This window comes from Bacteroides sp. 51 (genome assembly GCF_010500965.1).
In the GTDB taxonomy this organism is placed as follows: domain Bacteria; phylum Bacteroidota; class Bacteroidia; order Bacteroidales; family Bacteroidaceae; genus Bacteroides.
This window is the reverse complement of the sequence record NZ_QVMI01000023.1, coordinates 506-58,176: the sequence shown is the minus strand read 5'-3', so window position 1 is coordinate 58,176 and position 57,671 is coordinate 506. Positions and strand designations below refer to the sequence as shown.

Sequence of the window (57,671 nt, the reverse complement as noted above, 5' to 3'; positions counted from 1 at the left end):
ACGTGCGTAAGGATATCGCAGAGACGATAGAAAAGCTAATGACCTTCATTGAGGGCATAAATGTGAAAGGTACAGCAACGTTGAATGAGATTACATTGCTAAGAGATATAGTCTCAGAGAACTTCTCTGGTGGATCTACCGGTTTCGGTATCTATCAGGATAAAGCGGGGAACTATCACCTGGATATAGACTTCGTTAATATCCGTCGTAAAATGACGGTTGAAGAAATACAGGTGAATCGCTCCTATTACGTAGGTGGCAAACAGTGGATAACACCAGGTGGCGGTATTGTCTGCAACAAGGTGGTAGATGTTGGTGCTGTGTATCGCTGTTATTTCAAGTCAACAGATGCCGATGGTTGCGAGGTGAAGTGCTTCTTCCAGCCTTCCGACCTAGCTATTTGCCAAACGTTCAATCTAACGAAACAATCCGGTGGTGTACTGGGTAATCGTTATTATTGGAGACTCGTTGCTGGTGTAGGGACGGATTATATTGATCTGTCTAAAACTGATTGTGATGCGGGTAGTGTTGTTCCGGAAGTTGGTGATGAGATAGTCCATTTAGGTAACAAAACGGAAACATCCCGTCAGGGGGCTATCAGTAATGACAGCATAACCGATGGGGGGCCATACATACGCGTGTATAACGGTATCAATGATTATCATCTTCCGCAACCGAAAATAGACCTGAACCCCGAAGTGAGCACAATCAAAGCAAAGTTTATCTCTGAGGCTACAGGAAAGAACTATGATGATATAATCGACACGTTACAAACTAATGTCGACATCGTAAGAGAGCAAGCAGACAAGGAATACACCCTGTGGTTCTTTGATTACGAACCGACGTTGAATAATATCCCTGCATCCGATTGGACTACCGCTGCGTTAAAAACGCTGCACGAACAGGATATGTTCTACAACCGGGAAAGCGGGCTTGCCTGGCGATTTGAAAAGAACGCAAACGGTACGTATAGCTGGAATAGTATAGCTGATCAGGATACCATCCGGGCATTGGAAAAAGCATCTAAAGCCCAAGATACAGCAGATAGCAAACGACGAGTATTTGTTGAACAGCCTACATCCGAAGACGCTTACGATATTGGTGATTTGTGGGTGAATGCTACCTATGAGGATAATACAGTTTCTTATAAAAACGACTCGCTTGTCTGTAAGACTGCGAAAAAGAAGGGAACCGCATTTTCAATATCTCACTGGGGGTACTCTTCGTCGGCAACAACGGCATACCTGGAGAACTTAGGGAATAGTATTGTTATTGCTGTGACTGATTCTGAGAAAGGCATTGAGGCAGCTAAAACTCTTGCAAACAAAGGCATAAGTGACGCTTCCAAGGCCGCAGAATCTGCGGTTAGCGCATTGAGTATCGCACAGTCGGCGGAAAGTGTAGCGTCAACAAATACTTCAGCCATTAACGTAATGGAGACTTCAATCTCCGCTTTGGTAGATAAGATAGGCTTTGATGATAACGGCAAGATTACAAATATTAAAACTTCAGGGTTAGTGACAACGGCAGATTTTTCGCTGTTGTACGGAAAAGAGATTGTGTATGATGAGAATGGGCATGTAGATATGACAAAGATGTCCGGTCTTGTCACAGAGGCGGGATTTGCACAGATGTTTTCTGAACGTGCCGAAGCTGATGGGTATGCTAAACGTGCTGAAATCAGTACTTTCATTACAGAGACTGAAGCCGGGCGTTTGATCTCGAATGCTGTGATATCAGCCGATCAGATTCGGTTTAACGGGAATATCGTGGCAAATGATACATTCATGGTAGATGTGAATGGTAATATGACTTTGAACAACGTTACAGCCAACAATTTGACATTGTCAGGAGATATAATTGGGAATAATGCTACATTAAATGACATATCATTGAATAATGCCAACATCAAAAACGGTAAAATTGGTGGTTTTATCTTGGCTAATGGTCGCATTGGGGCGGATACTACCGCCCAAGGCTCCGGTGGTGGACTTGCCATCTATGATAACTTCTTTCGGGTAGGTGGTACGAGTGGGTATGCAATGTTTGGTGACGATGTTATACCTGCTACGGCTGGCGGTGCGTTTACGGCAACCGGGCGAATTGTTAATAACCACCCGAATACCTTTAGTACTTATGGCTTCGACCAAGCTAATTACGGACTCTTTATCAGTGTTTCCGGCGGTACAAAGAATTACGGGATCAGTTCCGATGCTGCATTAAAGGCTCCGGCTTTTATTAACACAAAAGCCGAGCTGCTGACTTTCGGTAGTGGAGATTATAGTGTTGACTTTTCTCAGCGTAATATCATTCTGATGTACTATAATCAGCCTAATTATAGCGGTACGGAAGTAACTCTCCCGACTGAGGCATCCGTTGCGAGGCAGTTTGGAGTAAGTTCCTTGCCTAATGATTTTGCAACGATGGTAACTTTTAGAGTTCGACCAGGTTCAAAGAGTATAACATTGCTTGGTATTTACAACCACAATGAGGGGCTTGTGAACTACAAAATGGAGGCAGGTGATTCAATTATTGTTTTAATTACCAAAGTAGACGGTTTTCGCTATCAAATATTAAATCATTCAAATTAAAAAAACACCTATATAAATAAATTAAATTTTAAAGAATTATCAATTTACACCGGTATCTCGAAAAAAGAGGTTTTAACCGGTGATGTCCGAGAGTCATTTGCAGATGTTCTTTATTCCAAGTGCAGCGGAATCCGGGCAAAAAACCTCGCTATGAAGATATTTAATAGTGAGGGAGAAATGGAAGTCACAGAAGAGGATTTAGTACTAATTCAGACGGCCGCAAATGCTTATTGTACCCCAGCATTTATAGATGCAATCAACGAACAATTAAATGAGGGGGACTATATGGAACTAACAGGAAACACAATCAAAGAGTTAAGCTGATATGGGTTACATCAAATTTATATTAAATACCCGCTTCGTGGATGATGGAAGAACCACGAATGCTGTTATCAGCCGTATAGAGAGTGATATGGCTGATACGAATATGCTCGATACAAGTTTAATACTACACGCATTGTCCGCTCGAGGTGCAATAGAGGCTGTAGATTTTACTTTTATTTTAAATACTGGAATTTTAAATGAAAACATTTTAGGATGATATGGATAAATTAAATAAAACATTTGTAAAAGGTGCGGTGCTAAAAGCCGACGAAATGAACGAGATAGTCAGTAAAATCAATGAACTAATTGAGGTGCCTGGCAATAGTAGCGGCGGCAGCCCTGCGATAGGCGGATTATCTAACGTTGACAGTTCGGCGAATGGCATTTCTGCAACCGATGATATCCTTGTACGTTTGACTGATACGGAAAAATGGGTGCCTACCTCACTGCTTTCTTTAGAGAGCTTCAAGAGCGTGACTGCAATGAGCGAGTTAGAAGCCATTCCGAAATCTTTACTACGTGAAGGCATGCTCTGCTATGTAAAAGAAGAAGATCAGTTTTATGTATGGACGGGAACCGCTTGGGAAATCAAGCTTCTTGGTAACGGTGGAGAACCGGGAATACAGCGAACTGTTCGCGTTGTTAATAATATGGAAAAAAGTTTTGCCGCGCAATCGGGGCAACCCTGTGTGTTGAACTTTACATTTGTATCTCAAGAGAGGTATTCCTCTAAAGAACCTTTTGAAAATACCGGAGAGCGGGGTATGTGTCAAATATTGATTAAGAACTCAGCCAATGCGGAATATACAGTAGTTAAGGAATTCTATGTTAACTCGATAACACCTACGTTATTCGACGTTGCCGAATATTTAGTATCCGGAGTCAACTCCATTATGGTATGTGTGACGGGAGAGGTCACAGGTGAAACAACGCCTGCATATACTTATAACATTCAATTAACCACACTATCTCTTGCAGCGCCTAACTTCCACTGGTGGACGACCTATTTAGGCAATATTACCATTCCTTTTATGATTGGCGGTAATATCAGCAAGACCTTATATGTGTCAATAATGGGTGTTGATAACGACTATTCAGCAGAGTATAATGTGAATATCGGAACAGCTACCTATACTGAAACAGCATATAATTATAGTATACCGTACCCCGGGAGTGAGGGAGTTTTCAGGGTAAAAGCCAACATCTCCAACTCGGATAACACCATACAAACAAAGGTGGTGCAATTCGATATTATGTGCGCTATGGATGGTTCCCTTAAGAAGCTTATGTGCATCAATAACGTGGCCGACAAAGCAATCAACTGGGTGGATAATGTACTTTTCGAGTATGCCATCTACGACGGGGCGGCTACAATTACCGCCGCAACTTTTACCGTCAGAAAGGATACAGGAAATGTATTCCAGTCGGTAGAGGACTCAATAACTACTAATGCCAGGCACACGTTCTCTTTTCCAATGGAGATCGAAACGATCGACGAATCAGACTTTCAGATATGGGTATCCGTAGAAGATAATAACGGGAAGATAACTGAAGATATGACTTTCAACGTTGAGAACTCGGTGGGTTACTCGGCTGTAGCTGGTGCTGTGTTTTTGATGAATCCCAAATCACGCACAAATAACCAGGCCAACCGGAAATATGTTATCAATGAAATGACCGGAGCGGCTATATCAACATCGTGGCTCGACTTTAACTGGGGTAACGACGGCTGGCAAACAGATAGCGAAGGTGCAAAAGTATTACGCATCCTTGCCGGATCGCAATGCACCATCGATTACCGGCCTTTCCTTAAAGAAAGTGCCCGGACAGGTAAAACAATCGAATTTGATTTCAGGGCATACAATGTAGTAGATGGTACAGATACCATCATCAACATCGCCACGCCTTCGGGAGAATCATTCATCGGATTAAAAATCTCCTCCGAAGAAATGATTATGTTCTCTCAGTCCATGCACGATGCTACAACACAAAACCTGCCCATAGACAATGAAGTACGTATCCGTATGGCACTTACCATTATGCCGGATGCCTACGGTAATGGTGGATTCAATTTGTGCTGCTTGTATGTTAACGGAGTAAAGAATCGCGTATTCAATTATGAATCAAATGATTACTTTGCCCATGAAGCCCCAATTGTTATTGGAAGCAAAGAAGCAGATATAGACATTTATGGTATCCGCGTGTATGATGCCGCACTCACTTCCGAAGGGATACAGAAAAATTATATCAGTTGGCTTCCCACTACGTCCGAGAAAGAAAAAGAAGTGGAAATAAACGATGTACTGGATTCGGCTGCAAAAGAAATCGACTTTCTGAATGCTGTAGATCAGTATAACTGCTTCGTATTCGATAAGCCATTTCCGCGATTGTCTAATCCTTCCGAACGGAAAGGAACACTGGAAGTCTATTTCGCAGGCAATAAGAAACCGCATTGTACGGTCACAAATGTGAATTTCGACGGACAAGGTACATCTTCTAAAAAGTACTGGGAATGGAATGTGCGCATGCGTGTAGATAAATCTGCCGATTCGGTAACAACTTACGCCGATGGAACAACAGAAAACCAACTCATTAATCTGTTTCCAAATGTAACACCGAAAATGAGTCGTATTACGGCAAAGAAAAACTGGGCGTCGAGTATGCAAGACCATAAAAACGGTTCTGTAAATGCATTCAACGATTTAAGTAAACAATTAGGCCTGACTAATCCCGCCATTGCAGCAGATAACAAAGTACGTACCGCAGTCTACCAGGAACCCTTTATCGGTTTCAGCAAACAACTGAACGAAGACGGAGAGTGGGTGTACACATGTATGGGACAATTTACAATGGGACCAGATAAAGGCGATGTGAATTGCTTTGGATTCGACAAGAAAAAGTATCCCGGACTTATTGCTATTGAAGGATCTGACAATGCACCACTGGCTACTTTGTTCCGCGTGCCCTGGAATCCCAATCTCGACCGGATAAAATATAATGAGGAAGAGGAGGCCTTTCAGTATAACGAAGCCAATGCATGGGACTTTAACGCAGGGAAAGAAGCGAATATCTCACTTTTTATTCCCGCATATAATTTAGTTTATGAATGCTCCAACCGTTTGCGTCCGTACAACGGCACGCTCGACCAACTGAATGCAGATGTCATTAATTACCGTTCAACCGGCTATGAATATTGGATTGCTAAAGCAGGCGATGCGAATCAGTACAACGTTTACTATTATGAAGCTGCCGCCGGGCTTTTTATTCCTTCTGATATCGGAGCAGGAAATATCAACCTGATTACTCAACTGGTCGATAAAGGCTATGGCCTAAGTACTTCCGACCTCACAGGAAAAACAGTTGATAAACTGAATGAATTATTTATCAAGGCTAGAATAGAAAAGTTCCGCCAGGAAGCACCTGCACACTTCGATATTAATGATGCCATATTCCATACCAACTTTATCGAGTTTGTGGCCGGTACGGATAACAGGGCAAAAAATACCTACTTATACAACTTCGGAGGCACCGGTGATAAATGGAAGTGGCGACAGGATGATATGGATACTATATTCCCGATTGACAATCAAGGTCAGGATAAGAAGCCTTACTGGGTGGAAGTGCATGACTTTTACGATAATGGTGGTGCGGTTTGGAATGGAGAAACCTCAAACTTCTGGAATCTACTGGAGTTGGCATACCCTGCCGAGATAACCATTGGTATGCGGAATATGATGCGTGCTATGGAATCTCTAAGCGGAATGTCTTCCGGAACGCCATACGATAAAATATATGGATTCTACAAGAAGTACTATCTAAGTGTAAAGAAATACTTCCCGACTACCTTATTTAACTCGGATGCTAAACGCTACGAAGATGCAAAGTTGTCATACATAGCTGGTGATTATTCGAATGATACCGATCCTATTACCCAAAGTCATGGCGATTTCTATTCTGCCGAAACGGCTTGGTTTAAGAAACGTGTCCTGTATATGATGAGTAAATATTCTTACGGAATATTCTCTGCCGATGGCACTGATATTATTACCGTTCGTGCTGCCGGTGATGAGATTGTATATAATCTAGTTCCGGCAATGGATATTTATCCTGCAATCGCTTCGGGTACATCCATCATCCGAGGTGAACGGACAAAAAATGGTGAGTCTTGCCAAATAGTCATTGACCTGGGAGGGGCAGGTGACCAACAGAATAACATCCAGGGCGCAAGTTATCTGAAAAGTATCGGCCAATGGCATGATAAAAACGTTTCGGGTACAATGATCGTACAAGGCCGAAGGCTTCAGGAAATCACGTTAGGGCATAAGACAGAGCCCATAACCATCTCTATCACCGGATTGACGGTATCCAACTGTCCGTCTGTTCGATTGATTGACTTGTCGCGTATTGCCACGCTTTCCGGTTCTCTGGATGTTTCTTCGTGTATTCACTTGAAAGAAATCTATGTAGAAGGGACTTCGCTGGCGCAAATCAAACTGCCCGAGGGTGGGGGACTGGAAAAGGTTGGTTTCTCCGCTTACAATACTTACCTGATGCTGCGGAACTTCCCCGTTCTTCGTTCGGAGAATGTAAATATCTCTTTGTGCGATGAAATGATAACCGACTTCTATGTGCAGGACTGCGAAATGATCAATCCGATTGATTTACTTATTCGGGTGATGGAAGCGCAAGATGCACAAGGAAGTAACCATGCGCTGAAACGTGTACGCGCTGTGGGATTCGATGCGACCTACACTGAGAGTAATGGTGCGTATATCCTTGACAGATTGGCACAATTGGCCAACGGCGAGTATGTAGGGTTGAATAGCGAAGGATTGGCTGGAGAAAGTAACCACCCGGTATTGGATGGTAAGTTGACGATCTATGCTGATGTGTATGAAAATTCTCTTGATATTATCCGTGAACGTTTCCCAAAATTGGAATTAACAATTAAAGGTGGCTTCTATTTGCGTTTCAAAGATGCAGAATTCCAGAAGTTGTGTATCGCAAAATGGGGAGATGGGCAGGGAGTGACAAGAAGTATGATTGAAGCTGTAACCACTATACCGGCGTATTTTGCACAAAATTCGGCAATAGTCGATCTTTCGGACATGAAAAACTACTTTGTCAACTTGAAAGAGGTATCAATGTATGCCTTTGCGAATACACCTAATTTAGCGATTGTCAAACTCCCCAAAAGCTTAACATCACTGGGTGGTAGTTCTTTTTATCGTAGTGCGGTGAGTAAGGTCATCTTTGAAGATGGTGGAACAGAAGACTTAACGATTAAAGACAATGTTTTCATGGGTAGTCCTGATAATCTTAGAGTATTTGTCTTGCCGGCTAATACTGTTATGTGGATGTCTTATACCACTCGGGAAAGTGGAATTGAGACGTTGTACTGCAAGGCATTAGTGCCGCCTACCATTCAAAAAGGATGGGATGATAATTTTGAAAAGATTGATTTATTTGTTCCCATCGGTTGTCGGGAACGGTATGCATCGGCAACAAACTGGAGTTCATTTAAAACAATCACTGAATATGATTTTGTAACAAATCCTAATGAAATAGAATGATATGATACGAATAACAGATATACATTATGTAGCAGAAAAAGGGAAATGTTTTTCCCGCATAGCCGATAACATGATATTCGGCAGTGAGCTTCACTTGGGTTTATTATTTCGTGATCTTGGCGGGAACATCTTGGATGTTCCTGTCCAGGACTTGATAACAAATTATGTAGAGGTTGATGCTCCGATTGAAAGTGATTACTTACCTCCTGTGATTGAGTCCGAATCCGAATCCGAACCCGAATCTGAATCTGAGCCGGAGATAGAGCCTGAGACTATGACACTTGCAGAGGCTAAAGTCAAACGGATAAATGAGTTGATGGCTTATGATTCATCACCATCGGTAAATCAATTTTACTTGAATGGCATGCCTGAATGGTTTCCACTCGAGCGCCGGTTGGGATTAATGGCTTCACTGGAGATAGCAATAAAGAATAAGATGGAATCTATACCTTTTGTTGTAAGCGGATCGTCCATCGAGATACCTCCTACAGTGGCTTTGCCAATGGTGCAGACGCTTCATTCGCAATATGCAGATATGTGTTTTATCGTAACACAGACGCATAAGACGAATATAGAAACCTTCTCAACAACTAAAGAGGTTTTGGAATATGACTTTACAATCGGTTATCCCGAAAAACTAAGATTCGACTTATGATGATGGATACTGTACTTGCCGTAATCGGTACCCTGGGAGGGTGGGAAGCCATAAAATGGATTCTGAATACGTTTCTTTATCGGAAGACTAATGCCCGGAAAGAGGATGCTTCCGCCGATGCGGCAGAGATACAGAATCTATTATCTGTCATCGAAAAACTCAACACACAGATTGAGCGATACGATGAACGGTTGAAACAACGGGATGATAAAGTAGATGCTATCTATCGCGATTGGAGGAATTCGCAAAATGAAGTCCAGCAGTGGACACATAAATATCATGAGTTGGAGCTTAAATCTAAGGAAGCAGAGATTCGCCGGTGTGATGTCCGGGGATGTAAAGATAGAATTCCTCCAAGCGATTATTGATATATAAACTATAGTTATACATATAAAAACAGATTAATATGAAATATTTTACAATACAAGAACTTATCCGCAGTGATACTGCAAGAATCAGGGGGATCAATAACAATCCCCTGCAAGATGAAACAGATGCTTTGACTAGACTGGTGTACAATCTGTTAGACCCCATCCGTGAGCGATGGGGACTACCTGTCCGTGTAAATAGTGGATATCGTTGTCCTGCATTGAACAAGGCTGTCAAAGGTTCGATGACTTCACAACATTTGAAGGGCGAAGCTGCCGATATTACCACCGGCAGCAAAGAGGGAAATAAGAAACTCTTTGAACTCATCCAAACGCTTGATCTTCCTTTTGATCAATTGATTGACGAGAAGAACTATAGCTGGATTCACATCAGCCATCGGAAAGAAAATAACCGGAAGCAAGTGCTCCACTTAAAATGATGGTTATGAAACGGAAAGTGATATTAACAGTTGTATTCTTGTTTGTGCTTGCTGTACTTTCGGGATGTAAAACGGTGTATGTGCCTGTAGATCGGGTGCACACGGAATATAGAGATCGGATTCAACAGGATAGTATTCATATTCACGATTCAATATTTGTTCGCGAGAAGGGGGATACCATTTGGTTAACCCGATGGCGGGTTGAATTCCGGGATCGTATAAAAATGGATAGCATTCATGTTCATGACAGTATCCCCGTTCCGTATCCGGTAGAGGTAATAAAAACCGTGGAGAGGGAGTTAAGTAAATGGCAACGAATAAAGATGGAAACCGGAGGGATTACATTATGCCTTTTATTGGTTTTGATTTTTATTCTTGCTATTAAAGCCTATAGGACAATCAAGAATGATGGCTGGAAGGGGTTATTCCGACTTTTATTAAAGAAATGATATAGTATAAAGAGTTTTTTAGGGTAAAAAGATGAGGCTGCACCAAATAATGCAGCCTCTTTTTGTAACTAACTTAATTTATTGCACTAACTTATACAATTCACTTCCTGCCAGTAAGAAGGCACCAACGCCATATACATCCGTCGCATCAAATCCGGCAGCTTTGGGGGCTGCACCAACTGGTTGTATATATCCCAGTTTACCATCCGCATGAACAGCTTTTACTAATGACTGCCAACCTTTTTCGAGTGCTGGTTGGTAGGCTCGTTTGGCTAGATAACCGTTACGAAGTCCCCAGGCAATGCCGAAACACATGAAAGCCGAGCAACTGTTTTCGGGCATATTATAGGACCCCGGGTCGAGTAAGCTGGTGCGCCAATCGCCGTCTTTGCACTGGGTTTTGAGGACGGCTTCTGCCATTTCTACGAATAATTGAATATAGTAATTCCGTGATTCACAATCGAGGGGTAGGTTGTCGATAATCAATGGGAGGCCACCAAATACCCAACCATTGCCTCTTCCCCAAAATTGCTTGCTGCCGTTCTTTTCGCGGAGGGGGATGCGTTTGTTGTCTCTATAGAAGAGGTGATCTTCTTTGTCGTAAAGGGAATCTACGCATTCTTTGTACTCGCTGTTCATATAGTCCAGGTAGATTTGGTCGCCGGTCATGGTGTATAGGGCAGCGTATATCGGGGGCGCCATAAACAGGGCATCCGACCAGGACCAACGTTCTAGTGTTCCTATGGCATCTGTTTTTAACAGCGGAGCTCTTGAGGGATGGGTAGCTACATAATATGCACGTTCCATTACAGGTTGCAGCATACGTTTATCGCCTAGTTTGCGATACATTTCGATGAAAGCCTGACCTACGCAAATATCATCTGCGTGGTACACCCGGTCCCACATGTTCCAGTTGTGCTTTTCGCCGATAGTGCGGACGAAATTGTAACAGGATTCGTTGTCTGAAACTTTTCCCCATTCGGTCATTCCACGGTACAGAGCGCCGTTTGTCCAGTCGAGCGGATGATGTTTAACTTCAGCCTGGTGGGTTATTTGCCAGTTGGATACGGCATTGCAGACGTTGGCAATATCTTCTTTCTCTAGCTTTGCGGAGAAAGGTTGCTGAGCATTGAGGGTACAGCTTATGGCTACTGAAAATAAAATAAGAATCTTCTTCATTGGTATTGATGATTGGTTATGATTAGATACAATTATATGATTGGATATTATTGTTTTATAGCTTTATCTAATTTTACATCCGGATTGCCATTCCAGACCTTCTTCCCGGTCCATTCCGTATAAGGAGCAATCCAGAACTCGTCAGTAGGGGGGAGGCCTAATGCTGTGAATACAACGGAGCATAAGTAGAGGCTGCCGGTGGATATATACTTTTCTGCTATTTGTGGCTGATGCCCTGCAAAGCCTAAAGTAAGCCATCCGTGTTCGTCAAAATTACCATTTACGGACATATGTTTTTTGATGACGGCAGTCAGCCCGCAGCGGACTTGTGCTTTGGTTACGGAATTTGGTAAAAGATCATTCAACGCAGCTTGGGAAAGCACATGGAAGGTACCGAAACGGTAGGCAATGGAGCGGCCGAGTACGGGGTAGGAACCATCCGGAGATATCATTCGTTCCTGCTGTTCCGCGTATCTGGAAAAGCGTTGCAGTTCTTGTTCGTAGAATCCGGATTCGCCTTTGTTGTGCTTCTGCATCACTTCCAATACATCTAAGAGCATGGGGTGTATGACAAAACTATTGTAATAATCCATGTGAAGGTTGGGGCCGTCTCCGTACCAACCATCGCCTTTATACCACTCTTTGAACCGCATGATGGCGTAGTCGATGGGTTGCATATTGCATTCGCCCGTCAATTCCAACAGGGTGGCTTCGACTGTAGCAGAGAAGAGCAGCCAGTTGCTTTCTACGGGTTCGATCTTACATATTTCTTGCAAGGCATTTAATACATTTTCCTTTGTCCGGGAAGGCAGATGGCCCCATATTTGTTTAGGCGACCGCAACAAGCCCTGGCAGAAGAATGCGGCATCGACCAACGGCTGGCGGGTAACGGTAAAGTTTAGATAATCAGGAGATTTGGGGTCGAAACCCTGATTGATGGATTCAATCATCAGGCGGATGTACTTCTTGCGTAATTGCCCTTCGGGTGTTTTATCCGGGCCTAGTTCCAGCCAGGGAGCCATTCCTACGAACAGGCGGCCTAGGGCTTCCAGATGGGTGGTGCGTGCATTGGACGGGTTGGGTGCACCGGAAATGGTTTCTACGGACATGTTTTTTCTTAACTCTCCCTTGCTCATGTGGGTCAATAAAGGGTCTGCAACCTGAGACAGCACTTCGATCCAGTACCTCCGATCCTCCTGTCCCGTAGTGGTTTGTGAATAGCCTGGCAGACTAATTATCAGAAAAGTAAAAATCAAAATGCTGTGTTTCATGGTTTTAATCTTATCGTTTTACGAACTTACTTTATTGTTTAATAAACTTATCTATCGGGAAGGGTTCTCCGCTAAATGCCTTTACGCTTGTCCAGGCTTGGGCGGTGTCACACCAGAAGGCGGCATCGGCCGGGAGTCCCAACGGCAGGAAGCCCAATGAACAGAGGTAAACGCAGGGAGTTGACAGGTAGGTGTCTCCTAATTCCGGTTGGTTTCCGCAGACTCCGATGGTGAGCCAACCGTCTTTATCGAACGTGCCCGGCTGATCGAACAATCGTTTCAACATGGCTGTCATAGCACCGCGTACTTGTCCGGGAGCTAATGATTCCGGAAGTTTGCGGAACAATGCACAGGCTCCCAACACCTGGAATGCCGCCGAACGGTAACTGACGGAGCGACCCAGCACCGGGTAACTACCATCGGGTGCTATCATCCGTTCCTGAATCTCGGCGTAACGGACGAACCGTACCCACTCTTCGTCCAGAAACGACTGGAAAGAGGGTTCCTGTTTTACCGTCACTTTCAGGACTTGCAGCAATAGCGGATGAATGACATAGCTATTATAATAATCCAGGTGAAAGTCTGCCCCGTCGCCGTAGATTCCATCTCCTTTATACCACTCTTTATGAGCGTTTAATGCCTTTTCTACGGTTGGGAAATGCCAGTCGCCGGAGAATTCTTTCAATCCGCATTCTACCATGGCCGAGAAGAGCAGCCAGTTGTTGTTACCCGGCTTCATGGTCCGGGTGGATTTCCACTGTTCGATCAATCTCTGGCGGGTAGTGGCGTCAAGGTTTCCCCATAGTTGGGTGGGGGATTGTAATAGACCTTGTATTAAAAAAGCACTGTTTACTAAGATCTGCCGGGTGGCTGTACTGTTGAAATAATCGTTTGCTTCCGGGTTCACTGAATTGGCCAAAGCCTCGCAGGTCATTTGGATGTATTTCCCGCGCAGCTTGCCTTCGGGCGTGTTGTCCGGTCCTAGTTCGAGCCAGGGCGCTATTCCGGCAATGGTCCGGCCTACGGATTCCATGTGGGTAACAAACTCCCGGCTGCTGGCCAGCGCAGAAGATGAACGTCCGACGGGAATGTTCTTCTTTAGCTGGTCTTTGCTGAGGTTGCTGATTACAGGGTCGGCTATTTTTATCAGGGTTCGCACCCAGTATTGCCTGTCGCTGTTGGGCGTGTCCTGTATTTGTGCAAGGGGCTGATATTTTAACATCAGGGCTTGTAGCTCTTTTACTTTGTCCGGGTATTTCTGGTGCAGGTTATCCGATTCTCCGATGTCTTGTTTCAGGTTGAAGAGTTCGGGCGCATCGCCTTCCTTAAACTTGCTATTGCCGGTTTTGGGCAGATATACCCAATCGTTTTTGCGTACACCGTGTACTTCTCCGGCTTTTACGTAAACATATTCGTCGCGCGGTCGCAGGGAAGGGTTTTCAAGGAAAGACGAAACGTTTATACCGTCAATTTCCTGACTGAACGTGTGCTGACCCGCATAATGCATCACGGTAGGGAAGAGGTCGATGCTGGCAATGATCGCATCGCTGGTTACACCCGGCGAAACCGTGCCTTTCCAACGGATGATGCAGGGAACCCTGACGCCCCCATCGTAATACGAAAACTTACCTCCGCGCAGCGGGTCGGCGCTACCGCCTTCTTCGTTGAAGGAGAGCCAGGGGCCGTTATCCGAGGTAAAGATAACCAGCGTATTTTCTTCCAATCCTTTCTCTTTCAGGTAGTTGAGAAGCCGGCCTACGTTCCAGTCGATTTCTTCTACCACATCACCGTAAAGTCCCCGTTTGCTCTTGCCTTTAAACTGTTCGGAGGCAAACAGGGGCACGTGCGGCATGGACGGGGTGATATAAAGGAAGAACGGCTGATTGTGGTTCTGCTCCACAAAATCAATGGCCCGGTCGAAATAACGGCGGGTGGTGGTAGACTGATCGCAGGGGTATTCTACAATCTGATCGCCCTCGAAAAGGGGAGAAGCATTGTTCAGCCGCTTCTTGACGTCCGCCCTGGGGGATGTCCGGACAAACTCCTGGTCTTCCAGGGCTTTCGACAACGTATAACCTTCCCTGAAAGTGGCATGCGGGGCAAACTGCTGAGAGGGACCGATGTACATATCGTTGCTGTACGGAATGCCGTAATAGTAGTCAAACCCCTGATCGGTAGGCAGATGCCCTTTCAGATCGCCCAAATGCCACTTGCCGAAACAGCCGGTGGCATAGCCCTGTTCTTTCAGTGCTTCGGCCAGCGTAATTTCTTCGGCAGGCATACCTTCCGACTCAGGGAAAAAGACGCCTTTTACCCCGTTTTTGGTATTCAACCGTCCGGTGAGGAGCGCGGCACGCGAAGCGCTGGACACGGAAGCCGATACATAATAGTCGGTCAGCTTCAAGCCCTCTGCCGCCATACGGTCGATGGACGGGGTTTGTATCAATGGCGAGCCGTAACAGCCGAGGTCCTGATACCCCTGATCGTCGGTAAGGATAATCACAATATTGGGCTTCTGCTGGGCCTGTAACAGTCCGGCAGTAAATAGCATGGGATAGAAAATCAGTTTGTTGTTCATGTTTTTTTATTCTGAGACAACGGTACCTTCTGTGATTCCGCTATCATTATAGGTATCAATCCGATAGTAATATTTCACTCCTTTGGTCAGGATATGAACCAGTAAATCGGTGGTTTCGTTGCCTTTTACCTGGACACATTGGTTCAGAAAATCAGGCTGATAACCGAAACGAACCAGGTAGCCGTCGGCATCGGAAACTTTATTCCAGGCGAGCGAGGCGTATCTTTCGTCTTCCCGGTTTCTTTCTACGGATAAACCTTCTGCTTGTCCGGGGTTTTCGGAATTACCGAAACCGAATACACGCAAATCCAATAAGGCAAATTTGCCTTCTTTGGGGGTATGCATATTTTCTATCTTTATATAAGAGGCTTCTACGGCGTCGGGCAGTTCCAGATATTCGTGGGGAACGGCTGTTCTATTGCCCGACTTATCGATAATTTGCTTCCACGACTGGCCATCATCGGATATATACAGTTTGTAAGCATGGTAATCTGTTTCTTTGGGCGCATCCTGATTGATGTCCTGTTCGGCGAAATTGATCTGAACCGAGTTGATCTGTACTTTCTTACCGAAATCCATAATGTAATACTCGCCCGGATTGCCACTCTCTGCCGACCACCAGGTCCTGACGTTCTCATCGGCTGCTTTTTCGGGTTCAAAACCGGGCAGAGAGGATGAGGCCAGACTCTTTTTATGGTACGATTGCAGCATCCAACCGAATGCGGAGACATCCTGCGGTTCAAACTTTTTCTGTGGGATTTGCATTGGGTAATCGCCTAGCACAGTGTGGGTTCTCATTCGGCCTTTGGCGTCAAATGAAACGGGGAACAGGCCGATTCTTCTTTCGAACTCATCGTGGTTGCCCACCCACATGGAAGCGGCTTGCCACCAGTTTCCGTATTTGTCTTTAAAGACGCAACTGTGTCCGGCTCCACCGATAAATCCGCCCACTTTTAAGGATACCGGGTTGTAAGGTTGTTCTACGAATCCACCGTTTACGCTGTCGCTTTCCAGGACTACATCGCAGTACCAGATACAAATGGTGCCCGGCGTGGCGTATTGAAGGTAGTACTTGTTGTTGTTCTTTACCACCCATGCGCCCTCCGGACAAGGAACTTTTTCGAATTTACCCTGCCAGGCGGAGGCGTCGATTTCATCGTTCAGCTCCCTGCGTCCGAAATGAACGCCGGAGTTGCACTGGTTGATATCGGTGACATATTCGCGCAGCACCTTTTCCGTACCTTCTATTTCCTGGAATGTGGCGGGGTCTACTTCGAAGAATGTGGTAGATTGGGTTCCACCCAGGCCGTAGTAGAAGTAGAAACGTCCGTTGTCGATGAATAAACAAGGGTCGGCCATGCGTCTTACCTCGCCACATTTTTCCCATTTGCCGTTTTCGGGGTCGGAGGAACGGATCACATCTACGGTTTTCGCGGTACGGTCGCGGGTGAAGTTGATGAAATAGACGTAGTTATCGTCGGCGGCTACGGCAGGGGCCACGTAGTGGTCGCCGTTCAGGGCGGATGCGTGTACCTCGGGGTTGAAATAGAGGTTCTTCCAGGTGATGAGGTCGTCGGAAACACGGTAACCGCCGATGTCGATGGTGGTGAAGAGGTAGTATTTGTTTTTAAATAATACGATGACCGGGTCGGCCGCGGAGCGGGCTTTTCGCTCTTTGGTCTGGAAGTTTCCCCAACCGTAATCGAGGTTCATCGGGTTGCAGAAGGTGGCCTGCTGTTGGGGTTCCGTCTTGTTTCCGGTGCAGGAGAACAGGAGGAAGGAAATGAGTAAAAGGGATAATTTATTTTTCATGTGTATTGTTTTTGTTGTTAATGTTTGGGTTTAGGGTGGGTAGGGTGGAAAAAGGTTGCCATGGGATGTTGGTGTTGCTAGGGTAGTATGCTGGTGGTTCTACCATGCCGCCCAACGGGTGCTACCATAGTACCCTGGTGTTGTTACCATAGTACCCAAAGGTTGTTACCATACTACCCTGTGAATACTATGATACTACCCTGGGGATGTTACCATAGTATGTTATGCGCAGCCAAACTCCCCTCCTTTTTGAGGAGGAGAGTTCTATTCAGCAACAATTTAATACCCATCATTCTGCGGGAAGTTCTCCTTGCCCATTTGGTCAATTTCCGATTGTGGAATAGGCCAATACCAGTGGAAAGATTTAAAATTACCGCGCGCTTCGATATAATCCTTATTCAAGCGTGGGTCCTCTGTCACCTTATCACCTGCATGTAGTTTGGTTCTTTGTTCCAGCAAACCAAGTCTTTTGAGTAGCGGCCATCTTACCCCCTCGAAGTTTAATTCGCGCGCATACTCATCTACCAGAATATCCAACGTTAGCGGACCGGTGAAACGGTCATTTCCTGCGCGTTCCCATATCTCGTTATAGTACTGAATCGCTTTCGCGCTTGCCCCGCCATCCTTATGGAAATACGCCTCGGCTGCCATTAAATACGTCTCCGCCAACCGGTAAATGATGATATCCTTAAAGCTCGATTTGCGTGAAGGAAGATCCGCATTCGTCCACATATCAAAATACTTGCGTGTACAAGGATGCAGACATTCCAGGTATAAAGTCGTTGTGGTAGTTGCTACATCGCCCAGATTTTTTCCGGCTGGCAATATCTCCTGGTCCAGATAATACCATTCATGCTTGAAATAATCCTGGTACCGACTGTCCTTTTCTTTATCATACAAACTCAACAGATAGCTGTTCGGATACACACGTCCCCAACCATAACCACCATGTTCGGAGCGGAAGTTACCCAAACCCGCTACTTTTTTGTAGTTCGGCGTACAAATCAAAGACATGCGATGCCCCGTCAGGTCAGTTTCATTTTCAGGAATAAAACCACCACCGCCAATAGCCATTGAGAACTGGAACGTCCATAATACCTCCGAGTGATTCAAATCCGCACCCGCGAATACCGCAGCCCGGTCATTGAGCAATGCATAGTCAGCACATCCAAAAATATCTTCACACTGCTTGATTGCTTCCGTCCAGTTTTCCTGCCACATGGCCACCTGTGCCTTAACATGCTTAGCCACCGCCTTGGTAAAACGACCATAAGAAACACCAGCCGGCGACGACGGAACCGTCCAATCCAGTACATTCATCGCATCCGTAAGATCCTCATTGATTAACTGGAAAATATCTTCCTTCTTAGCCGGAGTAAACACCCGGTCGAGGTTCGTATAATCCGTAGGAGAAGTATTCAGGTAAAGACGTTCGTAACGTTTGTAAAGTTCAAAATAAGAACGTCCCCGGAACAACTTCGCTTCCGCCCATGCCTTTTTCGTTATGGCACTCTCTTCCAATCCCAGTTTCTCGGCAGCCGCAATAACTTCGTTTGCCTTACCAATGATATTGTAATGATACGTCCACAAAGCGAGCGCCTGCGAAATGTCCGACTTTACATTATCCAACCGCGCAAAAGCCGCAGCCGAACCACCCCTGAATACCATGAGGTCCGTAGAATAGTCCATCATCTGAACCGTAAATAAATCCGACTGATTATCCGTAGCAAGCGTTCTGCTGTAATTATATAAGCCCGTTACTACTCTGCTCAGTCCATCGGGAGTGGTATACAGGTAATCTACCGTCACCTGTGTTTTCATCTCTTCATTCAGCATATCCGTACAAGAGGCTGTAAAGCCTAAGAGGGCAAGAACTAATATATATGTTATCTTTTTCATAATATCTAAGTGTTTAGAATGATACATTTAAACCGACAATAACTTGTTTCGCTTCCGGATAACTACCCGGAGCCAGTTCCGGACTATACGATTTAAACTTGGTAGCCGTCAGCAGATTTGTTCCCGTGCAGTAAATCTTCAAATTGTTGATATTTATCTTTTTCGTAAGATGACGGGGGAAAGTGTATCCCAACGAAATCGTCCTCAAACGGAAGTACGATGCATCCTGATAAGAACGGGTGCTGTTATAAACCGGCTGACTCTGGAATCTCGGTCTTGGTGCTACGTTCGAAGGATTCTCGGGCGTCCAGTAGTCTACTTTTATTGCGTTTAGTTTACCTTGCAAAGACTCTCCTGCAAAATAATCGTTTTTCAGAGTGGCGCCTTGTACGGTATAAAAATCGAGGTATAGGTCGAAACCCTTGAAATAAAGATTACTGGAAATAGAAGCGATATAGTCGGGATCTTTCTTAATCACCACACGGTCGTCGCTATTGATCTCACCATCGTTATTGACGTCTTTTACCTTGATGAATCCGGGTTCTACATTATCTGCACGGCCCAATGCTTTATCAGGAATACCATCGCCGTCGGTGTCATACGTTTTCTTCAATTCATAGATTGTCTTACCGTCCGATCCGGTGGATATGTCGAAGTCTTCGTACTGATATATCCCGTCGAACTGATAGTCAAAGTACACATCAATAGGCTGTCCGATAAACCATTTGTTGTTCACGTCGTCCAGGTATTTTCCCTTATCGTCCTTCTTATCGTTAATCTTCACAATCTCATTCTTCGACTTGGTGAAGTTTACACCCACGCTCCATTTGAAATCTTCGCGGCGGATCACATCGGCGTTTAAAGAAACCTCCAGACCTTGGGTACGGGTCTTACCCAGATTGTCGTACATTGTGCTGTATCCCAGAGAGTTATTAATACTTCTGGCCACAAGCAAATCGGTTGTTGTGGTGTTGTAATACTCAATTGTACCACTCAATCTGTTGTCGAATATACCAAAATCGACAGCGAAGTTTGCCGAACTAGTGGTTTCCCATTTCAGGTTCGGATTAGATAATTCCTTGTTAGGCAGATAACCCGTTTCGAGCACGTTGCCAAATTCGGTACCCAGCCCTTCGGTAGCTCCCAGCGTTTTGTAAGGCTTGATTGCCTGGTTTCCTACCTGTCCGTAGCTGGCACGCAACTTCAGGTTACTCAGCCAGTTAACCTCTTTCAGGAAAGCCTCTTCCTTTATTCTCCATGCCAAAGCCAGCGACAGGAAATCGCCCCACTTGTTCGATGGTCCGAAAACGGAAGAACCGTCGCGGCGCCATGCTGCTGTGAGCAGATATTTATCCATCAAACCATATTGTGCGCGTGCCATGAAGGAAAGCAAGGTACGTTCTTCGTATTTGCGTCCAATACCTGTTACATTTCCGTCGGGAAGCATATTCCAGTCAAAATCTACCGGAACACTGTTTGCCGAGTATTCCATATCCTTTTGCGTCTCTTCGTCCCAGCTTTGAACAAGCGTCAGGTCCAACCGATGGTCTTTATTCTTGATGGGCACCGCATAGTTAATGATGTTCTCTACCAGGAAATGCTCTTTATTTCCGTTTAACAACGAACCGCTTGCACCACCCAACGGGTAAGCCTTATTCTTATACTGACCGTCTTCTTTCTGGATATTATAGAACGAAGCGTTCAGGCGGTAATTGAATCCCTTGAACAGTTTGAGGTCCATAAATACATTCAGCTTGAGGTTATTCATCATAACTTCGCGGTTGGCATTCTGGGCGCGGTAGAGTGGGTTGACATCCAAAGACGAGTTGATAAACTCCGCAACACTGCCGTCTTCGTTGTACGGCTGTCCCAGTGGGGAACGGGTGATGTACTCATTGAAGTTACCGTCCTCGCGTGTTTGCTTGGAGCGTGCAAAAGAGATATTGCTACCGATACTTAACCACTTGTATACCTCATAGTCCATATTCAAGGCGAAGTTTCCGCGCGAATAATCAGAGTTCGGAGCCATACCGTCTTGCTTGAAGAAACCAAAGCTGGCCGCAATCTTCGTTCTCTCGCCGCCACCACGAATACTTAAGTCGTACTTTTGTACAAAAGCCGGATCGAGCATCAGGTCTTCCCAATCGGTATACCTCTTGTCTGCGTAAGCCTTTTCCATAATCTCGTCGGCCAGGACTTCATGCGGATTCTCGGGCATTCTTCCCATTTCCGTGCGTACCGCTTCTTTACGAAGTTGATAAAACTCCTCGCCCGAATAGAAATCGAAGTTCTTTTTCAGGAATTGCGTACCAACGTAGGTATTCAGATCTACCTGCACTTTACCCTTCTCACCGCGTTTGGTGGTGATCAAAATAACACCGTTTGCAGCTCTGGCACCATAAATAGCTTGCGCAGCAGCATCTTTCAATACTTCCAACGACTTGATATCCGCGTTATTCAGATTTGCAAATCCATCTCCGTCTACCGGAACCCCGTCTACTACATAAAGCGGCTCATTACCACCGGTCAGCGAGCGTTTACCCCTGATCAGGATATCGGGAGCCGAACCCGGACGACCGGAAGTAGCCGTAACATTGATACCGGCTGCCTTACCTCTCAACATATCACCCACGTTGGATGCAGGGAAGGTGTTCAGGTCTTCCGCTTTTATGGAAGTCACCGACCCGGTGAGGTCGCTTTTACGCTGAATACCATAACCTACCACAACAATTTCATCTAGTTGTTGGGAGTCCTCGGCCATCTGTATATTCAAAATGGACTGATTGCCTACGGCTTTTTCTATGGGTTCATAACCGATATACTTGAATACTAAAATGGCATTCTGCGGCACCTCCAGTGAGTAATGTCCGTCTAAATCAGTAATCGCACCGATGCTGGTTCCTTTCACCATCACATTTACACCAATCAAAGGACCACTTGCATCAGAAACAGTTCCAGTCACGTTTTTGCTTTGAGCACTGGCCGTTGTACCAATCGCAACTGCCACAAACATGCATAGCATACACAGTGCTCTTCTTAATACATTGTTTTTCATAATAATTAATATAAAAGTTTACGTATTTATTTTTTTAAGGCTTTATCTACTTTTAAATCGACACCCGACCACCCCTTCTTGCACGTCCAATCGGCTGCGGGAGACGACCAAAACGCATCGGTTTCGGGCAGTCCGAGCGCCACAAATACGGCCGAACACAGGTAGAGGCTACCGGTAGAGATATACGTCTCCCCGATATGAGGCTGATATCCGGCAAATCCGACTCTTAACCAACCTTCGGGATTAAACGTTCCGGGCGCATTGATCTGGCGATTGATAACCGCCGTCAGTCCGCACCGTACCTGCGCCGGGTTTACTCTCTCCGGAAGAATCGTTCTGTAAGCCACATCCGACAGAGCGTGGAAGGCACCGAAACGGTAAGCCAGCGACCGGCCTACGATAGGGTAGGTGCCTTCGGGAGAAATCAGTCTTTCCTGCTGTTCGGCATAGCGTGCGTAACGTTCAAGTTCAAGATCATAAGGAATGGAACTCTCTATTCCGTTTTTCCTCATGACCGCCAATACTTCGACCATCATGGGGTGGATAACGAAGCTATTGTAATAATCCAGGTGGAACTCCATTCCGTCGCCGTACCAACCGTCGCCTTTATACCATTCGGCAAAGCGGTCGCAGGCATATTTCACCCGGTCGTATTCCCACTCGCCGGTAAACTCTTTCAGGGCAGCTTCGACCATGGCGCTGAAAAACAGCCAGTTCGTGTCGGAAGGTTTAATCACCCGCGAGGATTGAAGTTCCTTGATCACCCGCTGCTGGGTAACCTTATCCAACTTACCCCACAACTGCGTAGGCGCTCTCAATAAACCATGCGCTAAAAAGGCGGCATCTACCAATGGCTGGCGACCTTTATTGAAGTTCAGGTAGTCGGGCGATTCCGGATTTACCCCGTTGGCAATGGATTTCAGCGTGAGATCAATGTACCTGGCACGCAATCTGCCTTCGATCGTATCGTCGGGACCCAACTCCAACCAGGTGGAAATACCGGTGATGAGGCGTCCGAAAGCTTCGAGGTGAGTCACTTCCCTTCGTTTCTGCATATCTTCGGCGATAGACTCTACCGGCATATTCTTCCGGAGTTCGCCTTTCGCCATATTATTTAATAATGGATAGGAAATACGGTGAAGAGCGCTCAACCAGGCAGAACGGTCGGCTTTCTCGGAGAAAGCGGTAATGACATCTACCACGGGACGGCCTTCGAGCAGGTTCTTATAGCGCATCAGGGCTTCGACGAAATAATAATCGGCATAGGTGAGCGGAGCGTCTATTTCGTATTGCTTGGCCACAAAACCTGTACAGTGTTGAATAATGAAGTGGTTATTATCGCCCACTTTCTTTGCCCGGTAGGCAGGGGAAGCCAGTGATTTAATTTGCTGTTCGCCGATGGTGAGGAACTGTTTGCCCAGTTCGCCGGGTACGTACGTACTCAGTTCCACGTAGGCAGATGCCATGATGGCTCCGGCAGAAGCATCGCGGCCTTCCTTCGGAATGTTGGGTGCGTCAAAGTCCCAATACGGAATTTTATCTTTAGGTAGACGGGGGTGGTTCATAATGAACTTTCCAACCTTGATGGCATGATCGAGGTATTCTTTCTTCCCGGTCTGGCGATACATCATAACGAAGCCATACAAACCCCATGCTTGTCCGCGCGACCAGGCCGACTCGTCATTTACTCCCTGGTGGGTAACCTGGTTCAGTACCTTGCCGGTAATTGTATCGTAGCTCACTACATGATAGGAGCTACCGTCGGGACGGAAGTGGCTGACCATCGTACGGTCGGCATGCGACTTGGCTTTATCGTAGTAGGAATTATCTCCCGTCAGGGAAGAGGCTACGGTAAGCAGTTCCAGGTTCATCATGTTATCAATAATCACGGAGAATTGCCACTTTTTGTTATTCCATGAGCGGGTGCAGCCCGTCACCGGGTGGAAGCGGGTGGACAAGGATTTTGCTGCTGTTTCTATAATTTCCCTGTAGGCTTCGTTATGGGTAAGGCGGTAGCCATTCCCGTAACTACAGTTGATCATAAAGCCAACGTCATGGTTATTGGTGGTGTATTTTTGATTTTCCACGCGTGAAGACATCTCTTCTGCGGCAGCCCGTATCTGCGGATCGTTAGTGTATTCATAGCAATACCAGAGGGTGCCCGGGTAAAAGCCGCTTGTCCACCAGGCGGACTCGCAGGTAATCATTTCACCGTCCTTTGCTGTCCGGGGAAGTATGCCTTTCTGGGGTTTCATTACGTTGTACATGGACATGGATTGCTTGACGGAAAAGTCGAGTGCATCATCCACCACTTTTTTCATTCCTTTTGATGCTGCCGATATGGATGGCACGCAGCAAATCAATAGTAGCAAACAACTGATCAGGATTTTGTTTTTGTTTCTCATTGTATTTATTTTAAAGTTTATACTTGCTTAAATATCGCCTCTTATCTTGTTCTCAAGTATCACAAAGGAATGCGGATTATACCTTTTCTAATATCACAATCGTTCTTTTGAGAATAAGAATTGTACGATTAGTGGGTATTTAACTCTATTTCCCAATCGCATACTCCTCATACCTATTAATAACCCCGAATAATTTATCATAAATCTTCTTTTGCTCTTTCGTCATATATTCTTTGGTAATAGAATGCTGTTCTTCAAAATCACTTTCCACATCATAAAACTCTCCCGACCGATAGAGCTTATACTTATGCGTTCGTGCAAATACGGCAGCTTTTTCATTATTGACCTGTTGAGGCGCATACCAGCAATACACCCACTGTCTTACATCTTTAGTTTCCCCTTTCAGTTGCGGATAGAAACTCTTTCCGTCCAACTCACGAAGAGAACCTGTATCAACCTTTGCCGCTTCACATATCGTCGGCAGGAAATCGGTAAAATCTATGAGATTGTTATTAACCTTACCAGCTTGTTTACCAGGATGATAAACAATTAACGGAACATGCGTACCGGAATCTATGGTCTTCCCCTTTCCACCCACATAAGGCTTTCCGTTTAATGAAGAAACGATAGTGGTAGCCGTGCCATTATCTCCCGTAAAAATTACCAATGTATTCTCCTTCAGGTGTAACCGCTCTAACTCATCCATAATGCGACCTACCAATTTATCCGTATATTTCACCATATCAGGAAAGTGTACAGGATCTCCCCGGTAAGTAGCAGACCGCAGCGGCGACCATTCTTCAGAATCAGGAGTAGATACAAAAGGCGAATGCGTTAAGGTCATCGGATAATACACAAAGAACGGACGTATTTCATTTTCGCGGATAAAATCCAGTACAAAGTCACAGTAGATATCAGGGCCGAATGCGTCGGGCGGAAAATGAGTCGTTTCGCTATTTATATCTATGATAGGATAAGCATACCGGGTATCCTGCTTCTGCGCGTCCACCGCCTTTTGCGTATGCTGCCAAAGGCAAGACTTGTCGAAACCAAAGTGCGCGGGCGAATCCTTCTCTGCACCCAACTGCCATTTGCCCGCAATGCAGGTGGCATACCCCGCTTCCTGTAATAGATTGGCAAATGTAGTCTCCCGCCGGTCCAACTTAGCAAAAGCAGTGTAATTGCGTACATTATACTTCCCGGTCATAAGTTGCACCCGGCTTGGGGTACTTAACGGATTGGAATAACAATGTTCAAACCGCGTACCCTCTTCGGAGAGTTTGTCAATGTTAGGGGTAGGGTAGCCACCGCCATTAGCGCCAACACACTCATATCCAAAGTCATCTGCCATAATCAATATGATGTTCATGCGATGTTCCGGTTGCGAAGCATACAACAAACTACTGCCCAAACAAAGGCCGGTAATCGAAAATAAAAGTCTTCCCATACTGCGTAATGTATATTGTTTCTGAATTTCCTACCAAACACATAATGCCGGTTTATTTTCCGATTCTTTCGTGCCCAACTGGCAGCTTTTACCATTATCGGCATCGTCTCCCAACTGGCGAACCTCTCTGATCAATACGAATGTAATTTCCGGTTGCCGGCACTTGCGTATAAGCGAAGTAACATCAAGCTGATGGTAAGATCCTGTTTCGTTCATTGCGATCTCACCGGCTACGTGTGCTGTGCGGCCTACATCCGTTACCCGGACCTGTTCTTTATCCAGGTTGGGCGCATTATTCCAATTCAGCGTATATTCATTCCAGTTACTATTATCCAATGCATAAACATGGAAACGATAGGGAGATTTAGCAGATGAACTCCCGTAAACCTGAAGGATAGCGGCATTCATCTGCGATTGATCTATTCCCGACAGATCAAACTTGATATAGCTTACTTGATTACTATTGATTCGGGAGGCATTCATCTCTACATTCATCGTTTTCGTTTTCCCGAAATTCTTCTCCTTGTTTGCCCCGGCTTTGACTGTTGCATCTGCTGTAGCCGTGAGTGTATGTAGCTGGCCCGAACAGATGGGAATAGTAAGAAGTATAACGCTTTGGTTGGGCAGTTCAAACGAAAGTTGCCCATCTGCCGGGATTTCTTTTACCCAAACCACTTCGCCATATGCGTTTGCACTCACTTCTTCGGCAATAACCTTGGTTCCCGTAGGAAGTTCGAGCGATTTCATATCCAGCGTGAGATGATTGGATGAGAGTTTCCGTTGTACCAGCCACACATAATATCTCATTTCCTCAGGATTAAAACAGGTGATTGCATCTACATCCTGATCTGCAACCGATTTTACGGTATGTAGCAACGGGCGTTCATCTTTAAACCCTTTAGCAAAGAGACGAACAACCTCGCCTGTCCGCTGAATGCCGCTTACATCATAAGACGAAGGGATGTCTTTAACAGACTCCGCATCAAACAATTTGATCTCCCGTACCTTGATGCTTCCCTTATCCATCGCCACAAAGCGGACTTTGGAAGTCGTGACAGGGGTGTCGAACAGAAAAAAGGATTGGGCATAACGCGCGTTTTCCTCTATTGTCTCTTTTATATCCGTCCACTGAGTGTTATCCCAATATTGTAACCGGAAATCTTTTACACGGTCGGGAGCTGTATAAACTCCATACGCCGAGCCTGTATACACTACAGCACCGCCTAACGTATAGTCTTTCTTCAGATTGATTTCCAGGCATTTTTTCGCATCCGTATCCGGAGAAATCCACATAGAAGCATCTGTCTTATCGCCATCGGTGATGACTTTTACCGGGACAGGGTGGGAAGAAGTCAGGTCCATTGTATTTTTACCTGATGCAACATTATTATATGTATCTTCTACCACCCGTTTGCCTTGCCAGATAAAGTGATGTCCCGACTTTATTCCTCGGGGATAGGTTGCGCTAGTGGTATTGGCAAATTTAAAAGCCCACATGCCATACCCTTGATTAAGTGTATTATTCGTGTACTCGCCCGCCCATTCCGTAAATAAAGAGGGCGAGTCCATTGTTTCCTCTTTATCAATGAGGTAAGCATTCATCCACCGGCCTGTTTCAGTATAAACAATAGGGAGTGATTGCTTTAAGGGATGATTCTCTACTATAATCTTTCGGATATCGGAAACCTTGGAGGCATAGCCTGCTGCCGGAAGATTGTAAGAGTGGGTAGAGAATATATCAAGCAAATCCCTGTTCAGAGGTAATCCACGATAGTCTATACGCAGGTTTTTTACTACTTCGGCCCACCAATTTGCATTGGAACCAGCCGTAACCGGGCTTACAAAACGTGATTTCAAATGCTTTCCGTACTGTTTGTTTACATCCTGAACCGCGCAGTAAATAGCATCGGAAACGATCTTCATGGCTTCTACATACTGTTCAATCTTCATGGGTCCGGCATGGCGGTGGTTGGGTTCATTATGCATGGCATACATGGTTACGTCTCCTGTTTTAGCTGCATAGAAAGCCAGTGCATAATAACGTTGCCATTGTTTCCACTTATTACTCCATGTTCCATCGAAATCCGTGGAATTGATCTGGATAACGGCTTCTATATTCAAACGTTTCAACTCTTTCAGGACGTATTCAAAGACCATAGAGTTAGTAGAGAAACATATATTTTCGCACTGTTCGGTAATGGGTTTCCACCGGATGAAACGGTTATGTTCCGGATGGCTTCGTAGTTCATATTTATAGGCTTCAAAGCCTTCCAGTGTGGATAGCTTCTTATCATTCAGTACCGCAGACTGAGGTACATAATCGTCTAGGGAAGTCCACACCCGCAGGCTGTTTACATTGGCATATTCAAGCCATCCGGAAATATTGCTTCCGGGCAGATAATATCCCTGGTTGTAGGCCACATATTTCATGGACTTGCCAATGACATTTTTGTGTACTGTCACTTGCATCTCCTTATCCAAAGGCTGATCAATCTTTTGCGTTGCTTCGCCCGTGGTGACGGGTACCGGCATGTTGGTTTTCTCCTTTCCGTATACTTCAAATTCATTGATCCGGATGGGTTCACCGTCTGTAGACACCAATTGAATCCGGAAAGTGGTTAGTTCCGGGCGAAAGGTGAACTCAAGTTTGTCCAATCTGTTTTCCGTACATTCGGTGTTGGGCAGGTCTGTCCAGTTAGCATCGTCCCAATATTGAATCTTAAAGTTCTTTACACACCAGAATCCCGGAGCTTTCCCTTTCTCCTGCACTGTTTGTTCCGAATCGGGTATGCCTGTATAGATAACGATCCGGTTGATATCGTAGTATCTTTCCAGGTTAATATGCAATGTATGGGGTGGCCGCGCATCGTTGGCGCTCATCCAACTGGACTTGCGTGAAATGACTCCATCGGTTACATAAGATGCCGGAAACGCTTCTTGCTGCGATGAGGCAGTAACAGGCTTATGCAAGGCTACATTCACTGTGTTTGCCTGTAGTCCCAGAAATGGTATGGCAACAGCTCCGTATATCAATAATAGTTGTTTCTTTAAATACATATGTTCTTTAATTTATTCGTACAAACCTTATATATCACTTCTGCATATCTTTTGCCCAGAATAACCTGACTGTTTGCACTGTTAATGACTCAGCAAATATGCCTACTTACAGGATGAAAGCATATCATAATCGTTCTTTTATAAAGCAATATTGTACGAGTAGGCGGTGGGGCATCGCTACCAGGTTCCCATGCGGATGGTGCATGGCTTATTTATCTTGTTTCTGATATTGAGCAGGGGTTACGCCGAATAACTCTCTAAAGCATTTGATAAAATAACTCGGCGAGTTGAAACCGACTTCATATGCAATTTCGGAGACAGTCTTCGTATCCGTCTGCTTTAAAAGCGTTTGTGCCTTCTTTAACCTGATATTTAGAATAAAATCGTTCGGGGTCTGTCCTGTAATGCCTTTAATCTTTAGAAAGAGTTTGGTACGACCGGCATTCATAGCCTGGGCAAACATATTCACATCAAAATCCGGATTGTCCAGATTCTGTTCGATACATATTATACATTGCTCCATGAATTGATGATCCGCGCTGTTCGTAGCTAATATATCGACATTGTTATCCGTTTGTTTGGCATATTTCTGCTGTAACAGTTTTCTGCTGTTAACCAGATTATTGCAACGCATGAACAAATGTTTCACATTGAACGGTTTAGTTACATAATCATCGGCTCCCATTTTTAGTCCCTGCATGGTATATTCTTCGGCTGTCTGTGCCGTAAGTAGTATCACGGGAATGTGGGAGGTGTCGAAATTGCTTTTTATTTTCCTGCACATTTCTATCCCGGACATTTTAGGCATCATAATATCGCTTAACACGATGTCGGGCTGGATTTCCTTTGTCTTTATGAGTCCTTCTTCACCGTCCTGTGCTTCGTAGACTGAATATACCCTGGAGAACAACCTGGCTAGTAGGTTGCGTAGTTCTTCATTGTCTTCAACAATCAGAATCCTGATCCTTTCTTCTTTTGATTCGTTATTGGATTTTTCGTCTTCTACTATGTCGGCCAGTATCTTGTCATTATACATGGTTAACTCTGAGATGCAGGATGAATCAATGTCGGGAGTCGCTACTTTCTCTGAGTCCGCGATGTGGCTATCTCCCAGCGGTAGTTCAACTAAAAAAGTGGTTCCTTTTCCTTCGGAACTCTGAACGCTGACTTTACCTTTGTGGGTTTCAATAATGCTCTTGGCAAGCGCCAGACCTATACCCGTACCTTTGGAGTTGTCCATGTTGTCGACCTGATAAAAACGGTCGAATATCTTGTCCAGGCTTTTTTCGGCAATGCCGACACCTGTGTCTGAGACTAGGATGACTACGCTATTCTCATATTCTTGTACCGACAACGAAACGGTTCCGCCCGGGGCAGTATATTTAAAAGCATTGGAAAGTAGGTTATAAATTACCTTTTCCAGTTGTACCACATCGAACCAGAGTTCCAGATTCTTGTCTTTATTGGGGAATTCAAAGTTAATCTGTTTCCCCCGGGCATACTCTTTAAAGGAGAGGTATATCTCTTCCAGAAACGGATAAATATCCTGACTGCTATACTTGAATTTCTCGAAACCCTGTTCTTGTTTTCGGAAGTCGAGAAGTTCTGTAATCAGGCGTTTCATGCGTAGGGTATTCCTATGGACATTCACTAGTTTACTGTATACTAAGGGTTGAATATCATTTCTTTCCATCAGCATTTCCAACTGGCTTACAATCAGTGTTAATGGGGTGCGGAATTCATGGGATATATTGGTAAAGAAACGTAACTTAGATTGGTTCAGTTCTTCTATTTGCTTTTTCTCTTTCTTCTCGTATTCAAGCGAGGCCCTCAACTTTAGTTTAGAGTAATAAAAACTCATGATAATATATGCAGATATAATTGCTATAATCGCATACAGGCAATAGGCCCAGGCCGACTTATAGAAAGGCGGTTTCACCACAATATCGATCTCTTTGCTGATGCTTCCTTTATCGGAATATTCTTCGGAACTTTTAATCATCAGTTTGTATTTACCCGGATTAAGGTTCGTATAGGTAATACCTTTACGATAGCCTGCATTTATCCACTCTTTATCAAATCCTTCCAATTTATAATAAATCCGGTTTTTCAATACGGATACGTAATTGGATAGCGAGAAATGAATCGTAAGGATGGAATGGTTATGGTTCAGCGTGATTTGCGGTTGATACAATATAGATTCCGAAAGAATACCGGAATCATCATTCGGTAATATCAGTTTATTATTCACTTCCAGGGAGGTAAAATTGAGCTGATAGGGCTTTACATAAGAGTTCAACTCTTTCTCGAAGAAAGAGATCATCATCTTGGGACCGGACAGGAATATCTCGTTGTCGCTGGCAACGAACAGTCCGTAGGAGTTCAATGCCGTCATCGGAAAACCGTTCTGCTTATTGTAGTTATAGAAACGTTGGTTTTCCATATCAAAACGGGAGAAGCCCTGATTGCTGGCTATTAAAAGATAACCGGAAAGGGATTCGTTTATATCCAGGATATAGTCGTTGATCAGATCGGAGTTACGCTGATTAAATGCCTTGAAGGTATTGGTGTCCGGCTCATACAGGAATATACCATCTCCTGAAGAACCCGCCCAGATATTTCCTTTTTTATCCTCGAAAAGCACATTAATCAGGTTGCTGCCTGTGACCTGCTTCGAAGTATTGGGGACAAAATATTCGTTCTGCTCCTGGGTTTCAAGGTTATATTTGACCAAGCCCAGGGAAAAGGAGAACCACAGATTATTGTTCTTATCAATAAGCATGTCAATGATTTGCCGGTTGTTGAATTTGCTGTCTGTCAGTGCCTTTGTGCATTTTCCGGTTTGCGGATCAAACAACCCTATTCCGTTATGAGTAGCGAGTAATAGATTCCCCTTATATGGAATAATCTTCCGGATGATATCATTAATCAGTGAATTCTTATCTCCGGAAACGTGCCTGTAATTGGTAAATGTCTGTGTATTTAAATCCAGTTTATCCAAACCTCCCTTTAGTGTGCCTATCCATAGGTTCTGGTTGCTTTCATCCAGATACAACGCCTGGACTGTATTGGATGCAAGGGAGTTCTTCTTATTGTCCTGTCTGTATTCAATGAAGGTTCTTGTTTTTCTATCCAGATAATTCACTCCTCCGCCTTCGGTTGCGATCCAGATGCCGCCTTTGGAATCTTCTTTCATTCTTCCGGCAAAGGGAGAGGTTAGTTTACCTTTCTGGGACTCATCAGGATAGTAATATCTGTATATCTCATAATCAGGGTTGAATAGGTTTACTCCACCATAATAGGTACCGATCCAGAAAGTTCCTTGCTGGTCTTTCATCATGCAAATGATAGAAGAATTGCTTAGGCTATACGTCTTATTGTCTTCACTGTAATGGGTAAATGTATTGGTAGTAACGTCCAGCATGTCCAAACCTTTAAAAGTACCGAACCAATAATTTCCCAGGTTATCTTCGGCCACGCACCGGATATAGTTACTGGAAAGCTTGTTTTTATAAGGCTCGTCTATAATCTGTCCACCGTTTCTATCTAACCGGAAAAGTCCGTCGTCTTTGGTTCCTACCCAGATGTTTTTTTTCGAATCTTCATAGATGCAACTTATATCCTTCTTGGGGAGATAATTAAGCCATTTCTTGTTGCTGTCTATCATGTACAAACCGTTATTCATGGTTCCTACATATAAATTTCCGTCTTGATCTTCGGTAATACAGGAAATACGCGCGTTGTCCAGGTGGTAGTAATATTCCAACTCATCTTTCGCACGGTTATAGGTAAATAGGGAATCTCTGGTGCAGGCCCATAGTCCGGAATTGCCATAACCAATGGCCTGGATGTTATTGTCGCGGATGGTATGGAAGATATTTTTTTTGATATCATACTCAACCACGGCATACTTGCAGCGGATATAAATATGACCGTTTTTATCACCACAGATGGTTCCGATGTTGTTATTATAGAGACTGTTTTTGTCGTTTTCTATCGGGCGGAATACATGGAAATCAGTACCGTTGTAGCGATTCAAACCGTCTTTGGTCCCTATCCATATAATGCCGAATTCATCCTGATAAATTGACGTAACTGTTGGTTGTGAAATACCATTCTCTACTCCAATTGCCTGGAAATGTATGTTTTGTCCAAACGAAAGGGTAGAAATGAGAAATAAAAGAAATGAAAGATGTTGCCTATACATAGTAGTCGATTCCTTTAATGTAAAAACAATATATAAATTATTTCCGGAGTATATCAAGCAAAATAATCGGTTTAACTAATGCCGTTTTTCCGGTGATAACCGGTGTGTTACAAATGTAATTGGAGGCTGTAATTATATATATAAAAATAGAACGATTGTATGCCAATATCGTACGCAGGATAACTTTCTTTACGAATTGTTTGTGTCGTCAAAGTGTTTGTAGTGATGCTACAAGAATCTTTGAATATTTCTCATTGAATATTGCTGAGTTTTTGAAGAATCTTCTTATTTTCGTGCGATATAAATTTAAAACTCACGATTATGAAGAAAATTTTATTTTTTGCTGCTTTGGCATTTATGATGAGTTCATGCTATACATCGAGTGTATATCATGGAACTGTAACTAAAACTACTCCTCAGGTAGAAGTAGCAATAGTGCGAAATCCAATAATGTTGTGGGGTTTGCTTCCTCTGAAGAATGCAGATCAGAAAGCATCTGATAATATAGGAGATAAGAAGAACTATACGACAAAAAATACCTGGACTTTTACGGATGGTCTACTGAATTGTGTGACAATGGGTATTTACTCTCCTACATCAACTAAGTATTATCTTCCTTTGGATGAAATGTCGAAATAGTCTATAATAAATAAAGCCGGCGAAAGCCGGCTTTATTATTGTATTTGTTGCTAATTATTTGATGGAGAAATCAAATACACCATTAAATGGATTTTCTTCATTTTGAGGTTTTCCTACATAAAAGAAGCAATATTCTCCTTTCTCCAATTTCTTTTTAGGATGTATGTTATATGTATTGTCGTCAACCTTATCAATAGCAATAGGTATAATATCTTTTTCGTCTACTCCGGTTTTTACCCCACTTAATCCGTATTTTCCGCTACGGAGATTCCGGCTGCCTTTCTTCACATGCAGTTTAACCAGCACAATTTCATCCAGGTTCTTCGAATTAGAAAAAATGTATCCGGTTTGTTTATCTTCGCCAAAGATGATAGAGAATTCTGGTTTGGCCTCTTCTATTTCAAGTTCTGCCATATCTCCTTCAATTACTTTGTTTGATTTGGCCGAACTTATCCCGAATGTTAGCGATGCTCCTACTATATTTCCGACATTATTCCCAATTATGCGCGAATAGCCCACTTTTTCATCTTTATAGAATATTCCTGTTTGTTGTGAATACGTTTTGAGGCAAATAGATAAGATTGCCATTAAGAATAAGATCTTTTTCATAAGTTGTTTTATTAAATCTCTATTTTGTTGTATAAATCTTCTTGGGCAAATGTAGAATATAAATTTCACATAATCAGTTGAAACTCCTAAATAATTATAGGAATTGCTAAATTAACCTATTTCTTAATCTGTCAAGTCACAAGTATGAGCAAAAGTAGATCAAAATGATAGCATTTGCTCTATTCTGGTTACATGCAATTTTTTTTAAAACCGTCAATAAGATGTTAAAATCAGGTCTTAGGTTTGCTTTTGCAGTGTATTATTGATGTTTGGAGGTGCCCCAGTGCAATAATTTCTACACTTGAGCCGCGTACTGCCGACAGCACGCGGCTCAAGTATCGACAGTCGAGCGCTCAAGTGTCAACAGTCAAGCGCTCAAGTATCGACAGCACGCGGCTCAAGTGTTCAGCGCGTTTCATTTTATAGATTTTCATCTTCTGGTTGGTCTGTTTTAAGCAAAATGATTGAAGTGTGTATTTGCTTTATTCGTTTTAGATCGCCTGGCTATTTGTAATTTGTTTTATTGGATTTTGGATATTTGGATAGTTTATTTCCTGAATTTGAATCTTTTTGACTTTTGCAAACAGGTCTCTTTTGCCATTTTTCCTTACCTTTCTGCCCTAAGCCCGGAATTTGCGATTACCACTTCATTCTATTATCAAAATGTCATTTCTGTCATTTTGTCTATACTTTGCGGATATATAACAAATAAGTGCCATAATCCTTTATTTCATTGAATTACAGCACTTATAGCTAATGTCTCTTATTACTTATTATACTCAGGTGGAGCATATCGGACTCGAACCGATCACCTCGACACTGCCAGTGTCGCACTCTAGCCAGATGAGCTAATGCCCCTTTTTATAGTTGCCCCTAATCATATTATGGACTACTTTCTTTTTTGACCGTGCAAATATAAAGTATAATTCTGAATTTATTGCTATTTTTGTAGAAATAATCATCTAGAAAGAAATAACATGCTGATATACAACATAACTTTTCATGCCGAAGACGACGTCCATGACCATTTCCTGATCTGGTTGAAGGAATCTTATATTCCCGAAATGGAAGCGCATGGCATATTAGGATCGCCCCGGCTCTGCCGCATATTGAGTCACCGTGATGAAGGAACAGCCTATTCCTTGCAGTGGGAGGTGGAAGATTCTGCCAGTCTGCATCGTTGGCACATGGAAAAAGGGGCACAGTTCAATGAAGAATTGGCGAAGATATTTAAAGATAAAGTCGTAGGATTTCCTACATTGATGGAAATAGTAAAGTGATTCAACCGGTAAAAGAGAAAATAATTTTAGGTATCGACCCGGGTACAACCATTATGGGCTACGGGGTGTTGCGTATAGTCGGTACAAAGCCCGAGCTGATAGCGATGGGGATTATCGACCTGCGTAAGTACGGCAACCATTACCTAAAGTTGAGGCGAATCTTTGAACGGGTAACAGGAATCATCGAAAGCTACCTGCCCGATGAAATGGCTATTGAAGCCCCCTTCTTCGGAAAGAACGTCCAGTCTATGCTTAAACTGGGACGTGCACAGGGGGTAGCTATGGCAGCGGCATTGAGCCGTGATATTCCGATTACCGAGTATGCGCCATTGAAAATTAAAATGGCCATTACAGGAAATGGGCAAGCATCTAAGGAACAGGTGGCCGATATGCTTCAGCGCATGCTGAAATTCTCCAAAGAAGAAATGCCTACCTTTATGGATGCCACCGATGGTTTGGCCGCAGCATATTGTCATTATCTGCAAATGGGTAGACCATCTGTAGAAAAAGGATATAGCGGATGGAAAGACTTCATCGCTAAAAATCCAAATAGAATTAAATAATAAAACATAAGCAAAAAACAACAAAAAGGGGAAATGAGATTCAACAATCTTGCAATTGTGGGGATCGCAGCGGTTATGACCAGCTGCTCCTCAGGAAATACATATAAGAACTATAATGACTATCCTGTGCGTTCGGACAATTTGATAGAAATGATTTATAATCCGATAGGTACTGCATTTATGTTGTGGGCACCTACGGCAGATGATGTGCGTGTAATGCTATTCGATGAAGGAGAAGAAAGTCCGCCATATAAGATAGCCCGTTTGGAACGCAATGCCGAAGGCACCTGGAAGGGGATAGTAGCCGGCGATCATATGGATAAATTCTATGCATTCAATGTGAAAGTTGGCGATAAATGGCTGGGAGAGAATCCGGGAATAAACGCCCGTGCCGTTGGTGTGAATGGTAAACGAGGGGCCATCATCAATATGTTTGCCACCGACCCACCGGGGTGGGAGAATGATAAAAGACCCGAGCTAAAATCTCCTGCGGATATGGTTATTTATGAGATGCATCATCGTGATTTCTCTATCCATCCCTCCTCGGGCATACAAAATAAAGGAAAATACCTTGCATTGACAGAATCCCGGACATTGATGCCCGATAGCTATATTTCTACAGGCATTGAGCATTTGTCCGAGTTAGGCATCACCCATGTGCACCTTCTGCCATCCTTTGATTTTGCTTCGATTGATGAGGCAACACTCTACCTGAACAATTATAACTGGGGATATGACCCACAAAACTATAATGTTCCCGAAGGATCATACTCAACTGATCCCTACAATCCTTACACCCGTATACGGGAATTTAAAAGGATGGTGCAATCTTTACATAAGGCAGGCATTCGCGTGATTCTTGATGTAGTTTACAATCATACCTTTACCACTGAAAACAGTTCCTTTGAACGCACCGTTCCGGGATATTTCTACCGCCATAATAAAGACGGATCATTTGCCGATGGTTCGGCCTGCGGAAATGAAACAGCGAGCGAGCGTTTTATGATGCGTAAATACATGATTGAATCCGTACTGTATTGGATAAATGAATATCATATTGATGGTTTCCGTTTCGATTTGATGGGAATACATGATATCGAAACAATGAATGAAATCCGTAAGGCTGTAGACCAGATCGACCCGACTATTTGCATTTATGGTGAAGGCTGGGCTGCCAAGGCTCCGCAATTCCCAGCAGATTCCCTGGCCATGAAAGGCTTGGCTAGCCGCATGCCTGGCATTGCCGTTTTCTCGGATGAGTTAAGAGACGGTTTGCGTGGACCTTTCAATGATGATAAACAAGGAGCCTTCCTGGCCGGTATCCCGGGTGGGGAAGAAAGCATCAAGTTTGGTGTTGTAGGCGCCATTCAGCATCCTCAGATTGATTATTCGAAAGTGAATTATTCGGATTCTGCCTGGGCGTTGCAGCCAACCCAGATGATTAGCTATGTATCATGCCATGATGATATGTGCCTGGTAGACCGCTTGAAAGCTTCTATTCCCGATCTGTCTACCAAATCCTTAATGCGTTTGGATTTGCTGGCGCAAACGGTGGTGTTTACATCGCAGGGAATTCCCTTTATGTTTGCCGGCGAAGAAGTGTTTCGCGATAAAAGAGGCGTGCATAATAGCTATAAAAGTTCGGATACTGTAAATGCCATAGATTGGACCAACAAGGAGAACTATCTGGAAGCATATATGTACTATAAATCGTTGATCAAACTTCGCAAGAATCACCCGGCTTTTCGGATGGGCGATGCGGAGTTGGTGCGTAAACACTTACAGTTCCTTCCGGTAGATGTTGATAATGTGGTTGCCTTTACTCTGGATGGACAAGCTGTTGGCGATTCATGGAAAACAATTCTGGTTGCATTTAGTACAAATAAACAGACTGTTACACTGAAAATACCTTCGGGCATTTTTACTGTGGTATGTACCGACGCACAGATCAATGAAGATGGTTTGGGGCGTATCCAGGGTTCTGAAGTGCTTCTTCCTCCCCAATCGGCTTTGATAATGTATAAGTAGTCAGCGTTCTAAGTAACAAAGAAATAGACATAAAAAATCCCGGTGAAGTGCCTCAAAGGTAAATTCACCGGGATTTTTTTAATAATTTTCTATGATTTATTTCTTCGTAGCAGAAGCAGCTGTGTATCTGGCATTCAGCCCGTCGATAATTTCCTGAGTAATATTGTAAATAGGATCTGCATACAACAGGTTGTCGAATCCGGTGTTGCTGATAATCATACTATACCCCTTCGTTTTGTTGTATTCCTGAAGGAATGAGTTGATTGAGTCGCGTAGAATCAGATTGTTCTTATTCTGCTCTTTCAGCAGCTCATCAGTCAGGCGGGTTTGCAATGCCTGAAGGTCTTGCTGTTTTTTGTTGATGCGAGCGTACTCCTGCTGTGCTCTTTCCGGACTAACGAAAGCGTTGGTTTCGTATTTGCGTTGGAATTCCTGAGCCTCTTTTTCCAGCGTACGTCCTTGTTCTGTCAATGTAGCACGAACGTTTTCTTCTCTCTTGATCATTTCTTCGTTCACATCGTTCCAGAAATTATATTTTAGGAGTAGCGTATCGATTTCGACAAACGCTATCTTCATGTTTGCTGTGCCTGCTTCACCTGTAGCACCAGCGGGAGCTGATTGGCCGGCATTACCTGTACATTGTGCAAACATAAATACAGCCATGATAGCTACTATTCCGTTTACGAGGTAGTTTGATCTCTTCATAATGTTATTAATATAGTTTTTAAGTTGATTAATTCAAACTGTCATTCACCGCTTGTTCCATGTCCTTGAACGTCAGGCGGCGTTTTTGTCGGGCTTCCCGGTCTTGTGATTGTACGCATCCGATGCCTCTTTCTCTCATTGCTTTACTTCCGCTGATATGTGTGTTAGGAAACTTCCCACCGCGTACGAACAGTATTTTTACTGCTAATAAAACGATGCAAATAGCAACTATTAACAAAGATGTCAGTAATGTAATAAGCATTTCTATTATTTTTGTGGATGCAAATATAGAGTTTTGTATGGATTAAAAAAAGAAATAACATGGAAAAGATTGATTTGAAGCCGGCTAGCGTTTTTCGTTATTTTGCGGAAATATGCAAAGTGCCCAGACCATCCAAGAAGGAGGAGAAAATAATTGCGTATCTGAAGGCATTCGGTGAACAGCATAAATTAGAGACTAAAGTTGATGAGGCGGGTAATGTCCTCATTAAGAAACCTGCCACTCCGGGTAAAGAGGACCTGAAAACGGTTATTCTGCAATCGCATGTGGATATGGTTTGCGAGAAGAACAGCGATGTGCAGCACGACTTCATGAAAGATCCGATCGAGATTGTGATTGATGGAGATTGGATGAAAGCAAATGGTACTACCCTGGGTGCCGATAATGGTATCGGTGTGGCTACCCAATTGGCTATTCTGGCTGCCGACGACATAGAGCATGGACCCATTGAATGTTTGTTCACGGTAGACGAAGAGACGGGACTGACCGGTGCTTTTGCCCTGAAACCCGGATTTATGAGTGGTGATATCCTGTTGAACCTGGATTCGGAAGATGAAGGCGAGATGTTCATTGGATGTGCCGGTGGCATGGATTCCGTAGCCGAGTTTACTTATAAAGAAGTGGATGTTCCTGCCGGATACTTTTTCTTCCGTGTGGGAGTGAGAGGTTTGAAGGGCGGTCATTCCGGTGGTGATATTCACTTGGGATTGGGTAATGCAAATAAGATTCTGAATCGCTTCCTGAGCCAGACGTCGAAGAAGTACGATATGTATCTTTGTGAAATCGATGGCGGTAACCTGCGCAATGCTATTCCTCGTGAGGCGTATGCGGTGTGTGCCGTGCCGTTCGATGCTAAAGAATCTATTCGTGTCGACTTGAATATTTTCACTGCCGATATGGAGAATGAGTTGGGTAAGATCGAACCGGAGATGAAGCTTACGCTGGAATCTGAAACTGCCCGTCCGAAAGCAATTGACCAGGATACGACTGCCCGTTTGTTGAAAACTCTCTATGCCATTCCTCATGGCGTGTATGCGATGAGCCTTGATATTCCGGGGTTGGTGGAGACATCGAATAACCTGGCGTCTGTTAAGATGAAAGAGGGGAACGTGATTAAGATTGAAACAAGCCAGCGGAGTTCTATACTTTCTTCTCGCGATGATATGGCGGCTACGGTTCGTGCGGCTATGGAATTGGGTGGTGCGAAGGTGTCTTTCGGTAACGGTTATCCGGGCTGGAAGCCGAATCCGAACTCTGAGATATTGAAGGTGGCTGAGGCTTCTTATAAGAAATTGTTTGGCGTAGATCCCCAGGTGAAGGCTATTCATGCGGGATTGGAATGCGGATTGTTTCTGGATAAGTATCCTTCGTTGGATATGATTTCTTTTGGACCTACTATGCAGGGAGTACACTCGCCGGATGAAAGAATGTTGATTCCTACTGTAGATAAGTTCTGGAAGCATTTATTGGATATTTTGGCGAATATTCCAACGCGGTGAACGGTGAGCGGTGAGGCACCGCGCTAGGTTTAGAAATACAACCGTAGGGGCGGTTCGCGAACCGCCCAATACACAGGAGACCATTTTCGGGCGGTTCGCGAACCGCCCCTACAGTATTATAACGACAAAACTAGACAAATATTGATGGTTCGTATTATTTTCTTTTTGACCTTTCTATGCTCTTCCTATGCCTATTCCCAGGAAAAGGAAAACTTCCGTGTCATGTTTTGGAACGTAGAAAACCTATTCGATACTCAAAGGGACTCCTTGAAGCAAGACGAGGAGTTTACTCCCGCATCCATGCGTGGTTGGAACTTCTCGCGTTATAAAAAGAAGATGACTAATGTTGCCCGGGTGATTACGGCTGTGGGCGAATGGGAACCTCCTGCTCTGGTCGGTTTATGCGAGGTTGAGAATGATAATGTTTTGCGTTATCTCACCCGTTATTCAGCTTTGAAATCCCACGAATACCAATATGTAATGACCGAATCTGCCGATCAGCGCGGGATTGATGTGGCGCTTCTATATCAGAGGGATAGGTTTAAATTGCTGGATTATAATAGTATACGTCCCGATCTTGGACCAGGTGAGCGCCCTACAAGAGATATACTTCATGTTACCGGATTGGTTCCGACAGGCGATACGCTAGATGTTATGATTGCCCACTTGCCGTCTCGTTCGGGGGGAGAGCGGGAGAGTGAACATAAACGTTTGTTAGTTGCTCAGGTGTTGAGGAATGCATTCGATTCTTTGGTTCTGGTTCGCCGGGAGGCTCGGGTACTGATTATGGGAGATTTTAATGATTACCCTGAGAATAGATCTATTAGCGAGGTACTAAGAGTGAAGTTGCCTGATGTCGGACAGAATGATGAGGCTACGTTGTATCACTTACTTGCGGGTGAGGCAGAGAACGCTTACGGCTCCTACAAATATCAGGGCGAGTGGGGTTTATTGGATCACCTGATCGTTTCCGGTTTATTATTAGATTCGGGAGCGTGTTTTTCTACAACTGAAGATCATGCCGGGGTAGTTCGTCTGCCTTTTTTATTGGTTGAAGACGAGAAGTTTGGTGGACAGCAGCCTTTCCGTACATACAACGGTATGCGATATCTGGGTGGATATAGCGATCACCTTCCCGTGCGGGTCGATTTTGAATTAATCTTTGATTAAATACTCGTTCCAGGTTTGGTTTGCCTGGGCTGCCATGCGTTCATAGTCCCAGTCGGGGAGTTCGCTTTCCAGATGGGATAGGGCACTTTGAGCACTTTCCGGTGACACCGCTACCTTTATATATAGCATCTCATTATCGGTTGCATCAAAAAGAAATTTGGTTTCGTGTGCGTTCTCTTTTAGTATTGCCTTTGCCGGGCGCGAGAACTGAACGACGAAGTGCGTGGAAGGCGTCTCTCCTGTCAGTGTAGAGTCATTGATCAGTGTTAGTTGTTTGTCGATGACAACTTGTACACTGTCTGTTGGCGGGAAGAAGTAGCGTTGAAATGCCGTATGTTTTGTAGCCGTCAGTTCTACGGCAACGTCGGCCTCGTGCATGAAAATGGAATAATATCCGGGTTTTACGACTTCGTAGTGATGGGTGAATTTGGTTTCGTGTTCGTTCTTTGTCGATGGGAAGAAGCGTATATCGTTTTCGTGGTTGATGACGAGCGTTTCTTTGTCTTCGCCAGTGTAGGAGAGTATGAAACCGGTGATGATGGAGTCGTTATAATTATACCCCACGCCTGTTGATGTTCCCCGGGTTTGTGGACCGATTTGTAGCGTCCCAAATGGTACGTTGGCTCCCAGAAATACATGATCTTCGCCTTTGGTCTTGGCGTACAGGTCTATTGGGGGGACAGTGGAGTCGGCCTGCTTGTTCGATATGAGCGAACAAGATGCAACGGTGGTTACTAAAAGTATCCCTGCAATTATCCGTTTCCATTGTCTGTTTTTCATAATTTTATTCATTTACCAAAGCTCCAACCCAAAAACTTCTTTGAGTTGCAGCAACGCTTCGTTCTTTTGTGCCATAGCCTGAAAGCGTTCTACCTTTCCGATAGGCATTTTCTTTTCCGTAGCCTCACTGATACGTACTGTCATGTTTACCTGGCGGTTGCGGAGTTGCTTCCTCAGGTGAGCTATGATGTTCGGCCTTAAGGGCATGAATTCTTTGACTACGTATTCGTTATCCAGCACCACTTCGAAGGTAACTTTGTCTGTCAGCTTTACGCGCATGTTTTGCATACGCATAGCCATAGCCGTGTGTTCCTGTGGAAGTAATGCTGCAAACTCCTGCCAGTAGAAATTCAGTTCACTTTCGTCGAATGGGAAGTCTCTTTCCTGTACAGGCGCTTGTTGCTGTTGTGGCATTCCGTTCGAGGCTCCTCCCGGATTCAGGCGGGCTTGCTCATATGCCATGATTTTCCGTGCCGATGTTGAAATCGCTTCCGGAGTAACCCGGGGAATTACTCTACTGGTTGTACCGGCGTTGGTTAGGGTGGCGATAAAATCGGGCAGGTGTTGAGGCTTTGGCTCTTCCTTCTTAGCGCTTTCCGGAGTTTCTCCCTGATTGTTGGAAGAATTTCCATTCATAGTACCTGCCTTAGGAGCAGGTGGTATAACCGGGGCTTGGCGGACAGCTGCTGCCGTTCCGTTAGCCACTGGGTTTGTTCCTTGCGCTTGTTGCGCAACATGTGTCGCTACCATCTGAGTATCCGCATGGGAACTTGGGCGCGGCGCCTCGCCGCCTGTTGCGGGGGGCGTAAATATGGGTTTTATAATCTGTGTAGGGCGACGCCCATGGCCTGCTTCATCGCCCTCGATGGTGATCTGTGCTACCTGTATCAGGGTGAGTTCGACCAGCAATCGTTTGTTCTTGCTGTTGCGATAGTTCATATCGCAGTCGTTGCACAGTTTCATCGCGCGATACAGGAATTGCGGCTGGCATTTCTGTGCCTGTTCCTGATAGCGTTGGCGGATGCTTGCGCCTACTTCGAGCAATGCCAACGTGGCGGTATCGCGAGCTACAAGCAGGTCGCGGAAGTGCGACGATAGTCCGGTAATGAAGTGGCTGCCATCGAACCCGTGGTTCAATACATCGTTGAACAGCAGGAGCGCTTCGGATACGTTGTTCTGAAGGAAGTTGTCCGTCAGGCGGAAATAATATTCGTAATCCAACACGTTGAGGTTCTCGATCACGCTTTGGTAGGTGATATTTCCCTGCGTGAAACTCACCACCTGGTCGAAGATAGATAGCGCATCGCGCATCCCTCCGTCGGCTTTCAGCGCAATCACGTTCAGGGCTTCGGGTTCGGCGTTTACGTTTTCCTTGGCGGCAACGTAGGACAGATGGCCTACGGTATCTTCAATGCTGATCCGGTTGAAGTCGTAAATCTGGCAGCGCGACAGGATGGTGGGCAGGATCTTGTGCTTCTCGGTCGTTGCCAGAATGAATATGGCGTGCTTTGGCGGCTCTTCCAGTGTTTTGAGGAAGGCGTTGAAGGCCGATGCCGAGAGCATGTGTACCTCGTCGATGATATATACTTTGTACTTTCCGATCTGTGGCGGGATGCGTACTTGTTCCACAAGCTGGCGGATATCGTCGACCGAGTTGTTCGACGCCGCATCGAGTTCGTGAATGTTATACGAACGCTGCTCGTTGAATGCCACGCACGATTCGCACTGGTTGCAGGCTTCTCCTTCGGCAGTGAGGTTCATGCAGTTGATCGTCTTGGCGAAAATACGCGCACAGGTGGTTTTACCTACGCCTCGCGGACCACAAAAGAGGTAGGCATGGGCCAGCTTCTGCGTCGCAATAGCGTTTTTAAGTGTGGTGGTCAGTGCCCGCTGTCCCACAACCGACTCGAAGGTCGACGGACGGTACTTGCGGGCGGATACAATATAGTTTTCCATACGTTGCAATGGGAATTCAATTTCTCACAAAAGTAGGGATTATTTTTCAGGTTTCATACTTTTTGTAGGGGTCAATCTACTTAAAATTCTCGTCATCGCAATGGGAGAATCTTACGTTACTACCCTAAGGGAATTACCATACCAACCTAGTTCTCGTTGGGTAGTATGATAAGCGTGCTACCATACCACCCTACGACTCTTACCATACTACCCTACGCATGTTACCATACTACCCAAAGCGGGCTAGGGTAGTACCCTGCGACTGCCAGGGTAGTATGATAATTTTCATTTCAGGCACGACTCAATCTTTTCAATTACCGCTTCCAGATTCGAGATTCCGGGCGCAGGATTACGTAAACCTCCCGTTTTGTCGATAATCATATAAGACGGGAAGCCTGACAAATTATATGCTGCCCTGAACAGTTTGGAAGCATTATCTCCCAAGAAATAATTCTCGCCGGCGATGTGGTATTTATCTACTGTCTTTTTCCATTGATTCATGTTGGATTCCAGACATAAATTGATGAAAACAACATCTTCTGTTTTGAAATATTTATGAACCTCCGGTGCCATTTCCATCCCTTTCAAGCACGGTCCGCACCATGTGGCCCAAACGTCAATATACAACACTTTGTTTTTGTGCTTTTCGATGAGATAGGGCAACAGGTCAATCTTTTGAAGCTCCTCAGGATTGTTGTTGTTCAGATAAATAATTCCATCCAGTTCCTTTTCTGTTTTTACGACCTGCTGTACTTTATTTCCTTTGATTTGTTCGACATGTGCTACCAGTTTGTCATAAAATAAGGCATCCGAGAAATACGTGTTGACTCCCGACAGCGAGTCGTGTAACTCCGGTTTTTCCTTTGTCAGATTCTTTAATAGGCTGAACAGCATAACATCTCTGACTCTGCCCTCGGGAGTGGCTTCGACCAATTTGTCTTTTGTCGTTTGTACCATCAGAGCCAACTGCCCTTTTTGCATCAACTCTGGTATTTCTTTATTCTTCTGGATAAGCGCCCCTATGCATGCCATGAGGTGATATTGGAAATACATGGTTTGGAAATTATGTTCATTGAATACATCGAATACCGGGTGGGTAAATATTGCCCACCTGTCCGGATCTCCCTGATAATCCATAATATAGTTTGCCAGAATGAATTTATGGTCAACGAATGCCCACTCTTTCATGAAATCGCTCAGGTGGTTTCTTCTGTCGTAAGATTGTATGGAATCTTGAATGATACTTAGAGTCTGCTCTATACTTTTTATATAGTTATCGGGCGATGCCTGATTATCAAACTTCAGTGGAATCTTGTTGTAAATATGGTTGGTCCAAAGAAATAGTTCTTTGTTTGTTGTTGCTCCGGCACCGGAAAATGTGACAGCATGGTTAAATTCTGTTTTTACTTTTGATGCATCGATGGTTACAAATACAGAGTCGCCCGGGCTAACAAATAAATTGATAAATTGGTTGGCATAACGAATGGTTATGTTCTGACCGAATATATATTCATGTTCGGCATGAAAATATCCGGCAGACTCTTTTAGATTTTGAGCTGATTGATGTTCATCGCTCAACGGGTCGCAATAATTGATGATTAATACGTTTTTATCATCCGTGAAGTTCTCAACCACCCCGGCGATAACTGTTCTTTTCGCCACAGAGTGGTTGGAATTGGGTGAGCCGGAAGTTAATAGAAGTAACATTCCGAGACTCACCATGAGTCTGAATTTGAGATTTACTTTTTTTATCATATCTGTTAGACGCACAGTTAACTTGCTGGTTACATCAATATCTGGTAAAAGTAGTAAAATCTCTTTTATTAATTACTCCCTCTTCCTAAGAAAAGACAATCTGCCGAAACAATAAACCGCCAGCAGTATAATCAATCCGGTTACCAGGAACGCCCATACGTTGCATGTTCTTGATTGAGCTTGCAGCATGTAGTCGTGTGCAAGAAAACGATAAGCATCTACTTTCCAAACTACAGCATTATTATCTCTCAATTCCGTATTTGCATTTATCACTTTCCCCGGCATCTCCAGGCTGAAGCAAAGATTGTGCTCAAACAGTGCAAGCAATTTACTTTTTTGTTCTGCAATTTCACTGATTCGTTCTTTGTTTTTCGACTGGAAATCGGAGAAGAACGTAGTTTTGAAATACTTATCGAACACAGAGTATATAACGCCATCGTTGGTGATGTCATCCTTTATCTTTGAATCCATCGAGTTGAAAATGCTGTCGCGTGCACTGGCCAACCGGGCATGATACGTGTTCTCCCCGTTACGCTTAAGCTCATCCATCAATGCGGTACATGCTATTTCGTACTGACAATGTTGAAGCCATTTCTCGAACTTGATGGAAAGCCCGTCCAACGTACTGTACATCTCATAGCCGTTTCTGCCTTCGAATACGGTCATATCACTTTGGAAAAGGATATGCTGTTCCTTATCCGTCAGGTATGAACTCAGGGGAATAGGTAAACGATCTGCAATAGTGGGATATACAGCCTGGTATGTGTAATACGTATAAAACCACCGGAAATTCTTTTTGAGTTCCTCGCGAGGTAGTATCAATCGGTCGAGATTTTCTTTGGGACGTACTTCTTCCCTGAATGCCTCAAGGGAAGAGAACTTTCTTGCAGCTTTGACATTAAATTTCATCTTGTCGTCAAGGAAATCTACGCTAACGGTAGAGTCGTAGGGAGTGATTTTCCACGTATCGTCCAGTTGGAAAAGAAACGGACTCTTGTTACTGTAATCGGCCATGAAAGCAGAATCGCCAAGTGTAGAGATTTCCCGCTCCATTGTTCCGTCGCGGTTAATTCGGGTACTTATTTTATGATATGTATTGCATGAGGTCATACATATCAATAACAGACATATCGGAATAAATTTGTTTGTTTTCATAATGTTAATGAATTCGTTGAAAATAAGAGGCTAATAATCCGTATGAAGCAGAAAGTCAATTCTTATTTGCATACGTTTCGCCCGGGTTTCTCTTTTATTTTTAATCCATGGAAGTAAAAGTTCGTATTTGTCGGCCGGAGCCACATCCTTTTGTATAAAGTCGGGTAGAGGAGAGGTTGCTTCGGATGCTTTGATACCGGAAGTTGCCTGTACTCCATATGTTGAACCGGATTTTATGTCATACTGATTTACCGGATAAAACATAGTTTCGTTCAGCAGGAAACAAAGTAGGAATGTAGCTGCTATGGCCGCTATCCAACCTGAAACGAGTAACCGTTTTCTGCTTGACCGGCTTTGCGAGAGCTTATCAATACGCCCCATCACATCGGCCGTTAACGCTTCGGGGTCCCTTAGAACCGGTGGGTTGTCCTTTATCATAGATATGATTTCCCTATATTTTTGATCTTCGCCTTTCATAACTATATGTTTAATATTTGAATCCTTTCGCGAATGTATTTCCGCGCCAGGTAAAGATTGCTTTTTATCTGTGCCGCCGAGAGTCCGGTAACGGTTTCAACCTCTGCTGTTTCCAGTTCCTCGAGGTCGCGAAGGGTGAAAACCAATCGCTGGGCAGGTGTAAGCTCTGCGGTCAATGCAATAATCAGTTCCCTTAGTTCGCGATTGATAAGATGCTTCTCAATGTCCTCACCCGAAAGCAACGGCACGGTCGAAATATCTATTGCATCGGCCGGGAATTGCACGGCTCTTAGTTTGTCGTAGCAAGTATTCGCTGTTATCTTATATATCCAGGTCGAAAACCGGAACTTAGCATCGTACCTGCCAATGGAAAGCCAAACCTTTATGAACGTTTCCTGCACCATATCCCGCGCCTCGTCTTCATTGCAGAGCAAACGGAACGCCAGCCGGTAGACCAGCGGTTGAAACTCCGCCACCAATAGAGCGAATGCTTTCGTATCGCCTTTAGCGCACTTATTGATGAGGTTTTGTATTTGGCCTTGTTCCATAAACGATTTGCTCTTTATATATGATACGCGAAAACAGAAAAGAAGTCGAATGGTTTTTACTGTTTTTTTATGGGGACTGGTTGTTTATTCTCTACAAAGATATCATAACTTTAGATTTTGCCCTCTTTCCGTAGCTAATTCTTACAGGCTATTGCAGGTTTCTCCGAAATTGATTTCTTTTGCAGAGATTCGTTTTCCCGGAACAATAAGAATGGCTTGCTATGGATAAAACTAATAAAATGAATTTAGAACTGCCGGACGATTTTATGATTAGGAATTTCGTCCTGGCCGAGGCTATGGAGACTTACGAGAAACAGTCCTTTGGCGAGCAATTCATGTTCGAGGGATTCGTGTTCGGGGTATGTCTGAAAGGGAATGCCCGGCTTAGAATTAACTACCGCGAGTACAGTCTCTCTGAGAATGAAATGATTACCATTCTTCCAAATCAGATGTTTACCATGCTTTCGCGGTCGTCGGACTTCATTATTGAAACCCTGTTCCTGTCGGCCGATTATGTGTTGCGTTTGCCTATACCGAAGAATCTGAATCTGATTAAACGATTAAGCGAACACCCCCGGCAGCAGATTCAACCCGAAGATGTTCGCGATATCCTGGAGATTCATTCGCTCATAGCCAAATATCATCAACATACCGAAAATACGTACCGTGAGCGGATAACGGGTTCTTTTATTTATGCCTTACTCATGGAGATCGGGCATTTATATGACAATTCTTCTGCCGGATTGTCCAGCCATCTTTCCCGTCAGGAAGTGTTGACTGAGCAATTCTTCGAACTATTGATACAAAATTACCTTAAAGAGCGCAGCGTTGCTTTTTATGCCGAAAAACTCTGCCTGACTCCGAAGTATCTTTCGATGGCGGTAAAGAAAGTGACCGGGCATCCTATCATCGAATGGATCAATGAAGCGGTGATTATAGAAGCCAAACGACAATTGAGGATAACCGATCAGACGGTATTGCAAATATCCGAATACCTTAACTTCCCGAACCCTTCTTTCTTTGGCCGGTTCTTTAAACAGTATGCCAGCATGACACCACTGGAATACCGGAACAGTTAACCTGTCAGGAATCGACCAACATAGCTTGCAGTACCGGATTGCTCCGGATTTTATCGGTCAGTTCTACACTTATGTTTATTTTCCCAAGCAGGCTTTTCTCTTGTTCGGAGAAATGATCGTAATATACGGCTTTCACCCGTCTGCCTAATAGCCACAGACATATGTAATTGATGTCGTCCACTTTAACAAGTTCTTTCCCAATGGCCTTGATCAGTTTCTGGTCAACTTCGAACAGGAAGGCGTATTTTACGTCCTCCCTGATCTGTGCAATGTGGATATCATCCAGAAAAACAGCTATTCTCATGCATTCAGTATCTCCATAAATTCATCTCCCGTAATGGTTTCTTTTTTAAGGAGATAATTGGTTAGTTCATGAATCTTATCCAGATTCTCGCGTATAATAAGTGATGCCTTTTCATGCCCACCTTTTATCATGCCGAGTACCTCACGGTCTATGATAGCCGATGTTTCCGTAGAACAAGCCAGTGTACTGTCGCCACCCAGATACGCATTGTTTACTGTTTCCAGCGCCATCATGTCGAACTCTTCACTCATGCCATAACGTGTAATCATTGCTCTTGCCAACTTCGTAGCCTGTTCAATATCATTCGATGCTCCGGTAGTTACCGTATTGCAGATAATCTCTTCGGCAGCGCGTCCTCCGGTTAGCGTAGCAATCCGGCAGAGAAGTTCCTCCTTACTCATCAGGTTTTGCTCGCCCGAATCTACCTGCATGGTGTAACCCAATGCTCCCGAAGTCCGCGGAATAATAGTGATTTTGTGTACCGGAGCCGAGTTGGTTTGCTTAGCAGCAACAATGGCGTGGCCTATTTCGTGGTAAGCAATGATCTTCTTCTCCTTGTCCGAAATCACTTTCCCCTTTTTCTGTGCTCCGGCGATTACGACCTCTACGCACTCTTCAAGATCAGAAGTAGATATTTCCTTTTTACCCATCCGCACGGCCCTCAACGCAGCTTCGTTTACAATATTTGCCAGTTCTGCACCCGAAGTTCCGGCGGTGGCACGGCTTACGATATCCAGATTAACATCCTCGTGTTTCACCTTTTTAAGATGGACATCCAGTATGGCTTTACGTCCCTCCAGGTCGGGGAGTTCCATTTGTATCCGGCGGTCAAAGCGTCCCGGACGTAACAACGCCTTGTCCAAACTTTCCGGACGGTTGGTTGCTGCAAGGATTACTACACCCTTGCGACCATCGAACCCATCCATTTCGGTCAGGAGTTGATTCAGCGTTTGCTCCCTTTCATCATTACCCCCACCAAAAGCATTATCACGTTTCTTGCCGATAGCATCTATTTCATCAATAAAGATAATGCAAGGAGCCTTTTCGCCGGCCTGCTTAAATAGATCGCGTACTTTGGCAGCTCCCATACCCACAAACATCTGTACGAACTCGGAACCGGATATAGAGAAAAACGGAACTTTAGCTTCGCCTGCTACGGCACGGGCAATCAGGGTCTTTCCTGTTCCCGGAGGGCCTACAAGCAATGCACCTTTGGGCAGACTGGCACCAATCTCGGTGTATTTCTTCGGGTTGTGAAGGAAATCAACAATTTCCGAAAGCGCTTCTTTCGCCTCTTCTTGTCCGGCTACATCGGCGAAAGAGGTTTTAATCTCCGACTCTGCATAAATCTTAGCTCCACTTTGTCCAAACGACATGACATTCGAACCGCCTCCCATTCGTCCCTGGATAGACTTGTTAATTTGTCGCCAGAAGAGGTAGAATATCAATCCCGGAAGTACCCACATCAATAGGAAGTTGAGTATAGGGGAGTTCTCTCTTGGAATGGTTTGGGTAAAGGCTATTTTACCATCCTCGTTCGGACTATCGGCTTCCAGCAGGCGGTTTACCAGTTCGGGGTCGTTTATGGTTCCGGTCTGGTAAGTGAGGTCTTTCTCATTGTCATCCTGAGCAGAGAAATAGATTCGACTTTCATCTATCCGAACTTGTTTTACTTTTCCATTTTCTACAAAACTGATGAATGTTCCGTAGTCCGTGTCGACAATTTGTTGTTGCAACAGGCGGGGAAAGATGATACTATTCAGTAGAATAATAATAAGCATCCCGATCAGGAATCCCAGGTATGGATTGCCTTTGTACTGCCGGTTTTGTTCTTCTTTTTTCATGACTTAATTCCGTTTTATATTATTATTTGCTTTCTATGTTGCAAATATCCGGGAATTAAGCCGGGCCGTTGTGACTGCCAACGGACTGAATATGTCCTAAACTTCTTTTTTTTAACGTCTTGAATGGTTATCCTTATTCTTTCTATGTTCAATATATCCGATAATAAGCAGTGTTATACCTATCCCCATAGTTAACCCCCGTAAGAATTCAACAGGACCTATAGGCAGGTGATCAGGCAGATATTTTAAGACGACACCTACAGCTATGAGAATTATTCCGTAAGACGTTTTCTTGTTATACTTTTCCATATCAATTATGTTTTTATTCTACTCAATAAGTTACGGAAAAGATTAAAAAATCACATAGCAGAAGAATATTTTTCAATTTCCCATATTTTTGGTTAGCTTTGCAATAATTAATTCAAGTTGAGGCAGATATGGATAAGTTGTTAAATGTATGGGACTTCATCGGTAAGCACAAATACCTGATTACGGTAATTGTTTTCGGAGTAATTATAGGTTTTCTGGACGAGAACAGTGTCGTTCGTCGTATGCAATATACCCAGGAAATCAATACATTAAACAAAGAAATTGAGAAATACCGGACGCAGTATGAAGAAAGTACGGCACGCCTGAACGAATTGGTGACTAACCCGGAGGCGATAGAACAGATTGCCCGTGAAAAGTACCGGATGAAGAAACCTAACGAGGATATTTACGTATTTGAAAATTAATGAATAAAATTATACCCGCATTATATACCGTTGGTGGTATAATGGCTTTGTTGGGGGCGGCTGTATTCATAACAGGTTGGCCTCCTGCTCCTTATATCTATACCATTGGTGCCTGCATGTTTGCCATAGCTCAAATAAACTCTCCATATCACGGTACAAACAAAAATATCAAGCGGCTGCGGCGCCAGCAAATACTTGGTGCGTTGTTTCTTGTTGTTGCCGGAGCATTAATGTTCTTTATGCACAATAATGAGTGGGTAGCTGCTTTGAGTATTGGTTCGTTTATTCAACTGTATACAGCTTTTCGTATTCCACAGGAAGAGAAAAGAGAACAATAATGAAGGAGAATAAATACGACGATAGTCGCTTCTTTGCACAATATAGCCGGATGTCCCGTTCCGTTCAGGGCTTGCAAGGGGCAGGAGAGTGGCATATCCTTCGTACCATGTTACCCGATTTTACAGGAAAACGAGTATTGGATCTTGGATGTGGCTTTGGCTGGCATTGCCGTTATGCGGTAGAGCATGGTGCAACTAAAGTCGTAGGTGTTGATCTGTCCGCCAATATGCTCAACAAAGCAAGAGAAATCAATAATCTACCAGAGATCGAGTATTTACAACTATCGGTAGAAGACTATGACTACCCTTCCGAAGTTTTCGATATCGTTATCAGTTCACTAACTTTTCACTATATAGCCGATTTTGATCGGATTTGTAAGAAAGTAAACCAGAGCTTAACTCCGGGAGGTGCTTTTATTTTTTCGGTGGAACATCCCGTTTTTACCGCTTACGGCAATCAGGATTGGTGTTACGATGCTGATGGCAATAAACTCCATTGGCCGGTAGATCGCTATTTTATAGAAGGAGAGCGGAAAGCCGTTTTTCTGGGCGAAGAAATGGTAAAGTACCATAAAACACTGACCACCTATATCAATGGCTTGTTAATGAATGGCTTTGAAATTAAAGAATTTATCGAACCTCAACCCACCGATGAGGCTATAAAAACAATCACCGGCATGGAAGACGAACTTCGCAGGCCGATGATGTTAATCGTTTCTGCTTTAAAGAAAGCATAGCCGTCCGTTACTTTGCAGCGTACATGCCAATCACTACCCCGGTGAATCCCCCGGCTTTGTTTGTACTTAATATTGTTGCATCTACACCCGTATCGACAGGTAACCATTCATCGTTTCCATTTTTATAGTAGAAACTGTACAATCCGGCTTTTCCTATAATCTGTAGTTGAAGCGGATTCTTTTTTGCATTTCCGTTTAGTAGGAATACGGTTTCCTGCTGTGCTCCGCCGGCGGTGCGTACAACGATAAGGCAATCTTTACTGTCGCGTATGGTTTTGGCAAATACGATGTTGAAATTTTCATTCTGGTAACAAACAAGTCCGGCCATTTCATTTGCCTTCTTTGGAGTGAAAGATAAGCTGGTTTTTACGGTGAAGTCCGTATGCTGTTGACGATATCCGATGAATGCAGGATTTCCCAAACTATATATGTTCATCGTGTCAGGAGTGATGTGTAATCCGTCTTTTGCCAGTTTCCACCATTCTTGTTGAGGCGTACGGATGAATAACCATCTCATACTCAGTTTATCGGATTTAAAATCGTCTTTCCAGATGAAATTGCCGGTGAATGGTTCGGGAGTGACACCTTCAGCGTTGGGTTTCCAGTTATTTGGGGCTACCGTCGTTGGTATTTCTTTTCCTCTTTCCAGAATGATGGGAATGTCTTTTTCCCAGGTTACAGGTAATAGAAAAGTTTCCCGCCCCGTATTATACATATCGCCCGAATAGGGGCGGCAAGCCAGAAATACAGCATACCAATTGCCTGATGAAGTTTGGATCAAGTCGGCATGTCCCGTGCTACTTACTTTTTCCAGACGGTTTTCGGGTAAATCCCGTTGGGTAAGTATGGGGTTAATCATGGCAGGAGTATAAGGTCCTTTTACATGATCGGCCATGAAGATGACTTCCGAATGATCTCTGCCTGTACCACCTTCGGCCGCCATGAGGTAATATTTACCATTGATCTTGTAGAGATGCGGACCTTCTATCCAAATAGGCTTCTGGCTCTTGTCTACACCACCATCTATCAGTACTTGTGGTGTTCCAACGGTTTGATCGGTTTCCGAATCATAATCATGAATCCAGATTGCCCGGTGTCCATCATATTCAGGTTTTCCGTCGGGGGTATCATTATGTACGATATATGCTTTACCATCGTCATCAAAGAATAGGGAAGGGTCGATACCTCCTACTTTAGGAAGTTGAACCGGATTGCTCCAACCCTTCAATGGGTCCTGTGTTTTAACAACAAAGTTTCCGATATGGTCAACGGCGGTAGATATAACATAAAAAGTCTCGTTAGCTTCGTTATAGGTAATGGCAGGAGCATAGATTCCTCCACTAAGGCGGATACCATGAGGTAGATTGAACTGCGATGGACGGTCGAGTACGTTGCCTATTTGTTGCCAGTTGACCAGGTCGCGGCTATGCAATAAAGGGATACCCGGGAAATAGGAGAATGTAGAATGCACCATATAATAATCCTCTCCTTTGCGGCAAATGCTGGGGTCGGGATAGAAACCACTAATAATGGGGTTAAGGAATTCTTTTTCCGGATCTATATCTTTTTCATACCGTAGGTCCTGTCCCTGATACTCGAACTGATGGAAGATTGCTTCTACAGTCGGGCTACTACAACTGCTTCCAACTATAAGTAAAATAAAAAGGGCTAGATAAATACGCTGCATCGTCTTCATAATCATTCTTCAATTTCAAAACTAAAACTTTCCGGTAAAGATAGATTTCTAAGATAGAAAAGGAGTATATAGACGTTACAGGAACTTTTGTTGAGGTTACATTTTCCGGATTTATCCTTGCTATGTAACATCGGGAATAGATATTGTTACATTTCAACTTAATGCCGATAGAAATCTTTTGTATGTTTGCATACATAAAATCCAATACATATGAAACGAATACATTTCACTTTATTTCTTCTTGTTATTATTTCAATTTCCATTTGTGGACAGAATAAGCCTCCGTATTTAACCAAACAGGGCACCGCTACACAACTTATTGTAAACAATGACCCCTTTCTGATTTTAGGTGGCGAACTGGGAAACTCATCCGCATCATCTGCCGAAGATATTGAACGCATATTCCCCAAATTGCAACAGATGGAATTGAACACCGTATTGGTTCCGGCTTATTGGGATTTGATTGAACCGGTAGAAGGGCAGTATGATTTCTCTCTGATTGATAAGGTGGTTAGTCAAGCCCGTTCCAATAACCTGAAAGTCGTGTTTTTATGGTTTGGCGCATGGAAAAACTCCATGAGTTGTTATGCTCCTTTGTGGTTTAAGAAAGATAATAAGAAATATCTCCGGGCATATACAAAGGCCGGGAAGCCGTTAGAGATAGCAAGCTCATTCTCGGATCATGTATGCCAGGCAGATAACCGGGCATTTGCCGAGTTGATGAAACACATTGCTGTTATTGACAGTCAGGAGCATACTGTTATAATGATACAGATAGAAAATGAGATCGGTATGCTGGAAGATGCCCGTGATTATTCGCGGGAAGCCACAGCATTATTTAATGCTCCTGTACCCGAGAAACTGATCGACTATTTAAATAAGAATAAAAAGGCTCTTCATCCCTGGATACTCGAAAAGTGGGAGAGTCAGGGATTTAAAACAAAAGGAAACTGGCAGGAAGTATTTGGAGATGATTTATATACGGATGAGATATTTATGGCCTGGTCGTATGCCGGGTATGTTGAGAAACTAGCTCAAACTGCCCGTTCTATCCATAATGTACCGTTGTTTGTAAATGCTGCAATGAACAGCCGGGGGCGTAAACCGGGAGAATACCCATCGGCCGGACCATTGGCACATTTAATTGATGTGTGGCATTGTGGTGCGCCCAATATTGATATACTTGCTCCCGACTTGTATGATAAAGGTTTTGTAGATTGGGTGGCACAATATAAGTTGCCCAATAATCCGCTGTTTATTCCCGAAATCAGGTTGTCAGATAATAACGGTGTTCAGGCTTTCTATGTTTTTGGCGAGCATGATGCGATAGGTTATTGTCCGTTTTCGATTGAGAATGGTTCCGATTCTCCGCAAGCACCAACTGTACAGGCGTATAGCAAATTGAAGGAGTTGATGCCGCTATTAACTAAGTATCAGGGTAGGGGTGTCATGAATGGTTTGCATTTTGATCGTGAGAATAAAGAGCGAATTCTGACGTATGACGATCTTAAAATAACTTGCAGGCATTATTTTACTTTACCCTGGGATTCACGAGCAACAGATGGAAGCGAATGGCCCGAAAGTGGTGGTATCATTCTGAAACTGGCAAAGGATGAATATCTGATTGCCGGTAGCGGTATTGTAATTGAATTCCAAAAAGGTGGAGAAAGTGAACTAATTACAGCTAAGGATTTGGGTGAAGATGGGTTCGTAAATGTAGGTGGAAAGGTTCAGAAACAAGATAGTAGTTGGAAAGGAACTACCAGAGCAGGCATTGGAACTGTAGATGAGGTGAAGGTGAACAAAGATGGCACATTTACCTATATCCGTCGCTTAAATGGCGATCAGACGCATCAAGGGCGGCATGTACGTATCCCCGTAGATGAGTTTAGCGTTTTACATGTAAGATTATACGAATATCGGTAGCGTATTCTGTGATCAATGACACTGCATAGAACTCCCCTCCTGCCTAGAGGCTGTGTAAAAACTCTTATTCGTCATTGCGAACCGTAGGTGAAGCAATCCAGCTTATATGTCTTGTGAACTGGATTGCTTCACCTACGGTTCGCAATGACGCAAGCAATTTACCCTTCAAAGAACCTCCTCAGACTACACCTTTCCTTTTCTTCCGGCGTTATCCACCCTTGGCTATCGTAATAGTCATATAATGTATTTACCTTATCTA

General features: G+C 44.1%; 42 protein-coding genes, 1 tRNA gene and 1 pseudogene (1 of these 44 cut by a window edge). 19 read left to right on the top strand and 25 right to left on the bottom strand.

Translation table 11 applies throughout. The features are described 5' to 3' along the window. The 8 genes from D0T87_RS24255 to D0T87_RS16590 all read left to right on the top strand — a co-directional run. On the top strand, positions 1–2,591 hold the 3' portion of the coding sequence (locus D0T87_RS24255; protein ID WP_203558710.1) for a hypothetical protein. It extends 286 nt beyond the left edge of the window; the window shows 2,591 of its 2,877 coding nt (coding positions 287–2,877); its start codon lies off the left edge, out of view; it ends in the stop codon at positions 2,589–2,591. A gap of 150 nt (positions 2,592–2,741) precedes the next feature. Next, positions 2,742–2,915, top strand: a complete 174-nt coding sequence (locus D0T87_RS24250) for a hypothetical protein (RefSeq protein ID WP_203558709.1) — start codon at positions 2,742–2,744, stop codon at positions 2,913–2,915. A 1-nt stretch (position 2,916) separates the two neighbouring features. After that, a complete protein-coding gene (locus D0T87_RS16615) occupies positions 2,917–3,132 on the top strand; it encodes a hypothetical protein (protein ID WP_163176250.1) in 216 nt (71 codons plus the stop codon). 1 nt (position 3,133) lies between these two features. Beyond that, on the top strand, positions 3,134–8,488 hold the full coding sequence (locus D0T87_RS16610; RefSeq protein WP_163176249.1) for a leucine-rich repeat protein: 5,355 nt from the start codon (positions 3,134–3,136) through the stop codon (positions 8,486–8,488). 1 nt (position 8,489) lies between these two features. Continuing rightward, positions 8,490–9,143, top strand: coding sequence for a DUF4376 domain-containing protein (locus D0T87_RS16605; RefSeq protein WP_163176248.1), 654 nt, complete (start codon positions 8,490–8,492; stop codon positions 9,141–9,143). After that, the gene (locus tag D0T87_RS16600; RefSeq protein ID WP_163176247.1) at positions 9,140–9,511 is read left to right on the top strand and encodes a hypothetical protein; all 372 of its coding nucleotides are present in this window, start codon (positions 9,140–9,142) and stop codon (positions 9,509–9,511) included. Before D0T87_RS16605 ends, D0T87_RS16600 begins: the two co-directional genes overlap by 4 nt. A gap of 38 nt (positions 9,512–9,549) precedes the next feature. After that, positions 9,550–9,951, top strand: coding sequence for a D-Ala-D-Ala carboxypeptidase family metallohydrolase (locus D0T87_RS16595; protein WP_163176246.1), 402 nt, complete (start codon positions 9,550–9,552; stop codon positions 9,949–9,951). A 5-nt stretch (positions 9,952–9,956) separates the two neighbouring features. After that, positions 9,957–10,400, top strand: coding sequence for a hypothetical protein (locus tag D0T87_RS16590; protein WP_163176245.1), 444 nt, complete (start codon positions 9,957–9,959; stop codon positions 10,398–10,400). Between the two features lie 78 nt (positions 10,401–10,478). Here the strand turns inward: D0T87_RS16590 and D0T87_RS16585 are convergent, their stop codons facing one another. The 11 genes and pseudogenes from D0T87_RS16585 to D0T87_RS16540 form a co-directional block, all read right to left on the bottom strand. After that, positions 10,479–11,579, bottom strand: coding sequence for a glycoside hydrolase family 105 protein (locus tag D0T87_RS16585; protein WP_163176244.1), 1,101 nt, complete (start codon positions 11,577–11,579; stop codon positions 10,479–10,481). A gap of 47 nt (positions 11,580–11,626) precedes the next feature. After that, the gene (locus D0T87_RS16580) at positions 11,627–12,850 is read right to left on the bottom strand and encodes a DUF2264 domain-containing protein (protein ID WP_163176243.1); all 1,224 of its coding nucleotides are present in this window, start codon (positions 12,848–12,850) and stop codon (positions 11,627–11,629) included. 31 nt (positions 12,851–12,881) lie between these two features. After that, entirely contained in the window at positions 12,882–14,072 is a 1,191-nt protein-coding gene (locus D0T87_RS25150) for a DUF2264 domain-containing protein (protein WP_370526873.1), read from the bottom strand. Next, a pseudogene (locus D0T87_RS25145) lies at positions 14,061–15,428 on the bottom strand (sulfatase); the annotation flags it as partial. The pseudogene D0T87_RS25145 and the gene D0T87_RS25150, both read right to left, overlap by 12 nt. Positions 15,429–15,434: 6 nt before the next feature. Then, the gene (locus D0T87_RS16570; protein ID WP_163176241.1) at positions 15,435–17,240 is read right to left on the bottom strand and encodes a family 43 glycosylhydrolase; all 1,806 of its coding nucleotides are present in this window, start codon (positions 17,238–17,240) and stop codon (positions 15,435–15,437) included. A gap of 279 nt (positions 17,241–17,519) precedes the next feature. After that, complete coding sequence (locus D0T87_RS16565) at positions 17,520–19,139, bottom strand: RagB/SusD family nutrient uptake outer membrane protein (RefSeq protein WP_163176240.1); 1,620 nt, start codon at positions 19,137–19,139, stop codon at positions 17,520–17,522. Positions 19,140–19,152: 13 nt separating this feature from the next. Beyond that, entirely contained in the window at positions 19,153–22,194 is a 3,042-nt protein-coding gene (locus tag D0T87_RS16560) for a TonB-dependent receptor (RefSeq protein WP_163176239.1), read from the bottom strand. Positions 22,195–22,220: 26 nt separating this feature from the next. Continuing rightward, on the bottom strand, positions 22,221–24,599 hold the full coding sequence (locus D0T87_RS16555; RefSeq protein ID WP_163176238.1) for a DUF2264 domain-containing protein: 2,379 nt from the start codon (positions 24,597–24,599) through the stop codon (positions 22,221–22,223). Between the two features lie 145 nt (positions 24,600–24,744). Further along, positions 24,745–26,046 carry a sulfatase-like hydrolase/transferase gene (locus tag D0T87_RS16550; RefSeq protein WP_203558708.1) on the bottom strand — a complete coding sequence of 434 codons (1,302 nt, stop codon included), beginning with the start codon at positions 26,044–26,046 and terminating at the stop codon, positions 24,745–24,747. Between the two features lie 30 nt (positions 26,047–26,076). After that, positions 26,077–29,103 (bottom strand): DNRLRE domain-containing protein, encoded by a 3,027-nt coding sequence (locus D0T87_RS16545; RefSeq protein WP_163176237.1) that lies wholly within the window; start codon positions 29,101–29,103, stop codon positions 26,077–26,079. Positions 29,104–29,311: 208 nt separating this feature from the next. Then, the gene (locus D0T87_RS16540) at positions 29,312–33,310 is read right to left on the bottom strand and encodes a two-component regulator propeller domain-containing protein (RefSeq protein ID WP_163176236.1); all 3,999 of its coding nucleotides are present in this window, start codon (positions 33,308–33,310) and stop codon (positions 29,312–29,314) included. 321 nt (positions 33,311–33,631) lie between these two features. Between D0T87_RS16540 and D0T87_RS16535 the strand changes: the two genes are divergently transcribed. Continuing rightward, complete coding sequence (locus tag D0T87_RS16535; protein WP_163176235.1) at positions 33,632–33,949, top strand: Bor/Iss family lipoprotein; 318 nt, start codon at positions 33,632–33,634, stop codon at positions 33,947–33,949. Positions 33,950–34,003: 54 nt separating this feature from the next. On the opposite strand, the gene D0T87_RS16530 is transcribed toward D0T87_RS16535, so the two are convergent. Both D0T87_RS16530 and D0T87_RS16525 read right to left on the bottom strand, forming a co-directional pair. After that, positions 34,004–34,558: a hypothetical protein gene (locus D0T87_RS16530; protein ID WP_163176234.1), complete on the bottom strand. Its 555-nt coding sequence runs from the start codon at positions 34,556–34,558 to the stop codon at positions 34,004–34,006. A gap of 784 nt (positions 34,559–35,342) precedes the next feature. Then, positions 35,343–35,416 (bottom strand) — tRNA-Ala (locus D0T87_RS16525). Between the two features lie 119 nt (positions 35,417–35,535). Here D0T87_RS16525 and D0T87_RS16520 point away from each other — a divergent pair. The 3 genes from D0T87_RS16520 to pulA are packed head-to-tail and all read left to right on the top strand — an operon-like array spanning position 35,536 to position 38,429. Further along, positions 35,536–35,838, top strand: a complete 303-nt coding sequence (locus D0T87_RS16520) for a DUF4286 family protein (protein ID WP_163176233.1) — start codon at positions 35,536–35,538, stop codon at positions 35,836–35,838. After that, entirely contained in the window at positions 35,835–36,401 is a 567-nt protein-coding gene (gene ruvC / locus D0T87_RS16515; RefSeq protein WP_163176232.1) for a crossover junction endodeoxyribonuclease RuvC, read from the top strand. The genes D0T87_RS16520 and ruvC overlap by 4 nt, the downstream gene beginning before the upstream one ends. A 33-nt stretch (positions 36,402–36,434) precedes the next feature. Next, entirely contained in the window at positions 36,435–38,429 is a 1,995-nt protein-coding gene (pulA, locus tag D0T87_RS16510) for a type I pullulanase (protein ID WP_163176231.1), read from the top strand. Positions 38,430–38,525: 96 nt separating this feature from the next. Here the strand turns inward: pulA and D0T87_RS16505 are convergent, their stop codons facing one another. Both D0T87_RS16505 and D0T87_RS16500 read right to left on the bottom strand, forming a co-directional pair. Next, on the bottom strand, positions 38,526–39,134 hold the full coding sequence (locus D0T87_RS16505; protein WP_163176230.1) for an OmpH family outer membrane protein: 609 nt from the start codon (positions 39,132–39,134) through the stop codon (positions 38,526–38,528). Positions 39,135–39,162: 28 nt separating this feature from the next. Further along, on the bottom strand, positions 39,163–39,396 hold the full coding sequence (locus D0T87_RS16500; protein ID WP_163176229.1) for a hypothetical protein: 234 nt from the start codon (positions 39,394–39,396) through the stop codon (positions 39,163–39,165). A 59-nt stretch (positions 39,397–39,455) separates the two neighbouring features. Here D0T87_RS16500 and D0T87_RS16495 point away from each other — a divergent pair, with 59 nt between their 5' ends. Together D0T87_RS16495 and D0T87_RS16490 are read left to right on the top strand one after the other, a co-directional pair. Beyond that, positions 39,456–40,913, top strand: a complete 1,458-nt coding sequence (locus D0T87_RS16495; RefSeq protein ID WP_163176228.1) for an aminoacyl-histidine dipeptidase — start codon at positions 39,456–39,458, stop codon at positions 40,911–40,913. Positions 40,914–41,057: 144 nt separating this feature from the next. Next, positions 41,058–42,083: an endonuclease/exonuclease/phosphatase family protein gene (locus D0T87_RS16490; protein ID WP_163176227.1), complete on the top strand. Its 1,026-nt coding sequence runs from the start codon at positions 41,058–41,060 to the stop codon at positions 42,081–42,083. On the opposite strand, the gene D0T87_RS16485 is transcribed toward D0T87_RS16490, so the two are convergent. The 6 genes from D0T87_RS16485 to D0T87_RS16460 all read right to left on the bottom strand — a co-directional run bounded on the left by D0T87_RS16485 (position 42,069) and on the right by D0T87_RS16460 (position 48,754). Beyond that, positions 42,069–42,863: a hypothetical protein gene (locus D0T87_RS16485; protein ID WP_163176226.1), complete on the bottom strand. Its 795-nt coding sequence runs from the start codon at positions 42,861–42,863 to the stop codon at positions 42,069–42,071. The two genes, D0T87_RS16490 and D0T87_RS16485, sit on opposite strands and share 15 nt — an antisense overlap. A gap of 12 nt (positions 42,864–42,875) precedes the next feature. Further along, positions 42,876–44,819, bottom strand: coding sequence for a DNA polymerase III subunit gamma/tau (locus tag D0T87_RS16480; protein ID WP_163176225.1), 1,944 nt, complete (start codon positions 44,817–44,819; stop codon positions 42,876–42,878). 285 nt (positions 44,820–45,104) lie between these two features. After that, on the bottom strand, positions 45,105–46,574 hold the full coding sequence (locus D0T87_RS16475) for a TlpA disulfide reductase family protein (RefSeq protein WP_163176224.1): 1,470 nt from the start codon (positions 46,572–46,574) through the stop codon (positions 45,105–45,107). Between the two features lie 72 nt (positions 46,575–46,646). Beyond that, a complete protein-coding gene (locus D0T87_RS16470) occupies positions 46,647–47,729 on the bottom strand; it encodes a hypothetical protein (RefSeq protein ID WP_163176223.1) in 1,083 nt (360 codons plus the stop codon). A gap of 30 nt (positions 47,730–47,759) precedes the next feature. Further along, a complete protein-coding gene (locus tag D0T87_RS16465) occupies positions 47,760–48,206 on the bottom strand; it encodes a hypothetical protein (RefSeq protein WP_163176222.1) in 447 nt (148 codons plus the stop codon). A 2-nt stretch (positions 48,207–48,208) separates the two neighbouring features. Continuing rightward, positions 48,209–48,754 carry an RNA polymerase sigma factor gene (locus D0T87_RS16460; protein WP_163176221.1) on the bottom strand — a complete coding sequence of 182 codons (546 nt, stop codon included), beginning with the start codon at positions 48,752–48,754 and terminating at the stop codon, positions 48,209–48,211. A 239-nt stretch (positions 48,755–48,993) separates the two neighbouring features. Between D0T87_RS16460 and D0T87_RS16455 the strand changes: the two genes are divergently transcribed. Then, a complete protein-coding gene (locus D0T87_RS16455) occupies positions 48,994–49,833 on the top strand; it encodes a helix-turn-helix transcriptional regulator (RefSeq protein ID WP_163176220.1) in 840 nt (279 codons plus the stop codon). 4 nt (positions 49,834–49,837) lie between these two features. Here D0T87_RS16455 and D0T87_RS16450 read toward each other — a convergent pair whose 3' ends face one another. The 3 genes from D0T87_RS16450 to D0T87_RS16440 form a co-directional block, all read right to left on the bottom strand. After that, entirely contained in the window at positions 49,838–50,137 is a 300-nt protein-coding gene (locus tag D0T87_RS16450; protein WP_163176219.1) for a hypothetical protein, read from the bottom strand. Beyond that, a complete protein-coding gene (gene ftsH / locus D0T87_RS16445) occupies positions 50,134–51,981 on the bottom strand; it encodes an ATP-dependent zinc metalloprotease FtsH (RefSeq protein WP_163176218.1) in 1,848 nt (615 codons plus the stop codon). The genes D0T87_RS16450 and ftsH overlap by 4 nt, the downstream gene beginning before the upstream one ends. A gap of 111 nt (positions 51,982–52,092) precedes the next feature. After that, entirely contained in the window at positions 52,093–52,290 is a 198-nt protein-coding gene (locus D0T87_RS16440) for a hypothetical protein (RefSeq protein WP_163176217.1), read from the bottom strand. Positions 52,291–52,418: 128 nt separating this feature from the next. Between D0T87_RS16440 and D0T87_RS16435 the strand changes: the two genes are divergently transcribed. The 3 genes from D0T87_RS16435 to D0T87_RS16425 are packed head-to-tail and all read left to right on the top strand — an operon-like array spanning position 52,419 to position 53,790. After that, positions 52,419–52,715 (top strand): septum formation initiator family protein, encoded by a 297-nt coding sequence (locus tag D0T87_RS16435; RefSeq protein ID WP_163176216.1) that lies wholly within the window; start codon positions 52,419–52,421, stop codon positions 52,713–52,715. After that, positions 52,715–53,053: a hypothetical protein gene (locus D0T87_RS16430; protein WP_163176215.1), complete on the top strand. Its 339-nt coding sequence runs from the start codon at positions 52,715–52,717 to the stop codon at positions 53,051–53,053. The genes D0T87_RS16435 and D0T87_RS16430 overlap by 1 nt, the downstream gene beginning before the upstream one ends. Continuing rightward, a complete protein-coding gene (locus tag D0T87_RS16425; RefSeq protein WP_163176214.1) occupies positions 53,053–53,790 on the top strand; it encodes a bifunctional 2-polyprenyl-6-hydroxyphenol methylase/3-demethylubiquinol 3-O-methyltransferase UbiG in 738 nt (245 codons plus the stop codon). Before D0T87_RS16430 ends, D0T87_RS16425 begins: the two co-directional genes overlap by 1 nt. 7 nt (positions 53,791–53,797) lie before the next feature. Here D0T87_RS16425 and D0T87_RS16420 read toward each other — a convergent pair whose 3' ends face one another. Next, on the bottom strand, positions 53,798–55,486 hold the full coding sequence (locus D0T87_RS16420) for a glycoside hydrolase family 43 protein (RefSeq protein ID WP_239063722.1): 1,689 nt from the start codon (positions 55,484–55,486) through the stop codon (positions 53,798–53,800). A gap of 210 nt (positions 55,487–55,696) precedes the next feature. Here D0T87_RS16420 and D0T87_RS16415 point away from each other — a divergent pair, with 210 nt between their 5' ends. Then, positions 55,697–57,412 (top strand): DUF5597 domain-containing protein, encoded by a 1,716-nt coding sequence (locus D0T87_RS16415; protein ID WP_163176213.1) that lies wholly within the window; start codon positions 55,697–55,699, stop codon positions 57,410–57,412. Positions 57,413–57,671 lie beyond the last annotated feature (259 nt).

Excerpts from the sequence above, each read along its gene's own strand:
- D0T87_RS24250 (WP_203558709.1), top strand. The coding sequence starts at position 2,742 with ATGAAGATATTTAATAGTGAGGGAGAAATGGAAGTCACAGAAGAGGAT.
- D0T87_RS16615 (WP_163176250.1), top strand. The coding sequence starts at position 2,917 with ATGGGTTACATCAAATTTATATTAAATACCCGCTTCGTGGATGATGGA.
- D0T87_RS16610 (WP_163176249.1), top strand. The coding sequence starts at position 3,134 with ATGGATAAATTAAATAAAACATTTGTAAAAGGTGCGGTGCTAAAAGCC.
- D0T87_RS16605 (WP_163176248.1), top strand. The coding sequence starts at position 8,490 with ATGATACGAATAACAGATATACATTATGTAGCAGAAAAAGGGAAATGT.
- D0T87_RS16600 (WP_163176247.1), top strand. The coding sequence starts at position 9,140 with ATGATGATGGATACTGTACTTGCCGTAATCGGTACCCTGGGAGGGTGG.
- D0T87_RS16595 (WP_163176246.1), top strand. The coding sequence starts at position 9,550 with ATGAAATATTTTACAATACAAGAACTTATCCGCAGTGATACTGCAAGA.
- D0T87_RS16590 (WP_163176245.1), top strand. The coding sequence starts at position 9,957 with ATGAAACGGAAAGTGATATTAACAGTTGTATTCTTGTTTGTGCTTGCT.
- D0T87_RS16585 (WP_163176244.1), bottom strand. The coding sequence starts at position 11,579 with ATGAAGAAGATTCTTATTTTATTTTCAGTAGCCATAAGCTGTACCCTC.
- D0T87_RS16580 (WP_163176243.1), bottom strand. The coding sequence starts at position 12,850 with ATGAAACACAGCATTTTGATTTTTACTTTTCTGATAATTAGTCTGCCA.
- D0T87_RS25150 (WP_370526873.1), bottom strand. The coding sequence starts at position 14,072 with ATGTTAAAATATCAGCCCCTTGCACAAATACAGGACACGCCCAACAGC.
- D0T87_RS16570 (WP_163176241.1), bottom strand. The coding sequence starts at position 17,240 with ATGAAAAATAAATTATCCCTTTTACTCATTTCCTTCCTCCTGTTCTCC.
- D0T87_RS16565 (WP_163176240.1), bottom strand. The coding sequence starts at position 19,139 with ATGAAAAAGATAACATATATATTAGTTCTTGCCCTCTTAGGCTTTACA.
- D0T87_RS16560 (WP_163176239.1), bottom strand. The coding sequence starts at position 22,194 with ATGAAAAACAATGTATTAAGAAGAGCACTGTGTATGCTATGCATGTTT.
- D0T87_RS16555 (WP_163176238.1), bottom strand. The coding sequence starts at position 24,599 with ATGAGAAACAAAAACAAAATCCTGATCAGTTGTTTGCTACTATTGATT.
- D0T87_RS16550 (WP_203558708.1), bottom strand. The coding sequence starts at position 26,046 with ATGGGAAGACTTTTATTTTCGATTACCGGCCTTTGTTTGGGCAGTAGT.
- D0T87_RS16545 (WP_163176237.1), bottom strand. The coding sequence starts at position 29,103 with ATGTATTTAAAGAAACAACTATTATTGATATACGGAGCTGTTGCCATA.
- D0T87_RS16540 (WP_163176236.1), bottom strand. The coding sequence starts at position 33,310 with ATGTATAGGCAACATCTTTCATTTCTTTTATTTCTCATTTCTACCCTT.
- D0T87_RS16535 (WP_163176235.1), top strand. The coding sequence starts at position 33,632 with ATGAAGAAAATTTTATTTTTTGCTGCTTTGGCATTTATGATGAGTTCA.
- D0T87_RS16530 (WP_163176234.1), bottom strand. The coding sequence starts at position 34,558 with ATGAAAAAGATCTTATTCTTAATGGCAATCTTATCTATTTGCCTCAAA.
- D0T87_RS16520 (WP_163176233.1), top strand. The coding sequence starts at position 35,536 with ATGCTGATATACAACATAACTTTTCATGCCGAAGACGACGTCCATGAC.
- pulA (WP_163176231.1), top strand. The coding sequence starts at position 36,435 with ATGAGATTCAACAATCTTGCAATTGTGGGGATCGCAGCGGTTATGACC.
- D0T87_RS16505 (WP_163176230.1), bottom strand. The coding sequence starts at position 39,134 with ATGAAGAGATCAAACTACCTCGTAAACGGAATAGTAGCTATCATGGCT.
- D0T87_RS16500 (WP_163176229.1), bottom strand. The coding sequence starts at position 39,396 with ATGCTTATTACATTACTGACATCTTTGTTAATAGTTGCTATTTGCATC.
- D0T87_RS16495 (WP_163176228.1), top strand. The coding sequence starts at position 39,456 with ATGGAAAAGATTGATTTGAAGCCGGCTAGCGTTTTTCGTTATTTTGCG.
- D0T87_RS16490 (WP_163176227.1), top strand. The coding sequence starts at position 41,058 with ATGGTTCGTATTATTTTCTTTTTGACCTTTCTATGCTCTTCCTATGCC.
- D0T87_RS16485 (WP_163176226.1), bottom strand. The coding sequence starts at position 42,863 with ATGAAAAACAGACAATGGAAACGGATAATTGCAGGGATACTTTTAGTA.
- D0T87_RS16480 (WP_163176225.1), bottom strand. The coding sequence starts at position 44,819 with ATGGAAAACTATATTGTATCCGCCCGCAAGTACCGTCCGTCGACCTTC.
- D0T87_RS16475 (WP_163176224.1), bottom strand. The coding sequence starts at position 46,574 with ATGATAAAAAAAGTAAATCTCAAATTCAGACTCATGGTGAGTCTCGGA.
- D0T87_RS16470 (WP_163176223.1), bottom strand. The coding sequence starts at position 47,729 with ATGAAAACAAACAAATTTATTCCGATATGTCTGTTATTGATATGTATG.
- D0T87_RS16465 (WP_163176222.1), bottom strand. The coding sequence starts at position 48,206 with ATGAAAGGCGAAGATCAAAAATATAGGGAAATCATATCTATGATAAAG.
- D0T87_RS16460 (WP_163176221.1), bottom strand. The coding sequence starts at position 48,754 with ATGGAACAAGGCCAAATACAAAACCTCATCAATAAGTGCGCTAAAGGC.
- D0T87_RS16455 (WP_163176220.1), top strand. The coding sequence starts at position 48,994 with ATGAATTTAGAACTGCCGGACGATTTTATGATTAGGAATTTCGTCCTG.
- D0T87_RS16450 (WP_163176219.1), bottom strand. The coding sequence starts at position 50,137 with ATGAGAATAGCTGTTTTTCTGGATGATATCCACATTGCACAGATCAGG.
- ftsH (WP_163176218.1), bottom strand. The coding sequence starts at position 51,981 with ATGAAAAAAGAAGAACAAAACCGGCAGTACAAAGGCAATCCATACCTG.
- D0T87_RS16440 (WP_163176217.1), bottom strand. The coding sequence starts at position 52,290 with ATGGAAAAGTATAACAAGAAAACGTCTTACGGAATAATTCTCATAGCT.
- D0T87_RS16435 (WP_163176216.1), top strand. The coding sequence starts at position 52,419 with ATGGATAAGTTGTTAAATGTATGGGACTTCATCGGTAAGCACAAATAC.
- D0T87_RS16430 (WP_163176215.1), top strand. The coding sequence starts at position 52,715 with ATGAATAAAATTATACCCGCATTATATACCGTTGGTGGTATAATGGCT.
- D0T87_RS16425 (WP_163176214.1), top strand. The coding sequence starts at position 53,053 with ATGAAGGAGAATAAATACGACGATAGTCGCTTCTTTGCACAATATAGC.
- D0T87_RS16420 (WP_239063722.1), bottom strand. The coding sequence starts at position 55,486 with ATGAAGACGATGCAGCGTATTTATCTAGCCCTTTTTATTTTACTTATA.
- D0T87_RS16415 (WP_163176213.1), top strand. The coding sequence starts at position 55,697 with ATGAAACGAATACATTTCACTTTATTTCTTCTTGTTATTATTTCAATT.